The organism is Mesorhizobium sp. dw_380 (genome assembly GCF_018588885.1).
Taxonomy (GTDB): Bacteria; Pseudomonadota; Alphaproteobacteria; order Rhizobiales; family Rhizobiaceae; genus Mesorhizobium.
In genome coordinates, this window is record NZ_JAFFIW010000020.1 from 1 (window position 1) to 57,671 (window position 57,671).

Consider the following 57,671-nt stretch of genomic DNA (forward strand, 5'->3'; position numbering starts at 1 on the left):
GATATTTTTCGTCGAATCGGGAGAACTCTCGTGACCGTCGACCACACTGAAGAACGATCGCTCAGGTGGCGGTCCGGCACACGATTTCGACTGCCCGCTTATCCCTGGTCGACGGTTGGCTTCCAGTCGCGGCTGCTCCCGCTGCTGGCCTTCGTAGTCAGGAATGACGGTGAAGAAGACAGGCCCGCGGGCACGGCCGGCGGCTTTGCAATCTGCGCAGCTAAGGAGCTGGACCAGATCCCAGTGCATTGAGCCGTGATCCGGGCCGAGCTTGTCAATCAACTGTTGATTTCGAGTTTTGTCGACGTGCAGCACGCTGGGTGCCCGCAATTGACATACATGGTTTCGCGAGCGGCCAAGTTGGTGGCAAGTGTCTTTGTCAGCCCCGGAAGCGCTAGGTGTGCCAGACGATTTTGCCGTCCAACTATCGGTTTGTGGATCACCAGGCGCTTGGGAAGGTACTTGGGGTGAACCTCCAGTAGGGTGATTTTCACCTGTGGCTTGCAGCGATTGCAGTCATTGAATGACAGGGCTCGGTTGGCATTCGCCGGTGAGGGATTTTCTACGACTGGTGTGACTTCTCTTTCTTGCTTATGCATCATTCGGCCCTCCCATTTTGGCGAAGGATTCACCGGAGGCGACGCGTGCCGCCTCCGGCTTGCTCCTGCGTAGTGGGTGATGGGGATGCGCTTCACCTTCGATTGCGCGTTCGGGTTCTTCGGCAGCGTCAGCGTCAGGATCCCATTGGCAAAGGACGCCTTGACCTTATCGTCCTCGACCTCGGAGCCGAGGGGTATGCGCCGCTCGAAGCGACCGTAGAAGCGCTCGGAGTAGTCCTTCTCGTCGGTCTCCGACCGCCTTTCGCCACGCAGGGTCAGCACGTCTTCATCGAGCAGGACTTCGATGTCCTTCTCTTCCATACCGGGAGCCTCGGCGGTGACGCGAAGCTCATTATCCGACTCCGAAATCTCCGCCTTCGGCCAGCCGCTATCGAAGTGCGAAAGCTGCTCCGCAGCAGGCAAACGCGCCCCGACGCTCCTCAACATATCGTCAAAGAGCCTGTTTACCTCGCGGTGAAGCGAAAGAAAGGGATCGCCACTGCTATAAATGCTGGGGGCCTGGTTGTTGTTGCGGCCCACGGGATAAGGTCACGCATGTTCATCTTCATTCACCTCCATGTTCAACCGCGCGGCACCGGACGATTGCCGGTGCCTGTCGCTTCTGATTCACTCTGACTTCAGGCTGCGTTCTTTTCGGCTTCGATCTGTCGCGGCGCTGTGTTTGCCGTGTCTCCGGCGATGGCGATCCGGCGCGGTTTCATCTCTTCGGGAAGCTCGCGCTTGAGATCGATGTTCAGCAGCCCGTTGTCGAGGCTGGCGCCGACGACCTTCACATGGTCGGCCAGTTCGAACTGACGCTCGAAGGCGCGCCCGGCAATGCCGCGGTACAGGTACTGGCCGTTATCCTCACCCGACAGCGAGCCGCTCACAACCAGCAAGTTCGGCTGATGGGTGATGGTCAGCTGTTCCTGCGAGAAGCCGGCCACCGCCATGGTGATGCGATAGTCGTCTTCGTCCACCTTAGCGATGTCATAGGGCGGCCAATTGTCGGCCGGGGTCACGCGGCTTGCGGTTTCCAGCATGTCGAAAACGCGGTCAAAGCCGATGCTAGACCTGAACAGGGGGGAAAAATCGAGGTTTGTCTTCATAGCCACATCCTCCTTTGAGCAACATGGTTACAGAGATGCCAAGGGGAGCCTTAGCGTCTCCTGACTTAGCGCCGGCCCCATCAGGCGACCGGCAATTGTCAATTTAGAACAGCTACTTGCGCATTCAAGAGGGGCACTTAGGAAATTTTCAGGCGGGATCCAGGCGTAGGACGAATGGGCGGGGAGAACGCACCCGGCGCTTTCCGCTGGCGAGTTCCTCGCCAGCGGATCAGCCCCTCGCATTCCGGGAGGGGCGGCGTCTGCTCAGAGTCGATCGACCAATGCTGTGAAACCGCCGACCGCGATGTTGTCGATCTCACTACCGCGACCGACGGCAGGACGCCTCTCCCATTGATCCAATTGGCGCAAGGCGTCCATGGCATCGAAGCTGACCCGTTCGCTGACTCCGGGCGGCATGCGCAGCGCCGGCACCGATTCCACTGCACAAGCATCCGATGCCCATGACGAGGGGATTGCACGCTTCTCCTGGACGTCCAGCGTCACGTCGATCAGCACGTCCTGAGACCGCTCGAAATGCCGTGCCGGATGGAGCAACTGGTCAAGAAAAACATCAGGGCCCTCGGGCCCGACTGGGGAAAACTCGTCGAAATGGCTCTTTCCATCGATGGTCCTCCGCTTTCAAGAGGCTCCTCTGTTGACGTTATCTTGGTGGTTCTCGTGATTTCCACCGGCTGAAATTTTGGAGGGTCCAGAGCAAATTTCGATGGCTCGGAACGTATCACACACCGCGAGTCAAGGTCTTCCAGAATCATTTTTCCGGGCCGGTGAAACAATCGGCTTCAATCTCAGTTCGTGCATTTAGCAGGCAAAGTGCCATGGGCGCTGGCGCGGTCCGGACAGGAGAACCGATCATGTCTTACATATCCAAGAAGCGGCTGTGCATTGGCCTGATCGCGGGAACTCTGATGCTTTCGGCTGGTGGCTTTGCTCCGGTTTCAGCACAGGAAATCCCAAACGACTTCAGCGCGATCGTGCGTCAAAAACTGCCGGCGGTGGTCGCCATCACGACCAGGCAGATCATCCAGGACCAGACGACGCTCAACGACTTTCTCGATCCCTTCGACAGCCACGGGCCGCTGCAGCAGCAGGTACGAGAAGCGCTGGGCTCCGGCTTCGTCGTCAGTCCCGAAGGCTACATCGTTACCAACAACCATGTCGTTGCTGACGCAGCCGAGATTCACGTCGTGTTCTCCGACAAGGAGACCGCGCCGGCTCGCCTTGTTGGACGAGATCCGGAAACCGACATCGCGGTGTTGAAAGTGGATCCCCGACCCAACATGACGACCACCGCCTGGGGCGATTCGGACGCAATGCAGCCGGGTGCCTGGACCATCGCGATCGGCAGTCCCTTCGGGCTCGGGGGAACAGTGACCGTCGGTGTTCTTTCAGCCCGCTCTCGCGACATCCAGTCCGGTCCTTTCGACGATTTTCTGCAGACAGACGCCTCGATCAACAGAGGCAATTCCGGCGGCCCCCTGTTCAATGCGCGCGGTGAGGTGATCGGGGTCAACACCGCCATCGTATCGCCGTCGGGCGGCAGCATAGGCATCGGTTTCGCCGTGCCGTCCCGCACCGCCCGCAGCATTGTCGATCAACTGATCAGCACCGGCCGGATCGAGCGCGGTTTTATCGGAGTGCGTCTTCAGGAGGTCACGCCCTCCATCGCCGAGTCGCTCGGAATAGCGGGCATCAAGGGTGCGCTGGTTGCCTCGGTCGAGGCAGGCAGCCCGGCGCAGCAGGCGGGGATCCAGCCCGGCGACGTCATCACCCGGTTCAACGGCAAGGACATTCAGGGCGTCCATGACCTGACATTGGCGGCGGCGAGCCAAAAGCCGGGGTCAAAGGCGACGCTGACCACGAACCGAGGCGGCACCCAACAGGAATTGTCCCTCACCGTCGGTCAACGCAAGGACGAGGAGGTACAGACCGGTGCTGTTCCCAACCCGGGGACCGGGGACCAGCGCCTCGGACTGTCGCTCAGAGCCATTCCGGACGAAGCGCGGCAGCAGCTCGGCCTGCAGCCGGGTACCACCGGCGTGTTTATCCAGCAAGTCGCACCGAACAGTCTTGCCGCTCAAAGCGGTCTCAAGCCCGGCGATGTGATCGTGTCGGCAAACAACCTGAAAGTAACCCAGCCTTCGGATGTCCGAGAGGAATGGGCGAAATCCCGGCAGCAGAACAAGCCGATCCTGTTACGAATCGAACGGCAGGGACAATCGCTTTTCGTGGCCGTCTCATCCTTTTGAGTGATTGAGCCTGGCGATCTTGTTTAGTAGCCAAGCCGTTACCGCTCGCGCCGGGATGGGTTCCTTTTTGTCCTTGTGCCGACGATGGAGCGATTGTTCCCGGAACAAATTAGCGATCCGTAAGTTCGCGGTGACAATGTGAATGACGTGAAGGAGGGTCGTGCCATCGCCGGCTGGTTTGAGGGCTGACTTCCGCTTTCAGGTGTCCCGCAGATGAAGATTGCCCAGATCGCACCTTTGATTGAGTCGGTACCGCCCAGACTTTATGGTGGAACCGAGCGTATCGTTTCCTATTTGACCGAAGAGCTGGTTCGACAGGGCCATGAGGTGACGTTGTTCGCCAGCGGCGATTCAAGCACCTCGGCCGAACTGGTGGCATGTTGCGATGTAGCACTACGCCTGAACCCCAATGCTGAGAACCATATTCTGTATCACGTCATGACGCTTGAAAAGGTTCGCAGACGGGCGGGTGAATTCGACGTGCTGCATTTTCACGTTGATGTTCTCCACTTTCCCATAATCCGTGAGTTCGCGCGGCGAACCGTTACCACCCTTCATGGTCGACTCGACCTTGCGGATCTGGCACAGCTTTACGCGATGTTCGACGACATTCCGCTGGTCTCGATTTCCAATGACCAGCGCCGGCCCATGCCGCCGGTCAATTGGCTCGGAACGGTTTATCACGGCCTGCCGCCTGACATTCTCCCCTTCCACCCCAAAGCCTCGGGTTATCTGGCGTTCCTTGGCCGCATCTCACCGGAAAAGGGGCCGGAAGTCGCGATGGAAATCGCCGCGCGCGCCGGAATGCCGCTAAAGATCGCGGCCAAAATCGACGCGGTGGACCAATCATTTTGGAGTGAGAAAGTCAAACCCCAGGTGCTTCGACATTCGAACGTCGAGTTCGTTGGCGAGATCGATGAACGGCAGAAGGCGGAATTTTTGGGCGGCGCGACAGCGCTGCTGTTTCCGATCGACTGGCCCGAACCGTTCGGCCTCGTGAGCATTGAGGCAATGGCCTGCGGTACCCCGGTGGTAGCTTTCAACCGCGGCGCCGTGCCAGAGGTCATCGACGACGGAGTGTCCGGACTGATTGTGGAAGGTGTCGACGAAGCTGTTGAGGCTGTACGGCGGATAGGCGATCTTGATCGTGCACAGGTGCGTGAAACTTTTGAAAAGCGGTTCACGGTGGAGCGCATGTGCCGCGACTATATGGCGGTTTACCGCTCGCTCGCGGCCGACAAGCGACTTGGGCTTGGCGCTCAAAATGGCTGCGCCGCAGATGCAGCTGCGACGGTCCTGCCCGTGACCGAGCCCGTGGTCTAGAACCGATGGCTTCGCGCCGCGTTTGATCGGCCGAAATAGAAGTTCGCCAATCATTCGCCAAGAATTAGGACCACTTTTTCCGCGACCGCACGTCCGAGTGCGGGATTGACGCGAAATGCTGTTGATGAGGAATGGTCGGCGCAGGCGTATGGGAGCATGTGCGCCTCTACCGCCCAAGTCTCTTCTGAACGGAGGGCTGACATGACCATTGAAGTCGAAGAACGCAAGCTTAATCCAGCTGTGGCTCTCCCCGCGCTCGACGAATCGGCGCCGCGCGAGCCCCACAGGCAATTCGCTTTGAAGCATGAGGACTGTTTCATCGTCGCCGACAGCTATGGTGACATACGCGGCACTGGCGACGGGCTTTTCCGCGACGATACGCGTGTGCTGTCGCGCTTCCGCCTGTTCATCGGCGGCCGCATGCCCTCGCTTCTTGGAGCCTCGCTCTCGCAGGACAACATTCTATTCAGCGCCAATCTCACCAATCTGGCGACCATCGGGCCAAACGGCAGCGAAACACTGCCGGGCGTCGTCCACATCGATCGGACCCGATTTATCTGGCAGGACCGCATGTTCGAGCGAATCACGTTCTCGAACTACTCCGCACGCGAGGTGCTGCTGCCGGTCCGTTTCGACTTTGACGCCGATTTCCGTGACATGTTCGAGGTGCGCGGCACCACTCGAAGCCGCCGTGGTCGCGCGCATGAAGCGCTGGTCGGCGAGACGAGCGTCACGTTCCGGTACGAAGGCCTCGATGATATTTCGCGTCAATCTATCATCGCGTTTTCGATGAGGCCCGATCAGGTGCACCCCAATCACGCCGAGTTCCTCATTCGGGTGGAAAGGCGCGACAGAAGAGCGCTGTATCTGGAGGTCGGCCACAACGAAGAAGTCCCATCCAGCGATCGTTTCCGCGCGGCCGCGGCGCGAGCGCGGTTTGCCATGCGCTCAAAACGTCGACACGGCGCCACCGTCTTCAGCTCCGGCCGTGTGTTTAACGATTGGCTCACGCGCACCCGCGCCGACATCGCGTTGCTGACCACCGATCTGGAAACTGGGCCATATCCGTACGCCGGGATTCCCTGGTTCTCCACCGCCTTTGGCCGCGACGGCGTCATTTCCGCCCTGCAGATGCTGTGGCTGAACCCCGCGCTGGCGCGCGGGGTCCTGGCGTTCCTTGGCCGCTATCAGTCGACAGAGACTTCGATATTTGACGATGCCGAGCCTGGCAAGATCATGCATGAAACGCGCAAGGGGGAAATGGCCGTCCTGCGCGAACTGCCGTTCGGCCGCTACTATGGCGGCGTCGACACCACTCCGCTCTATGTCTACTTGGCTTGCTCCTACGCGGATCGCACCGGCGATCACGAATTCGTCGATCGCATGTGGGATTCCCTGTGTGCGGCGATCGCTTGGATGGAGGAGGTTGGAGCTCGCAACGGGGACGGCTTCGTGACCTACAGCAGGGCGGCGGATACCGGGCTTTTCAACCAGGGGTGGAAGGACAGCGCCGACGCGATCTTCCACGTCGATGGCACCATACCCAAGGGGCCAATCGCGCTGGTGGAGGTGCAAGGCTATGTCTTCGCAGCCTATCAAGGCATGGCTGCGCTGGCGGCAAAGCGCGGCGACGACGCCAGGGCGGCGCGCTGGAGCGCCATGGCGGAACGGATCCGCGGCGCGGTGGAGACGCGGTTTTGGATGCCGGAGCGCAACTTCTACGCCTTGGCGATCGACGGAGAAGGCAAGCAATGCGCGGTGCGTGCGTCCAACGCGGGTCACCTGCTTTATGTCGGGCTGCCGTCAGCGGAACGGGCACAGTCAATTGCCGCGCAGCTGCTGTCAGGTCGCCTCCACAGCGGTTGGGGTGTTCGCACGTTGGCCGACGACGAGCTTCCATTCAACCCGATGTCGTATCACAACGGCTCGATCTGGCCGCATGACACGGCGATCTGCGCCGCTGGGCTCGCCCGCTATCAGGAGCGTACAAGCGTTGTGAAGCTGATGAGCAGCATGTTCGAGGCGGCGGTCCGCTTCAACATGCGGCTGCCTGAACTGTTTTGCGGCTTCACGCGCGCCATCGGCGACGCGCCGATAGCCTATCCTGTCGCCTGTCTGCCACAGGCATGGTCGGCCGGTTCGGCCTTCATGATGCTGCAGGCCTGCCTGGGGATCCGCATCGATGGTTGGAAGCGCGAGATCAATGTCGAACGCCCACGATTGCCGATCGGCATCGACAACATCGTCATCCGGCACTTGGCAGTCGGAGAGGCGAAGGTCGACCTCAATTTCCAGCGCGTCGGCGACCGGGTCGTCTGCTATCTCGGCGAACGGCACGAGGGCCTCGTGCCGTTGGCCGTTCGCTCTTAGCAACCGCCGCGGCGGGATATGCCATTAGATGTCAAAGCGCGTCGCGCTCAAACGGATTGACGCGACGCGCTTTAGTCTATGTCGGCGTCCCAGAACCGCTGCACGGAACAATGGCCTGTCGAAAGACGTGGCCTCCTTCACGCGGCGGCCTGTGAGGCGTGCTACTCGGCCTACGACGATGCAAGTGCCGCCCGCGTTCTGCTGCCCCTTCGCCAGAGCGTTTCAGCTTTTGAGGTTGGGTGCGATGCGATTGGCTTCCGCCCATTCGGCGAGTTCGTTGCTCAGAAAGAGGCGCGCATACTCGCGTTGTTCGTCTTTTCCAGTAACGCGCGAGAAGGCTAGCGAGGTGCCGTCGTTCCGGACGTGGCGGTCAACGGTGAACGGATGGGGCTGGAGACGATCTCGCGCCCACGCCTTCATGTCTTCGATATGGGTGTCAGCGAAGAAAAAGCAGGCGGCCGACATGGCCCATCTCAGCTTTTCCGTTCGCCTTCCGGCTTCGCCGATGTACCTGACCCGGTTGTCTTGCCCGCCCAAAGCAAGGCGCCGGATCGCCTCGGTGTTCGAATGGCTCGAATGTCTGTGAATCGGCGTGCAAAATTGACCCCATAAGCCGGGGAATCGGCGTCCAATTTTGACCCCCCTGATGTGATTTGCGACCATCAGCTCGTCGTGGCGAGCGGATGGTGTGGGGATGAAGTCGGTGGATACGATTGCCCGGGTTCGGCGCGCCTTCCATGTGCAGGGATGGTCGCTCAAGCGGATTTGCCGCGAGCTGCATGTGTCGCGGAACACTGTCCGCAAGATTCTCAGATCCAATGAGACATCGTTCTCCTGCGAACGCGAGCGGCAGCCCAAGCCGAAGATCGGTCCGTGGCAGGATCAGCTTGACGGGTTTTTGAATGGCAACCGTGGCAAGGCGGCGCGCGAGCAACTGATACTGATCCGGATTTACGAAGAGCTTTGCAGCCTCGGCTACGAGGGAGGCTATGACGCCGTCCGCCGCTACGCGAAGAGCTGGGCGAAGGCGCAGGGATCGGCGATGGCGGACGCCATGTGCCGCTGTTCTTCGCGCCGGGCGAGGCCTACCAGTTCGACTGGAGCCACGAGATCGTCCTGCTCAACGGCGTGACAGTGACCGTGAAGGTCGCACATGTCCGGCTCTGCCACAGCCGCATGATGTTCGTCAGGGCCTATCCGCGCGAGACGCAGCAGATGGTCTTCGACGCCCCCGACCGGGCGTTCGCCTTCTTTGGGGGCGCCTGCATGCGCGGCATCTACGACAACATGAAGACGGCGGTGGAAACGATCTTTGTTGGCAAGGACCGCCAATACAATCGCCGCTTCCTGCAGATGTGCAGCCATTATCTGGTGCAGCCGGTCGCCTGCACGCCCGCGTCGGGCTGGGAGAAGGGTCAGGTCGAGAACCAGGTCGGGCTGGGAGAAGGGTCAGGTCGAGAACCAGGTCGGGCTGGTGCGCGAGCGCTTCTTCACGCCCAGGCTGCGCTTCAAGACCTATGAGGAGCTGAACGCCTGGCTGCAGGACAAGTGCGTCGCCTACGCCAAGGCGCACCGTCACATCGACCAGCCGGAACGAACGATCTGGAACGTGTTCGAGGAGGAGCGCGGCAAGCTGGTCGAATATCGCGGCCCCTTCGACGGGTTCCATGCGGTGCCGGCCTCGGTGTCGAAGACCTGCACGGTGCGCTTCGACAACAACAAATACTCTGTCCTGTCGACGGCCGTCGGCCGGCCGGTCGAGATCCATGCCTATGCCGGCAAGATCGTCATCCGCCAGGACGGCGTGGTCGTCGCCGAACATGCCCGCTCCTTCGGCCGCAATGAGACGATCTACGATCCCTGGCATTACATGCCGGTCCTTGCCCGCAAGCCCCGGTGCACTGCGCAACGGTGCGCCCTTCCAGGGCTGGGTCCTGCCCTCGGCGATGGAGCGTATCCGACGCAGATTGAAGGCGACGCATGACGGCGATCGGCAGATGGTGTCGATCCTGGCCACGGTGTTGACCGACGGCATCGATGCCGTGGAAGCCGCCTGCCAGGAGGCGCTCGATCAGAACGTCTGCTCCTGCGCCGTCATCATCAACATTCTGGCGCGGCGGCGCGACCCCGCGCCGGCCCTCACCATTCTCACCCCGCACGCGCTTCGCCTGCAGCATGAGCCGCAGGCCGACTGCGCCCGCTACGACAGCCTCAGGAGGGCAAGCTGATGGAACGCACCCAGGTTCTGGATCTGATGGGGACGCTGAAGCTCTATGGCATGCGCGGTGCCTATGACGAGGTCATGGCGACAGGCATCAAGCGCCAGCACGAGCCGCCGAGGATCGTCGGCGATCTGCTGTCGGCCGAGATCGCCGAGAAGCAGGCGCGCTCCATCAAATACCAGCTCACCGTCGCCAAGCTGCCGATCGCCAAGGACATCGATGAGTTCGACTTCGACGGCACGCCGGTCAACGAGGTGCTGGTCCGGGACCTTGCCAACGGCACCTTCGTCGCCGACCAGCGCAACGCCGTGCTCATCGGCGGCACCGGAACCGGCAAGTCGCATCTGGCAATCGCCATTGCCCGCGCCCTGATCCGCAACGGCTCACGTGGCCGCTTCTTCAACGTCGTCGATCTCGTCAAGCGGCTCGAGACCGAGCACCGCGGCGGCAAGCAGGGCCGTATTGCCGATTACCTCACCCGGCTCGACTTCATCGTGCTCGATGAACTCGGCTATCTCCCGTTCGCGCAAGCCGGCGGGCAATTGCTCTTCCACCTGATCAGCAGGCTCTATGAACGGACCTCGATCATCGTCACCACCAACCTGGCGTTCGGAGAATGGCCCGCCGTCTTCGGCGACGCCAAGATGACGACAGCGCTGCTCGACCGTCTCCCCCATCATTACGAGATTATCGAGACCGGAAACGAGTCCTGGCGCTTCAAGAACCGCGCCTGATCACCCCATCATGCTGCCAAGCGCAATCCGCGCTCGCCCGGGCTGCGCAACCCTGACCAGCTCCGCCCGGGCGAACGCTGACCGCCGCGCATTCCATAAGGGGGGTCAAAATTGGACGCCGATCTGGAGTGCGCCCAACACTTCCGGCAGACGGGAAAAACCGCAGCCTGATCAGTGTCCACCCCCAGGGGCGCACTCCAATCTGGGGTCAGTTTTGGAAGCCGTTTGACACGAATGTCGGCTTCCAGTCTTTGACGGTGAACCTCGGCGTCCCTGTCACGGTCGACGCGAACACAGTGCGCCTAAGAGCTACGTTCCGCCGAAAAGAAGGAAGGCGCTCATAGACAACCCGGATTGACGCCAAGACAACGCGCGGCCTGTGGGCCCGCACCGCTTGCGGGCGGTGCGAGCCCGGCCAAGGGTTGCCCTACCTTGGCCAGCAGCGTTGGACGCTGCCACCGTTGAAACATGCCTCGGAATATCAGGTTCCGCTTATGAAAAAAAACTCGCCACATTTCGGCGCGTCAACGACAACTAGTGGGCCCATCCGGCGCCGAACTGTCGCCCGTCAAACCATGGCACGCCACCGCGCTTCGCCCAACTTTCTTACTTGCCCGAGGAACATGCTTCCGACATCGACGTTCTGACTGGGCTTGGTGTCCTCCAAGCAATTGGTAGGGGCCCGCCACTGTTCCCCTCAATCCAGTGACGGGCCTTCGCTATTCTGTACGAGGTGCTGGGCAGTCGATGACGAAGCTATCCGACCTTGGACCTCCCATCAACGGTACGCGTCACGGCGGGCCGCCGGCCAGCGAAAGTGACCATTTCCATACATGCCCGACCTGCGGCCAGCCCGTCGACCGGCGCGACCTGCGGCAGGTTATCTGGCACGAACAGCCAGGGCACGAGCCGCTGGAGATGGACGCCTAGCGGCCCTTATGTCACGCGCCGAAAGGCGAAGCGGTAGCGGATGTGGTGGTTAAAATAGACGCCGCTTGGCAAAGGCAGATTTGAAAGCGGTGAAAGTCCCCGGAGGCACGTCCAAGAACTCGTAACGCCTGCCGCTCGCTACAAACCACACCGACAGAACCCTGCTGTCTGGATCATATTCGAACTTGCGTATCGAAGTCGACGGCATGACATGCCCGAAAAAAGCGCGCCGGCCGGAGCCAGCGGGAAGGATCTAGAGTGTGCTGCGATCAACCAGCATAGGTCAACGAACCGCGGTGGGGTTGGTTGCGATAGTCAGGCGGACGCGGCATGCTGGCTTCGAGCACCGGAGATTGGAGATTATGGCCCGCGAAGTCGAGTTTCAGGATGACGATGTGGTGGTCACATCGCGCAATCCGCTGAAAGGCACGTTGCTGCTGATCACGGATGACGATGATGAGGTCGAGCTGCAGCTCGACAAAGAAACTGCCGAGGCGCTTATGATCGCCCTGGCCGCCTTTCTGATGCAAGAGGAAGGCGGTGACATGCCGAGGCTCTCAGCATAGCCCGAAAGTGACGGGGCGGCCTCCTTCCGGTCCCAGTCACTATCCGCGCTTGCAACGTATGGAAAAAGGCCCGCCACCCTTCGGCAGCGTCCAGTCAGGCCGGCCCTTGGTAGGAATCCGTACCGTGACTAACGCAGTCAGGCGATTTGTCCGACGAAGCGGAACATGCCTCCAGCAGGCGGAACGGGGCGTCAGGTCCGGGCCGAAGCGATCACCAGCTTCACCAGGTCGAAACCTAGCGCTTTGGTTCAGCCAAGGATCATCTGAGCTATTACAATCGTCAGAACCATTGAAGCCGGAACGGCTAGAAGACAGCACATCTCAACGATTTTGGTATTCTGTCGCTTGTCCATCTTCGCAGCCTCGCGTTGTCGGTGTCATTTTGACGCCAACGGGCGGCCGCTGGAAGCGGTTCCCGGCGCGGCGACCAGAGATGCCGCCGGTGCTGCATATTAGCAACACCTTGTCGAACCACCGGCCGCCGAGCGTTAAGTGGTTCCCGAGAAGTATGCGTAGACCCGCGCCGATCGAGCTTTATGGACCGGACGCGGCGACCGCCGCAGCCTGGTTAGCGTTGGAGGCGAACTTTGACGGCCGCGGAGCCGACTATAGCGTCTGGTGCACAGTGTTCCTCGAACTTGCCAAAGTCACCTTCACTCAGATCAGATGACATCCCGAGGAGACCCGGCGCTTGAGGTCTTCGGCATTCAGGAGGGCCAACAAATCCTCGGCATACCCCTGGTCAAGACCTTCAGCCGGTGCGCCCCATGCATCGACGGGCTGCCCGGTGAACACGTCGAACACCGTCCAGGTTTCATCTAGCTCCTTCCTAAGATTGTACCGCTGACTCATGCAGCTAATTTAGGAGATCGGAATGTTTGGGCAAATGCCTGAGCGAGGGATCGTGTACGAAGGAGACTCCCTAAAGATCGGGGAGCAGCATTCCTTCCTCCTTGGCAGCCTCAATGAACGCCTTTCGGACCTCGTGTGGGGAACCTTGAGCGTCGATAGCGTCTAAGCAGGCATATGCCGCCAGATACCACTTGGGGCCTCTTTGGGTCCACTGAAGCAGTTGTTCCCTTGCCGCCTGAACGTGGCTAATGTCGTGTCGGACGTCACCCTCGATTGTCTTAACGGGGACCGGAGGGTGGAACCATCCGAGGAGCATTAGGGTTCACGAACGTCGAAGGCAACGAACAGCCCCAAACTCGGGGCTACATCAACGATCATCTCGACCAGCTGACACTCAGTCTCCGAAAGATGCGGGCCGCGTTCCCGCACCCTGGCAATGGTAGCCTTTACGGACACCATGTCCCCGACTTGAAAGCCCTCTAGGACCTCGCAAACAAGTTCCCTGGCGGTGCGCTGTGCGGACCAATCAGACGCTTGAGTATCCATCCCGTCTGACGGACGGCACTTCGATGTCGCCGCCTAATCTACCAGCAGGAGGAGCGGCTTGTGCTTTGGCCGTTCGTGCCAAATGACCTGTCGCAGGTCACGCATCTCGACCTGCTGTCCGCAAATCGGGCAAGTGTAAAAGTTATCATACTCGTCGGCATGGTCATCGTCGTACGGCTTGCCGGGAACTGGCGGACCAAGGGCGGATAGCTTCGTCATGGCCCACCAACCGTCCGCTGCGGCGATGGTTCCTGGTATTTAGAAGAAAATAACGGAACTAACGCCCGCTTCTCAAGTTCTTGCGGCAGGAAGCATCTCGGACGTTCCAAAGCTCCGCAGCCCGTCTCGGTTCCGATAAGTAGCCATCCGAGGCGGACCATAAGGACCGCGAGGGGTGGGCAAACAAGCTGGCGTCACTGCATGGTCGCGCGATGCTAACGCTTCGCTTGGCGAGTATGGAAAGCCCACGCTCCCTTTGTCGTTGGTGACGTTCCCGAAATGGGATGAAGGGCGCCAGTATGCCTGGAATTGAGGAAGCGACGGGGCGCCAGAGCGGATTCCAACTCCCTGATGGTTCCGCGAAGGGCGGGTTCTTCGGCTCGGCTCCGGCGTGGCCTACGAAGGAAGGCTGGCGTCACGCCAACTAAAAGTCACGTTGCTGAAGGGGAGGAGCGAGAACGACAGTGGTAGATATACGCGTTCGCGTATATCTACCGTGAAATATATCCTATATATTCCTTGGCACAATTAGGGAAGTCGTATAGCATCGCCTTCTAATTGTCGCGCCATTCCTGTCGATATCTCTGCTCGATGGAGACATTATAGTGACCAGCCTGTCGAATGTGCTCCGTACTCCGGCAGCGCAGTACGTTCGTATGTCAACCGAGCACCAGCGCTATTCTCTGGAAAATCAAGTTGCTGCGATTTCCGAGTATGCCGAGGCGAGAGGCTTCGCTGTCGTCCAGACATATTCCGATGCTGGAAAGAGTGGCCTGAGTTTGAAGGGAAGGGACGGCCTGAAGAATCTGTTGGCCGACGTCGTGACCGGCCAACACGCCTATTCTGCGATCCTGGTGCTAGACGTCAGCCGATGGGGTCGGTTTCAGGATACGGACCAATCCGCTCACTACGAGTTCCTTTGCAGGGATGCCGGTGTCGATGTCCGATATTGCGGTGAGCCCTTCGAGAACGACGGCAGCATGGTCTCGACCATAGTCAAGAACCTCAAGCGCGTGATGGCCAGCGAATACAGCCGCGAACTCTCCGCTAAGGTCCAACGAGCTCAAAAGCAACAAGCCCGGCTGGGTTTCAAGCAGGGGGGCAACAATATACCGTACGGCTTAAGGCGGCTACTGGTCACGAAGGATAGGGTGCCCAGGTTTCTCCTTGGACCGGGCGAACACAAGGGCCTGAGCAGCGACCGGGTCATCTTTGCGCCGGGTCCACCAGAGGAAATTGCAATTGTTCGACGCATTTTCCGAATGTTTGTCTACCGACAGCGGAGCATGAGCAGTATCGCGGCAGAGCTGAACAAAGCGGGAATACTTTCGACAGAGGGACAGCCATGGAGCTTGCGACGTGTCAGGACAGTCCTCACTAGCGAGCTAATGTTGGGGTACTACGTCTATAATCGAACGACACACACCATGATGAGCCCAACCAGACCCAATCCTCCTGATCAATGGATCAGAACTAGGGTGATGGAGCCACTCGTAAGCGCCAGTCTGTTTGCTAAAGCACAGCGCCCCAGAGGCTACGAGCGCGCCTACCCCCTATCAAAGTCAGTGATGATTAAGAGCCTGCGGTGGCTATTGCGGCAAAAGAAAACGCTCTCGTGGGACATCATTGACGCCTGTCCTTACACCCCTTGCGCGAAATCGTATCACCAGCATTTTGGCGACCTCCGAGCTGCATACGCAATTGTGGGCTTCACGTGCCGTTGGAAACGCCCGCGCCGTCCTGGATTTTCGGATTTGGAGCTTCTCGATGGCATTCGACGGATCCAAACCTCCTTTGGACATGTTACTGCGGCGCTGATCAATGCTGACCCAGACCTGCCTCTCTGGGGAGTGTTCATAAGGCGATTCGGCTCTATGACGAACGCCTACGGGCTTGCAGGCTTCCCAATCACCAAAAGCGAAGCTTGCTCATCAGCGAGGAAAAGGGCCGGTCGAGCCCTCCGTGTCTCAGTTCAATAGAGGTCTGCCCGCTTTTTCGATGGGACCAATGGCTGCACCCGATGAAGACCTCAACAGGATCAACTCACTGGACGTGCTGCTGTACCATAATAAGGTTGGCATCATTTCGCGCAGGTCGGACGGTCTTAACACGTTCGACTTTGCGCAGGCCTATCGCGACACGGGTGGTTTCCCAATACTAAGCCTTTCGTTCTGGTCGTTAGCAGGCGGGGTCCGAAAAGATCTATGGCCGATCCGGGGTGCTTTGCCACCTTTCTTTGCGAACCTCTTCCCGGAGGACAAGCTTCGCGCGGCTATGGAGAGCCACCACCAGACCGAAGTGAGACCCGGGAACGATTTCGATCTCTTGGGAGCGCTAGACTAGTTTCCGTCCATAAACATGCGTATTTCGGTGCGTTTACAATGAGTTGCGCGCGATTGAAGGCGCCTTGACGGGCGCGGACGGGTCGAAGAGTGCTGTTTGTCGCCAAAATAGTGTCACCGGCGCATGCGGTGGCGGCCGGCATGGGTCGGCGCGGGGCAACTGCGATCCCGGGGGCAGTTCAGGTCGGCTTGAGGCGGGTGAAGATGACGAGGTTGTAGGCCACGACCGAGGACCAGGCGTAGGTCTTGAAGTGATCGAGGCCGCGCCAAGTGCAACGCGCCAAACCGTAAGCACGCTTGAGGCATGAAATGCCGGCCTCGATGCCGGCGCGGAAGTTGCGCAGCTTGCGATAGACCCACTTGCTTCTGACCATGTCCTCGATCCTCAGGCCAGCTTTCTTGTGGAAGGCCATGTCGCAAACACCCCACGCTTTCGCCGTGGCCAGGTTGGCGCGAGTGGCGAAGCCACCGTCGGCGGCCGCCTGCCGTGGTGCCTGACCATAGAGGGCGATGTGGCGCAAAAGCATCGGCAGCAAGCGGTCGCTGTCGGCTGGGTTGCCTGCTTCGATCATCAGATCGAGGATCATGCCGCTCCTGCCGGTGGTGAGGTTGAGCTTGTGGCCGTATTCGGTATCGCGGCTGCCTTTGACGATGATATCGGCATGCTCTTCGAACAGGCTGACCAACTTCTCGTCGGCGGGCACCGGCTCGCCGGCCAACACCCGCCGCTCGCTCTGTCTGATGATCCGTTCGACCAGCGGCCGATAATGGCGAACCTGGATCTGCCACAGGGCTATGGACGGTGTGCTCGCCACGGCCAAACGCTCGCTCGCCTGCTCCAGATAGGCCAAGGTCGCACGGGTGATTGCGATCAGCTCGCGGTAGAGTTGGACCCGGTTGGGTCGACCGCGCGTGAACTGGATTTTGCGAGCCCGCTTCTTGGCTGCGCGGCAGTGATCGCGCCATGCCATGCTGGTGCCGCCAATCAAGACATCAGCTCGCTTCAGAAGGCGCACCATGACCCGCACGGCATCCCCAAAGCAGGCTGCTGTCACTCGGCTCGTGCATGAGTGCCGAGGTCACGGTGCTGTCCAGCCGCACCACCGCGCCGTCTTCGAGCTTTGCCTGTCGAGCGCTCGACAGCAGTACCCGATTGATCTCTTCCCAGGTCTCGGGCCGGATCGCGCTGATCGTCTTTTGCAGCGCCGACTTCTGGGGGCTCCATGACAATGATAGGCGGGCAAAGGCGCGAAACGAGGCAGAGTCCTCAAGATGGAACGTCAGCTCCTGATAGCTCAACTGCCGGTATTGCTTGAGAAGCGCGCAACGCAGCACCGCTTCAGCAGGCAGGCCTTGCCGTCCAGTAGCCTTGACACCGAGCCGGACCAAATCGCGCGCCACCAAGCCAAGCAGATCGCGATGCTCGTCCAGCCAGCGCGACATTGCCTCCAGTTCGCGTCCGATCTCGTGCGTGGAGAAAACATCGAATATACTCGCTTGGACGGTGCGTTCTTGGCGCATTGTCGGCTCCGGCGGTGGCAGGACTTTGGAATCAGCGGCATGATCCAAGATACCTGAAACCGCCGGGCCTTGCTCGCGCAAAGCTACGGTTCACTCAATAGAATCAATCACTTGCTGTTTATGGACGGAAACTAGTCTAGGGGCAGATCTTCCTGGAGCAGTGCAGGTCTTGCCAAGCGGCGGCCCAATTGACGCTCCCAGTCAACGCTTGATCGACGGAACCAAGGCCCGCTTCTCGCTGGCTGGTGTGCAAATGAAGCTTTCATTAGTCAAAGATGAAATGGATGCCGGGAGCCTTATGCTGCCGACGAACGGGGAACAGGGTCAATACATAGCAAAATTTCCACCGGCGGCGATTCCGAGTGTTTTGGAGAACGAGTTCGCGAACCTCGCGCTGGCAGAAGCGATCGGCATGGATGTTCCTGAACGCGAGCTGATTGAGATATCCGATCTTGAAGGCGTACCAAGGGAACTCAGGCCAAAATCTGAAGGCAAGGCTCTCCTAGTCAAGCGTTTCGATCGAGGCACCGAGGGTCAGAAGATACACATCGAGGATTTCGCCTAAAGTGTTCGGCGTGTACCCCTCACGCAAATATGAGGGCGCTGCCTATCACGAGATTGCAGCCGTCTTGAACGCTAATGTGTCGTTTGCCGCGGCTCTAGAGTTCGTTCGCCGACTGGCTCTCGCCGCCCTGACCGGCAACGGCGACATGCATTTGAAGAACTGGTCACTGATCTATGCCGGAAATGGAAATACGCCGGAGTTCGCTCCAATCTACGACGTGCTGTCGACCATCCCGTATATCCCAACCGACAGTATGGCTCTTGCAATAGGAGGGGAGCGAGCCTTTCGGGGCCTGACGGCACGGCGATGGAAAAGCATTCGCACGGCGCGCGAGGCTTCCCGAACCAGCGGTTCTCAAGGCAGTGGTCCAAACGGTCGCACAGGTCAACGAGGAATGGTGGCGTCTGCCTGAGCGCGAACTGTTGCCTGCGAAGGTGCTTGGAGTGCATCGACAAACACATTAGGGCAATGACGCCGGTCCTAACCACCTGTGCCGAGAGTTCTTAGGTACGAACTCAGCCATTGTTTTGCGGCGTCTGGACCGGACGCCATCAAACTGAGAGTTTCATTGTGGGAAGGGTCGTAGAGATGCCGCTGAAAGAACAGGACGTCGTTGACGCGATTGAGGTTTGGCTAAGGGCAAACGGCTTTCGGGGTGAGAGCCTTAAAGGCCGGGTCTCAACCTGTTGCTTTGTACGTTTTCGACTCTTGATTTCTCCAGAGGGCGCGCCACAGAAAAGCTGATTGAGGTTCTGTCTCTCTGGGAGGATGGATGGACATTCCGCAATGGTCGCTTTCACGGAAACAATGTCGCCCGGTTGAGAGCCCAAGAGGGCCTCGCGAACCAACTCCTTGGCCGTTTGCCGCGCAGGCCAAAAAGTTCTTTGGAACGTCGGTCCAATCGACATATTCGTGGTTCTCGGCATAGGCCGCGATGAGCTTGCGGCAAGCAAGGGCGGCAAGCCGAGCGTTTGGTGGAAAAAGGACGCCGGCCGCGCGGGAGAGAGGCGCGACCGGCAAGCGGCTGACGATTATTCAGCCGCTGGGACGCGGTGCATCTTCATTGGACGATCCGTGAGCGCGGCCTTACCTTCATGAGACCGACTGCCAGCTGGTCGCCATGATCTTTGATTGTGCCCTCAAATGAAGCTGCCGTCCAATGACCTTAGGTGCCGTCCTTGATCGTGGAGGATGAGAGCATCCGTTACCCTCCGGCACACGCAGACCGGCTTGGACAGGCTCTTGAGGTGAACATGACGAAATGGTTCGAGCCGACCGGCGACAGCTATTTCTCGCATATCAACCGCCAGAGCATCGAGGCCGTCATTCGTGAGGCGAAGGGCGATCAGGCCGCGCTTGCCATCAAGGGAGCGGGCAAGAAGTTGGAAGCCGTCGGCATTGCAGAGCGGATGGTCGTTGATAGCGGTTGGCTTCCGGAGCCTGTGAGGATTTCCGTTCGTACCGCCGATACAGAGCGCGACGCCGCCAGTTTCCAGGACGCGCTTACCATGGCGCTCCAAGCCTTTGGCCTTCCTGGAACGTTCACCGAGCGCGTCCAAGAGGCGCAACTCGACTGCCGCTAATGCGATCGGGGTCGGGATCGACCGGCCCGATCCGCATTGAGGGGAGGCCCGTTCCCCCTCCCCTCAAACTCCCCTTCCCGCCCACAAAAAGGCACCGGCTTGGATACCCCGCTGCTTTGCTGCCGTTCATATATCCAAGACGGCATAACGGATAGAGCCCACCGGAGAGCTGCTGAGTATGAAACACGTCAAAACACTCGGAATTTGGTTTGATTGCTACCGGTGGAAGTCCAAATTGTTGCGCCAATTTGGCTATTCAGGCTATCGTTCTGCAGATGACCCGAAATCAATGATTCCCGGGCCACCCAACTTAGCGCTTACCACGGAGAAATAGACCGACCAGAAAAAGAAAAACCGCCCCGAAACGAATCCCGGAAGCGGTTTGCAGTGAAAAATAAGCCAAAATCTTTCTCGCAAACCTCCCTTCCCCTGTCAACCTGAAAACCACCGTTTCGGTGAACGGGATTGCCTTGCCTGGTTCTCCAACAAAAAGGAGACGAGAATGGGAGAAGCTGTGCCACTGAAGCGGCCGATCAGTCGAAGAGTGACGCCACAACGCACCGAATACCGGCGACTGTCAGCGTCAGCCGAGCTGGGATCGGTGACACCGGGCAGCTTGCCGTGCTCGCGCACAACCTGCCCTGCACGGGCTTGATTAACGCTAGCGAAAGCCATCTTCTGGTCACGTTGATCAACACGGCATCGCCTGAGGCCTTTGACAAAGGCGGGCGGCCGATCGTCTTCAAGTCCAACCAGCAGCTCGCCTTCGAGATCAATCGCTCGGTCGGACGTGTCAGTCGCATGCTATCGAACCTCTTCGACGCCGGGCTCGTCACCATGCAGGACAGCGGCAATTACAAGCGCTATCCGCACCGCCACGCCGACGGCCTGATTGTCGACGGTTGCGGCATCGACATGCGCATTCTGATTGTTCGTTACCGCGAGCTCGATGGGCTGGTACGGCAGGCGAAAGCCGAGAAAGCTGCCGCAAGCGCAGCACTTCGCCGCTATCGTGGGGCGCTGCGCAGTCTCCGGTACGCTTTGGCAACTGCCACCGGACTTTCAGAGCGCGCCCGATCCCGGCTCGAGGCGCGACTTGAGCGGGTCGTTGCGGTTGTCGGTATTGCCGCAAAGGCGTCGAGCGCAGTTTTGCGCCGCGCTACGACGTTGTTCGAATGGCTCATCGAACGAGCCCTGCGGCTTTGCCGCCGTTCGGAATCTGTGTTGGAGACAGAAAATTCGGCATGCGCGAATGCCGAAAACGACATGCATAGACAGATTACAACCCCTGATCCCATTGTGAACAGTAGCAAGAATCGGCGTTCGGCTGCCGCCGAACAACTCAATCTGTTAGAGGCTGGCTCCGCCAGCCAATGGACTTATGAAAAAAGCCTGGGGCGAGGTTCTCGCCTAGTCAACCAATCGAAGCACCCACCTCAGGCTGTTGTGGCGTTACAGGATGTCTTGCGGGCGGTACCAGCACTAAACACCTACGGGTTCGCCCTGCCCCGAACCTGGGCCGATCTGGTACGGATCGTGCCGCAAATGTGCCTCGTCACCGGGATTTCAGACGATGCGCGCCGCCGCGCCGTCGGCCAGATGGGCGAGCAGCAAGCGGCCGTCGCAATCGCGGTGACGCTGCAGAAGGTCGACCGGCAGGAAGTTACCTCGCCGGGCGGCTATTTGCGCGCCATGACAGAGCGTGCGGCCGCCGGCGAGCTTCATCTTGCCCGGTCAGTGTTCGGGCTCTTGGCGCGCAACATGACGGAGGCGTTGAATTGAGGTTCCGAGCGGCATTGGCGGCTGCGGTCGCGATAGTTGGGCATCGGCGTCGGCGCAGCCGCGGCCGATCCGGCAATCTGGTCTGGCACTGTCCGGGTGATCGACGGGGACACGATCAGCGTACGCCAGCAGCGCATCCGGATCGCGGCGATCGACGCTTGCGAGCTTGGCTAGACAGGCCTTCGCAATGGCAAGGTCTGGCAATGTGGCATTGAAGGCCGGGCCTTTCTTCGGCGAATGATCGATGGGAAACACCTCATCGACCGCGATCAGTACCGCCGCCTGGTGGGGCACTGCTTCTACAAGGAAACCGATGTCGGGCTGGCGATGGTCCGCGCCGGGCTTGCCGAGTCGATGCTTCGATATCTGCCGTCGTCCCATCCGATCCACCTGGTCGAGTATGGCGAGGCCGAGAACAGCGCCCGAGACCGAAGGCTTGGGCTCTGGTCGGCGGAGATCGAAAAGTCCGCATCTCTACCGGCGCGCTAAAAAGCCTCCGGCGCATTGACCTGTCATATATCCAAATTGGCGCCATGAATTGGCAGAAGCGGTGAAGCGATTTGCTTCTCGATTCTTGCGTTAAGCGTACGAGCCCGTTGTAATGGCGGAAATTGTGAATAGAATAAGGTCACTTCTTGCCACTGCAGGCCGTCACCGATCCGGAGGCGGATAGCCAATGATGTTCATCCCTCGCCCTCCATGGCGGTTGCTTTGACGCTCGTTCGCACGTCGACGCGGTTTGCGCAAATCCGGACTCCGCAAAAATTTCCCCGCCTGCGGCTTCCTCGCGCAGCAAATTTTTCCGGCCTCCGGCTTCCTCCGCTCTCGCTTCGGCCTGCGGTGCGCACCGCTTTCCGCCGTGCCCGTGAACAATCGTCGCAACCACCAAAGAGGAGTGACTGACATGACCACCACCAACTTCATCCAGTTCGACACCGACGACCTGGACGCCGCCAAGGGCAACGGCCTTATCTCCACCATCGATCGCGACCTGGATATCCACGTTGTCCCGTTCGACTCGAGCAACGAGAAAGCCCCGACGCACCGCGTCTATGCTAAGTCACCGCGGGGCTACGACATCGAGGTCGGCGGCATCTGGAAGAAGACCAGCGAGGCGAAAAAGCCCTACTACACGCTTTCGATCAAGCGCCTCGGTTTCAACGCCAATCTTGGCCGCTTCCCCGGCCAGGACGATCCTACCCTGCAGGCGATCATCGAATGGGAACCCCGCGATTGATCGACGCGATGCGCCCGGCCCTGAGCCGGGCGCATCCCTTCACAGGTCGATAAATGCCGCAAACCGCTCGATTTTCGGCGGTTTTTCTGCTAGTGTTTTTTGCCATTGGAGATCTGTTGATGAACGTTCATTCGACCCGTCCGGACCGCTCGGCGGAGGCCGTTGCCCGGCGTCGCAAAGCGACGGATCAGGCTCGCGCGGCCAATATCCGGCAGGGCTACACCCACGATCCGGTGCTGGAGGAAGCGACGGCGGCCTATGTCGCGGGCGACATCACCCGCGAAGAGTATCGCCTGCGTGTCGTGCGGCCAGCGAAACGGGCATAGCCGAACACCAACTGTCAAAGGCGAAAGGCCGCCTGCCCTACGCAGGCGGTTTTTTGTTGGCCCTGCCGATGTCCGAGAGCCCTGCCAAAGGTTCCTATTTCTACCCGAACACGTCGGACGATCCCGATCGTGCTGATGTGCTGCGCAACAGATTCGGCATCGAGACTCATTCCGAACTCCGCATCGAAGAATACCGCGCCACGGCTTTCCGCATGGCGGAAATTGCCGAAGGCGACGGCCCGCAAGGGCAATTCGACAAGACGCACCTGAAAGCCATCCACAGCCACATCTTTCAGGACGTCTACGAATGGGCCGGGCACACCCGCAACGAAAGCCCGATCGTGGACGGGCAGCGTGTGGAGCCGATCGGTGGCCTCTCCAAAGGCGGCACCGCATTCCTGCACGGCTCCCGCATCGAGATGGGGCTCGACGAGGCGTTGAAGCCTATCCGTGATCCCGATGTCTTGCGCGATTCAACGCCAAAGCAGTTCGCCGAGCGTGCGGGCCAGGTCATGGCCGAGCTCAATTATGTACATCCCTTTCGCGAGGGCAACGGTCGCACCCAGGAGGCGTTCATTGCCGAGCTTGGCCGTCACTACGGTCATGAGGTCGATTTCACGATCATCTCCAAGCCGCGCATGATAGAGGCGTCGATCGAAACCACGAACGACCCGTCAAGCGCTGCCATGAAACATGTGCTCGAGGATGCGGTAGACCCAAACCGCCGCGAAGCCCTTCGCGCCGCATATTCCGATCTCGAGGCGCGCGGCGAAGATCCGTTTGAGTACAACATTCGCACAGCCCGCGCAGGCGAAGAAGTGACCGGCCAGGTGCTCGGGCACGACGACCGTGTCGCCAGCATCGTCTCGGACGAACGGATCATCGCCGTCGATCGCGCGGACCTCCCGGAGCGACCGCCCGATGATGAAGCGGAAATCACCTTCACCGCCCGATCCGACTTTTCCCGCCTTGGCCGTGAGCTACAGGCCATCGAGGCGCCCGTGCAGGCCGAAAGAGCCGAAGCGACCCTGCAAGGCACGCCGGCTGCCGAGCTGGCCATCAAGACGGATATCGCGGCGCAGCGAGCGCGTGAGCGCGATAGCGATGACCGCGAACGGTGACAGCGTCCGTAGGCGGCAAGTTGCTCAGCGGCCGTAGTTGACCGCCGCCGCGTTCGATGCGGCCGGCCGTCTCCATCCGTTGGGTGATTTGACGGACAAGGTACGACAGCCCCTCCCCCATGCAACCGCTGGCGCGGTCCTCCTCTCCGTTGCGGCCCTACGGGTGCATGGGCTCGATTCGGCTATCTCCGGTCTTTGCCGTCAACCAACGGATGGAGACGGTCATGCAGAGCATCAAGGACACCTACCAGCGCATCACGGACACCATTGTCGAGCAGCTTGAAGCCGGTACCAAGCCGTGGATCCGCCCCTGGCGCGGCAATGCCCGCCGCAACGCGATCATTCCGCGGCGCGCTACCGGCGAAGCCTACCGCGGAATCAACGTCATCATGCTGTGGGTCGCGGGCCAGACGTTCGGCTACGAGGAAAATACGTGGATGACCTACCGGCAGGCCCAGGACTTCGGCGGTCAGGTCCGCAAGGGCGAAAAAGGAACCCTTGTCGTCAAGTACGGAACGTTCACTCCGAAGGATCACGAAGACGACGAAGACCGCGCGATTCCATATCTGAAGGGCTATACCGTCTTCAATATTGAGCAGATCGAGAACATGCCGGATCGGTTCTTCATCCCGGCCGACGCACCGCCGGGCAATCCCGTTCCGCACATCGAGGCCGTCGAAAGCTTCGTCCAGGACACCGGCGCAAGCGTCAGCTACGGCGGCACGAAAGCTTGCTACCGACCCAGCACCGACGACATCCTCATGCCGGACCGCACGCGTTTCGATAGCGAGGTGCACCTTTACTCGACTTTGCTGCACGAGGTTTCGCATTGGTCCGGCGCAAAGCATCGCCTGGACCGCGATCTGACGGGCAGGTTCGGCAGTGAAGGCTACGCCGTCGAGGAGCTCGTTGCGGAGCTCGCGGCATCATTCCTATGTGCCGACCTGGGCGTGGCGCATGATCCGCGTGACAACACAGCCGCCTATCTGGCGAACTGGCTCGCTGTCCTTAAGAATGACAAGAGGGCCATCATCACGGCCGCTGCCAAAGCGCAGGCCGTCGCTGAGTATCTCACCGCCCTGCAGCCGGGCGCCGCACAGGGAACCGCCTAGTCTTGCAGAGGCAAGCAGTTAACCAGAGCGGCCCCGATGAGGGCCGTCGAGGGCTTGAACCCAGTTGATTTTTGACAGCCGTGCAGAATCAGCTTTTATCGTTGCAAACCAAGATGATAGCGCGCACTGCAGGGTCCCTGCCAGGAGAGCAGTTGCCAGTTTGTTTGGACTGGTCGGTGACTTAGGCGCTCACTCGCATGGTTCCCCCATTGTTTTTTTTGGACCGGAATGCCGTTAACCTTTCGTTAACGGAAAACTTGTTGCCGGAGCAAAAGAATCAGGCATTATTCACGCTTGCAAAGTGATTTGCGTGAGAAAAGCGTTATTCTGGATTCCGGAAAATATGAATTTGCTCCCTGACCACGATCTTGAGTTCGATTTTGACGAGATGATCCTCAAACAGGGGGAGCTTATCTCGGACAAACTGAATTTGCTTCGCTTCGAGCAGTATCCGCCGGACGCCACAAAAGGGCTACGGCAATTCACGCTCGCCGAGGTCGCGGAATATCTCGGGGTCACCCAGAACCACATCAAGAAGCTGCATTTGGAGGGCAAGGGGCCGATCCCGGCGACGACGCCTTCAGGCAGGCGGACGTATACTGCCGACCAGATGCTGGAGCTTCGGCAGTTCCTAGACAAACACGGACGGGCTGACTTCAAGCGCTATGTGCCGTACCGACGGGCCGGGGAGCCAATGCAGGTCTTAGCCGTCGTGAATTTCAAGGGTGGCTCGGGCAAGACAACGACTGCGGCGCATCTGGCGCAGTACCTCGCGCTCACTGGGCATCGGGTGCTCGCCATCGATCTCGATCCCCAGGCATCGCTTTCGGCGTTGCACGGCATCCAGCCCGAGCTCGACAAGAACCCGTCACTGTATGAGGCTTTGAGGTATGACGGAGAACGCAAGCCGATCTCCGAAATCATCCAGCAGACGAATTTTCCGGGACTTGATATCGTGCCCGCAAACCTTGAGCTGCAGGAATACGAGTATGAAACTCCGCTGGCCGCTTCGAACAAGAACTCGCCAGAAGGCCGAATGTTCTTCACACGCATAACGACGGCTCTCAGGGAGGTGGACGATCGTTACGATGTGGTTGTCATCGATTGCCCGCCACAGCTCGGTTACCTCACCCTGACGGCCCTGACGGCCTCGACTTCGGTCCTGATCACCGTTCATCCGCAGATGCTAGACATAATGTCGATGTCTCAGTTCCTGCTGATGCTCGGGAGTATATTGCAGTCGATCAAGGCCGCAGGGGCAGCCGTCAAGCTTAAGTGGTTCCGATATTTGGTCACGCGCTACGAGCCGACTGATGGCCCACAGGCACAAATGGTGGGCTTCATGCAGGCAATGTTCGCGCGCCACCTGCTCACGAACCAGATGCTGAAATCAACGGCAATCTCGGATGCGGGGATAACAAAGCAGACCCTCTATGAGGTCGAAAAGTCGCAGTTCATTCGTACGACATACGAGCGCGCGATGGAAAGCCTGAATGCCGTAAATTCCGAGATCACGGGCCTCATCCACAAGGCGTGGGGGCGCAGATGACGGAGAAATTGACAGCCGTGCAGATCACGGGTTTCACACGCGAATTCAATGAATTGCGCTTGGATTCCGGAGATAGCTGATGGCTCGGAAAAACCTGCTCGCAAGCGTCACTGCCTCGATAGCACCCGTCAGGGACTCGGAAGGCAGGGCCGAATATGCGAAGCGCGGGGCTTCGCGCTCGATGATGCAGTCTCTCGACGAAATGGCCGAGAATTCCATGCGGTTGCTCGACGGCGAGACAGTTGTGAGCCTCGATCCCGCGTTGGTCACCGCGTCATTTGTTTCCGACCGCATCGAGGAAAGTGACGAAGAGTATCGCGAGCTGCGAGAGGCAATCCGGACGTCTGGGCAAGCGTCACCCATTCTTGTGCGGCCGCATCCCGAGATCTCCGGCCACTATATGATTGTTTTCGGGCATCGGCGGGCAAAAGTCGCGCGCGACCTGGGGATCAGTGTCCGAGCCGTGGTCAAGCCTATGGCCGATATTGCTCATGTAATCACCCAGGGACAGGAGAACACGGCACGGGCGGACTTGTCATTTATCGAGAAAGCCTTGTTCGCCAAGAAGCTGGCGGACAGCGGAATGACAAAGGATACCCTCAAGGCTGCGCTGACCGTGGACGACACGTTGTTGTCGCGGATGCTGTCGGTCGCCGAGACGGTTCCTGATGCGGTTCTCGACGCCGTCGGAGCCGCCAAGGGTGTCGGGCGCGATCGTTGGGAGGATCTCAAGAAACTCGTTCGGGTGCCGGCGAACGCTGCAAAGGCAGTGGAGTTTGTCACCTCTGACGGGTTTGGCGCCGCGCAATCCGACGAGAGGTTCAATCTTCTTCTTAATTTCCTGAGCGTTTCGAAGAAGCCCAAAAAGGGTGGAGGGGATGCCAAGGCCAAAATCTGGGCCCCTCCCGACAAGTCGGTCACGGTTGTCGCAAAAGGTACTGGAAAGGCGTTCTCATTGGCACTGAGGGCCAAGGACGGACCGCGTTTCGGTGGATGGATCTCGGAAAATCTTGAGCAGCTCTACCGAGCGTTCAGGGATTCGGAGAAGACAACAACAGGAGACTGAAACCGCAAAAGAAAAAGGCCCCCGAACGTCACCGTAGCGGAAGCCCTTCTCGTATCTAGACAATCCGAGAATCTCATTTCCGCGAATCAGTGTCAAGAGTTTTAAGCGTCGATTCGGCGGACGGATTTCTTTTGCCTAATTGAAGGCGAAGGAAGAAATGGAGACGGGAATTGCAACGACGCCCTTTGGGCGGCGGCCGATGTCGCTTGCCATGCTGGCAGCGCAAAACGAGTCACGTGAGATCCCCAAGGGCAGGATCGTCGAGAAGTGGCAGATCTACCGCAACCTCTGCGAGGGCAAGAGCATCGTCGGCATCGGCGATCGCGCTCTAGCCGTCCTGAATGCGTTGCTATCATTCTATCCTGACAGCGGGCTGAGTGAGGAAAACGGCCTCATCGTGTTTCCCTCGAACGCACAGCTGTCCCTTAGAGCTCATGGGATGCCCGAGCCCACAGTCAGACGGCACCTGGCGGCTCTTGTTGATTGCGGGCTGATCATCCGTCGGGATAGCCCGAACGGCAAGCGTTACGCGCGCAAGGGCAGGGGAGGGGAGATCGAGGAAGCATTTGGCTTCTCCCTGGCGCCGCTGCTGGCCCGTGCCTGCGAGTTCGAGGCGGCGGCCGAGCGTGTTCGCGCCGACAACAGGGCGCTCCGGCTTATGAGGGAACGCATCACGCTGCACCGCCGGGATATCCAAAAGCTGGTCGAGGCGGCCGTTGAGGGAGACGTGCCGGGCGACTGGGGAGGGCTGTGGAGGCGTTTCCGCGCTGTTGTGGAGGCAATTCCGCGCCGTGCTTGCATTGCCGAACTCGAACCTATCGTGGCAGATCTGGCCGCGTTGCACGAGGAAGTGGATAACCTGCTGGAAATCCACATGGAATCCATTAATTCAAGCGGCAATGACTCCCAAAGCGAGCGGCAGCAATCTGATTCAAATACCGACTCTATTTTTGAATTTGAACCTGCTTTGGAAAAAAGCGGGGCGGCGGCCGAGCCACTAACGAGAAATGCAGAGCCCCCGAAAACCTATCCGTTGGGGCTAGTGCTAAAGGCCTGCCCCGAAATAGCCGATTACGCCGTTGAGGGGATCGGCAACTGGCGTGATCTCATGATAACCGCCGCCCAGGTGCGGGGATATCTGGGTGTCTCGCCGTCAGCGTATGAGGATGCCTGCCATGTCATGGGTCAGGAGATCGCGGCGGTGGTGATTGCCTGCATTCTGCAAAGGGCGCAGCATATCAATTCGGCGGGCGGCTATCTGCGCGTGCTGACCGATAAGGCTAGGGCAGGGGAGTTTTCGGTCGGACCGATGCTGATGGCGGCGTTGCGAGCGAACGGCGTGACAGCAAAGATGACGGGGTAACCGTTGGCGGATCGGTTCGCGCTGATGCGGGGCTTGCATGGCGCATCATGTGAGGCTATATTTTGCCTCAAATGGAATGGAGAGTGAAATGCTAGCGTTCGGAAATGTCGCCGACGTGTTGGGGCTGCCCGCCAAAGAGGTGGCGGCGCGGTCGCCTTTCGGGCTGATCTCCCGGATCGAGAATGGACTTCCCATCGGGGCACTTGAGCGTGTTGCGCATCTTCTGGCACCTGGCGATGCTCAGTTCAAATACCGGCTGATCCCCAAGGCGACCTATGAGCGGCGCAAGACGGTACATCGTCTCTCGTCCGACGAGGGCACACGATTGGCCCGCGTGGCGCGCGTCTGGGGTCTTGCTGTCGATGTCTGGCAGAACGACGAGGAAGCGCGCGATTTCTTGTTTCGGCCGCACCCGATGATCGAGGACAAGCGACCGATCGATGTCGTTATCCTGAGCGAGTTCGGCGCCGAAATGGTGGTCGATATTCTCGGAGGTCTGAAGTACGGCAGTGCTGCGTGACGGCGCAGATTCTCGATCGCACGCTATCGTCCTTTCGCATCGGCGATCCGGCGGGCACCTACCCGATCTTCGACGCGACCGGCTCGACAATCGCGCCAGGGCGATGGAACACGCCCGGAAGTCCTATCATCTACACCAGCGAGCACTATTCGACGGCCCTGTTGGAAAAGCTGGTGCATGGCAGCGGCCGACTGCCGCCCAACCAGCACTACATCGAAATCACAATCCCGCGCGGACTGAGCTACGAGGTCTTTTCCCAGCCGTCACTGCCCGGCTGGGACACGATGCCGGCGACGGTGAGCAAGGGATTTGGCGAAACCTGGTGTTTAGAACGGCGCAGCGTCATCCTGCTCGTGCCGAGTGTTGTGGCGCGTCTCGATTGCAATGTGCTGATCAACCCGGCGCATCCGGAGTTTTCAACGATCCAGACAAGTCTGCACCAGCCCGTCTACTGGGACCGGCGGCTGTTTGGCGCGTAACGGGGAGGGCTTTCTGTCAACCCCGAGGCCTTGGTGAGATTGACGCGGAACCGATCACGTCGGCGCTGGTATTTGCGCGTCATCGCGGCCGACGAGGCAAGCCCGGCGCGCAGCGAATGGCCGGAGAACTTTTGGCCCCGTTCGCCTTCCGACAGGCCGCCTGCACCGGTGGCAAGCGCGGCTTCCTTGGAATCAAGTGTCCTACAGCTGACACCGCAAGCTGTGATGTGTCGGATCGATCTGCGAATTTAGACGATTATCCGCGCCGCCCGCCCGAGCGTGCGTTCGGCATCATTGTAGTAGTTCGACGCCTGCTGCACCGAGCGATGCTGTGACTGCTGCATGGCTTCGGGCAGCGGAATGCCGCGGCGCGCGGTTTCGGTGAGATAGCCGGAGCGCAGGCCGTGGGCGGAAAACGCCGCCGGATCGAGGCCGGCCTCGGCGACGCGGCGCTTGAGGATCAGATTGACCGCCTGCGGCGTCAGCGCGCGGTTTTCGAGATTGCCCCAGCGATCGATGCCACGAAAGACAGCGCCTTCCGTGATCGCTGCCCGCTCGAGCCAATCTTTCAAGGCCAGCACCGGCCGGCCGACCAGCAGCACGAAGGCGTCGCTGTCGGCCTGCGTCGTTTTTGTCCGGCCGAGCCGGATCGACCGGCACGGGAGTTTGTCGCCGTCGGGAGCTTTGGGATCGGCCGGCACCGGGTCTTCTTCGATGATCTGCTCGATCCTGAGCGAAGCAATCTCGCTGCGGCGGCGGCCGCCGGAGGCAAAGGCGGTGATAAGAAGAGCGCGGTCGCGCACGTCGACGAGACGGTCGCCGGCGCAGGCTTTTAGCAGCGCGGTCAAAATGTCGGCTGTCACCGCTTTCTTGCTCTTGCGGCCGCGCGGACGGGCGCTGGCGCGCACCGCTAGTTTCATGGCGCTCTGTAGCCCCGGCGCATTGAACTTTCCGCGCATACCGCGCCATTTGGTCAAGGTCGACCAGCTCGACAGCCGCCGGCGCACGGTGGATGGCGCGTGCGGTCCGTCGCTGCGCAAAAGCGCTTGCGATTTCAGCGCCGTCGCAACGTCGGCCGGCATGCCGTGCGCCAGATCGGTTTCGCGTTTGGCAAAATCCCATAGGTGGTGCGCGACGAATTTGATCAGCATTGCTTCCGGCGCCGGCCACGGCAGCGGCTGTCCGGTCGCGGCAAAAGACCAGGCCTCGAGGTAGCCGAGGTCGGAGGCGAGTGCCCGCAGGGAATTCTCGCCGATGCCTTCTTTGGCCAGGTGACGCAGGGTTGCGACGTCGTCGTCGGTCAAAAGGCCGGCCAGAAAGTCGCGGCGGTCGAAGGGCAGCACGGAGTCGAGTGCGTCGAGGGCTTCGGCGCGCCGCACCACGAGTTCGGTGCTTTGGCGGCCGCCGGCGCGGCCAGGTTTTTTTGGCATCAAGGCGTGTTCCAGGCGAATTCTGCGGCCATTGCGGCCGTGCTTGGCGCCGAGTCTAGCGCCTTTGCGGCGTCAAATCCATCACTATCGATAAGAGGTCATTATCGATAGTCATATTTCTCACCAGCATCATCGCCTGTAACAGAAGCGAGTAGGAAGATAGCTTCCGTTACGCGAATCGGCTACAACAGAATCAATGGCTTACGATCTTTCGAAATTGGCCTTGAACACCCTGTTGGGGCCGCTCGCCCGCGCCGAAGACCTTTTGGCGCGGCTCGACGAGCGCGTGCACAAAAGCCCGGTCCGCGACGGTTTTGTCGAGCGCCAGCATTTCGCTGACGCAGCGGCCGCGCTCTGGCTCGAGGGCGAGCTCGTGCACATCGAAGACCTCGTCCTGCACGACGCCCACATGGACATCCGCGCGCCGACCCACGAACTCACCCGGGCGCACGCCGTGCTGCGCGCTCGCCGCCGCATCCTTTTGCACCCACCCGACTGGGCGCTTTGTCGCGTTGGCATTTTGGCGTTGCGCGGCCGCGAAGGGCAGGGCGGGCGCGACGGGGCGAGTCCGGGACGGACTGGCGCCGAACCCGCGACGGCGGCCGCCGGGGCGGACGAAACCGCCGGCGAAAGCTTTGCTCAAGACACCGGCCAGAAGGACGCTCTGGCCGAGGAACTGGCCGAGATCGATGCCGTGCTGGCCCGCTCCAGCCGGCTGCTGGCGGGCGAAAATTTCGCGCCGCGCGCCGCGGACAGCCCGGACGTCGACACGGCAGGGCAGGGGGTGACAGCGCGGGAGGCCTTGCCGAACAGTCTCGGGCCGTTGATCCGCGACCTCGACTGGGACGAGGACCAGCGGCTGGCCGACTGGCTGGCCATGATCGACAAGCTGCGCGGCGAGACGATGCCGGCCGTCCTGGCCGCGGCGGTCGCCTGGGAGACGTGGCAGGACATCGAACCGCTGCAGCACCAGCATTGGCTCGGCACGCTTCTGGTGGCCGCGCTGCTCAGGCAGAGCGGCAAGGTCGGCTCGCATCTTTTTGCTCTTAATTCGGGGCTGCGCCTGATTGCCAGGGAACGGCGCAAAGCTCCGGACCGAACGACCCGGCTGCTGGCCGGCCTCGACGCTTTCGCTGAGGCGGCATCGGCCGGGCTGAAGGAACTCGACCGGCTGACACTGGCTAAAGGCCAGATGGAACGCCGGCTGAGGAAGCGGCGCAAAAACTCAAGCCTGCCGAGATTGATCGAACTCGTCCTGGCGCGGCCGGTGGTGTCGGCCGGACTGGTCGCGGCCGAGCTGAAGGTCACGCAACGCGCCGCGCTCGGCCTCGTCGCCGAACTCGGCATCCGCGAGGTGACCGGCCGGGGACGCTACAGGGCGTGGGGAGTCGTGTGACGAAAGAACGTGCAGTTTGTTCCGCGCTGCTGTGCGTGAAACCTTTGTTATTTGTGCATGTCGGCAAGCCGTCATGCTTGCAGACAGCCCCGCATACGGGAATTATTTCCCCTGCAGATCAGGGAATCGGATCTCCAAAGGCGCCTTGCGGCGCGTGACTCCGGAGAGCCTGACAGAGCTGTCTTCCTTAATGGCCAGGGTCCGAAAAGGATCAGGAAAAATCTTGACGACAGTCTCGTAGCCCTGTTCGAGACCGCCAATAACAGCCAGAAAGAACTTGCCGTTCTGTTTTAGCGCCTGATCGGCCTCATTGGCCGTCAAAGTTACATCATCAGGCACAGAGCCATAGAACGCCTTGATTTCAAAATAGCGCATGAGCTTGTCTCGCGCATCCGCTCCAACTCCGCGAAGGTGCCGGTAATCCCTCAACTTGGCTGCTTCGCCGTTGATGGCAAGCTGCAAAACGTCGAGCGCCAAATCTTCTTTTTGTTTTGGCGAATATGCAAGCGGAGAGGCAGCTGGGGCTGGTCCGTTTCCCACTCCCGGTATCTTGTTGCTGGTCGTTTCTCGCAGCAGCCCCCTTCGCCGTCCTTCGCTGCGGAACGGTGCTTGTCCTTCCGAAAGAGCGACGGTCTTTTCGTCTAGCTGCTGGACTGTCTTCAGTCGCCGCACCGCCTGAGGAGGTACGTCGTCCAGCGTAGGCATATTGCGATCAGATTTGGTCGAAATTCGGTTCTTTCGCACACGAGGTGCGGCGCCCTTGGCTTGTTGGAACAAATCCTCAAGAGAGCTTGTGTCGGCGGCGTCCTCCTCAATTCCGATGGTGGCCACCTCTCCTTTTGCAGCCTTTGACCAGCAGTGGGACCACGCGAGGGAGAGTTTCATTCGATCCCCTCGCTGGAACAACGACGCGATGACGAGTCCGGCTTCATCATCGCCGATCACGTTCGTATCCGCGAAATAAAAGGTCAGCGGGTCCCGCGAAATATGAGCGCGCGCGGTAATTACGATCGGCGCCACGCCCATTCCGGGAAGCTCAAGCTGGAGATTCGGATCGATGGCGACGCGGGCTCTCGCAAAGGAGTCCCATGGAACTGAATTTGCATGGGTCAGCTCCCTGTCATGACGGGCGACCCACTCCATCAACAGGCGGACTGCATTCCTGACTTGCGCTTCGACGGCTGCTCCTTTCAGATTTGCATTTTGGCCAACGCTGGGGATGAACGACTCTGTTGGTATTGCGGTCACTAATCGCACTGACCAGCCCCGGCACGCCTTCGAGACCTATGGGCGAACGCCACACCGGGAGATGTCGGGAAAGGGCCTCGGCCACTCCAGGTATGTTACAAACATAGATCGGTCGCCTTGTTGCCCAGCTTCTCCCTGTCCAAAGCGGCAACCTGGAGAGTGTAAGTCGTTCAATCCGGGACGCCTCAGCCAGGTGCGCTTCGAGATATGCATAGGTTTCAACGAGAATTTGCTGATCTGGCTCGGTTTCGCGAGAGGCGGCGATCTCTTCGAGTATCTCGACGCAGTCCGTTACCGAGGGCGGCTTAATGCGAAGAACTCGCCAGAGCGCGGCAGCCGGAGATCTGGCGGGAACGAACGGGCGCATCGCGCCGAACACAGATGGCCCCAAAAAGACCCGCGCTGGCGGCAGCCACTGCCCATGGAGGAATATCAAACCCTGTCGGTTGCGTTGCGCACCAAAGCGAGCGCGCAGCTGTTTGACCGTGATGTCTCCGACCAGATCATCTGGACCAGGATCGCGCTTGTTGCAGGCTGCGGCAATTGCAGCGTAACGCAGATCAAACTGATGCTGGGGAAGTGCCTCGTCCGAATCCCGGAAGGACTCTAGTTGATCGAGTAACTGAGTTACCTGCGGGTCCGTTTCAACCCGAAGCGCCGACACGACCGGAGACGAGGCGCTGGAGGAGTCTAGCTCGCGCGCAAACCGGCTGGAGTCATCACCAAAGATGGCTTCAGTTGCGGGGGTGCGGACGGCGAGCTCGCGTGGGGCTTGCGGCTTGCCGGCCTCGCTGGTGAGCCACGAAATATCCATGGCATGGGCGATCCAGGTGGCGGGAATGGTTCCTGCGATCGTCCAGGTGTAATCGGAGTAGACGGCCGACGCGCTGACGCGGCCTGAATACAAACGGCCCCATTCGCGGTCCAGAGTTGACAATAATGCACGGGCTCGGACGCTCCGATTCCTGCCTTTTCGCTCCGCCGCGATGTCGTTCACGACAGCTAGGAGCGCCGGAGAAACCCAGTCGTCCTTAAGGTGCGTGGCATGGCGACTAAGGTTTTGCAGCGCTTGCCGCTGACTGTCTGAAAGTTCCGACCAAATGATTCTGTGCGCGGGATCGCCGTAGCGTTCTTCCACTCGGCCCGGCCCAAACAGACGCGGAGCCACTTCCGCGCCCAGAAGACGAAAGAAGGCGCGCGACGCAAGCCATTGTTTCGACTTCCGGTCGTCCCGTTCCTGCCCCTTTCGCTGAAGGAGCTTCTCGTAGCGCGGATGAATCCAGAATATGCCGGGGGTCTCGGCCGCAGCCTTGCTCCAGCCGTCAGCCCTGTCCTCGATTGAGGCAGGAAGATATGCAACGGACGGCCTTCCAACCTCCTGTTGTTTGCTGCGTTCTCGCCAGGACTGCACCTCGACGGCGATGACGCGGCCAATCCTCGGGCCGATGCGGACCGCCATTTCACTAGGCACTCTCTCGAACAGATTACGCAGTTCAAGGAGCTCCGGGTCCCTGAACTGGAGTACAGCACCGCCGCGGTCTACTGCCGCGATCACCTCCAGCGTTTTCTCTGCTTCAGGTGAATCGACGAGGTGTTCCTGCTGCTCAAGCCATTTCCGCACGGCTTCGGCGGGGGGCCAGCGGGAAAGATAGACCGGGTGCAGCGCGCGGGCCAAGCCAAGGCGGCTGACAAGCGCATTAGTTGCTCGCGAGGAGAGAAGCAGCTCTCCATCCTCTTCAGCTACCGGAGGGACAATGCGAGCGCCATCGTCAGTTACAATGCATCGAACCCGGCCAAGGAGCGCCTCTTCACCTTCCTTGATTGCCACATGAGCCAGTCGGATGAACCAACGCACATCGCGATGAGAGAGGTCTTCGTCCTGCCAGTCGAAAAGGCTGATCGACTCAGCGACGTCGATAGCTGAACGTTCATCCAGTTCAGCGAGGACCGATCGCCATCTCCGTTCCGGGTCGCGGCACGAATCCGGAAGTAGTACGCAATTCGGCCGAAGCCCTGTTGCTTCTCCCTGTCCGATTATTCCGGTCAAGGCGCTATCCTCGAAAACGATCTCGCGCAGTTTGCGCTCGGCGCCTTCAACTTGGATCACCGCGCTCCTTTTCACCTTCTGTCGAATCGTATCCGTCAGTTCCAGGAACCGGTCCGAAAGCCATCGCTCGCTTGCCGCTACGGCTTCATGGCGAAGGGGAACGGCCTTCCAGGCTTCGGCGGGTTGCGTTCGAAACAAATAAACCGCCAACGCTGCGGCGAACTCACCGAGGCGAGCGAACAGCCACTCATTTAGCTTCTCGCGCTGAACGGATCGCCGGGCCGTATCCACATCGAATTGCGCATGGAGACTGAACGGAAGCCGGTTGGCTTCGCCAATAGGCAGACCAGCATAGAGCCACCCCTCTTCATCAGGTGAAGCGGGCAATGCGACGGAAAGCGGCGTAGTCTCGCCTATCGCCTTGTAACGTCGTTGCAGTCCGCGCGGAGCCTTCTTGTGAATGTCGTAACGAGACCAAGAGCGGCCTGTGGCGGGCTCTTTCAGGATTGTGCGGCAGCAAGGTTCGTTGACGCCGGACAATCTTAAATTCTGCTCGATCGCCGCCACATGGATTTCGTGATGCGCAAAGACCTTCTTGCGTTCCAGATCGAGTAGCTTCAAGTGCCGCACCGTATCGAGGAACAGCAGGGACTGCGCTCCTTTCTCGATAAACCAATTTCTGAACTCATCGAGCTGGAATCCTGGCAATAAATCCAGCTCCAATAAGGTTTGGTTGGATCGACTGTCGTATAATCCAGGAATGGAATTTCTGGGCTTGGCGCGTTCGACCTGGCTCCCCTGAATCACGAAGTGATACGGCTGGCAGTGCACCGTCAGTCTGCGGCCAAGGCGTCCTAGCGTCTTCAGTCCGATTCCAAATCTTCCCTTGCTGAATGGGTCATTCCGCTTAGTGGATATGAAGGCTAGCGTCATGGCGATTACATGCTCAAGATGAACACGTTCACCATCGTGCACCACCAAAAGCTTCTGCCGACCCCCGGTGCCTTGGACCGCGGCACGGACCTCGCTCGCCCCCAGGTCATCTGCATTCTGTACGACCTCAATGAGACCGTGAAAGGATTCCACATTTAGCTGTTCGGCACTGACTTGCGCGCCGTCGAGGACTTGCCTCAGGACGCCGGGAGTGCCGTGTTGAAGGTGCTCAAGTTCCTCCAGTGCGGCATCTGCGAAATCGCGGGTCAACGGGTCCTCCACCGGACCTGCATTAAGCCCCAGGCTCCAGAGCCTACGGGCTGCGCCCCGGCCCATGTCGGAATGCGTAGCTACGGTCCTGATTTCCCCTGCAAGCACGTTCTGCTCCTCCCAGCACCTGTTTACCGTGGTTTGTCCGCTGCGTTCCAGTTTTCTCCGAGAATTTTGGAATCGTGAAGCTCTCGATAAACGACACGGTCGGCGAGAACTTCAGCTTCGGCGGGCGTCGCCATTTGACTGGGGAGATCTGCCGCCGGTCATCGATGAAAGCGAACGCCCTCGAGCTGATTCCGTTTGAGGCGATGCGCAAACTTTTTCTGCCCTAGGCGGACGATCGTTCGCGCGGTTCAGTTTTTCCAATACGCGATAAAATCTCCACGTAGCGAATGAATCTTTTGCGGCAATTCACTTCCGACACATGTCAGCCCCAGGTAGGTGGCGGCGCGGGTGGCACCCACATATAGGTACTTATCGAAAAGCTCCGGCCGCAATGTTGCCAACGTGTCGATGCCGACAAAGAACACGGCTTCAAACTCTAGCCCTTTGATGTGCTGAACATCGAATACCCTGATGTCATTGTCATGGCCGACAAACTGCCCCTTGTAGCAGGCGACCACGTTCAGGTTTTCATCAGCCAGCGCGGCCTTAAGGCTGTCGGCAAGGGGGCCGACCTCGGCTTCATTATTGACCAGAATCGCGACCGAAGGCAGGGGTTTGGTCAATCGTTCGATCTCGGTAATCCGGCTTGTCAGCCAGTCGACGATGTCATCACGGTGCGCGAGATCGACGCCAAGAACCGGCGGCCATCCATCGTTGTCTACATTTTTAGGGAGGGCCACCTCAACCGTTTCCCCAGAACACAGCCGCACAATTTCCTTCGCCAAACGATTGAGCTGGCGCGTGTGCCGGTACGTGACCTGGATCGGTCTGACGTCGATCTTGGGAAAGGCCCAGCGCATGTCATCCGTGGTTCGGCTGCCCCACGGGGTGATACGCTGATTGAAATCGCCACAGGCGAAGAACGACTGGATCGTGGGGCTGCTGAGCGCGCCCATGCAAGCAAGCGTTATGGGTGAGAAGTCGGTGGCTTCGTCGACCATAATCTGGTTGCGTACAATGCCCTGGAAATTCTTCAAAACGGCATAAGGCGGATCGTCGATGTTTCGTCGGATGGTGCGGTCCCGCACCAGGGCGGAAGCGGCACGCATCGTGCAAAGCAGCATGACGTCGACCTCCTGCGGGTCGACATCGTTCGCCGGGATCGCACTGCCAATGTACCAGATGCCTTGTGGCTGCCGGGCGCGCCGGAAGCGGCGATACCGCGCCGGTACCCCGTTCAGGTATCGCCTTATAGGATTAGTAAACTTCCGCAGCGCCGCCTGAATTTGAAGGCTCTCACCAACCTGGCGAAGATCGGCGTCAGGGAGGCTTCGATCCCCAATCCAATCCGCAATTCGGGCTGCACGGCTCGTCCGGCCCATTGCTCGTCTGCCTGAACGCGCGCGCGCCTGGTTCCGCAGATTTCGTAAATAGCCCGAAGCCGCCGCTGCCATACGAGTTCGCGGCGCCTGTAATTCTTCTTCGTCCTCGCCATCCTGTTCCTCCGGGTCCTCATCGGCAGCACTCAGCCCGTCAAGGAATGCCGCCAACTCTTCGAGAAACTGGTGATTTCGGTTGACCTGCAGATTGAGGGTGCGCCGCAGCACGGCGTCTGTCTCTTCCTTCATGCTTGTCAGCAGACCTTCGACATCCGCAGAAGCGCCGATGAGGTCGAGCAGAGCGCGTGACAGGGAAACGGCAGGTGCTTCGGCAACCACCGTTCCTAGCGTCCGCCCAAGTCGCGCCGCTTCCGCCACAGCAGTTTTTTCTAGAAGTTCGGCCGCCACGCGCAACTCCTCCCAGAAGTCGCCGCCCTGCCAGTTCTCGAAATCCTCGTACCAGGCGGTCTGCCGGCCGAGCAGCTCCGGCTGAAGGAAGGTTTCGCCTTCCTTCATGATGAATGGCCCCCCTCCGTCCGACGCCTTAAGGATACGAAACCTGTTTCGCGCCAGGCGCTGCCGGAAACCCGACCAGGTGGCAATCTTCTGATCGGGAGCCGCAATGTTCTCGCGCGCGAAGGCTTCTTTGAGATATTGCTTGAGCAGGTCCGTAGGTGTGAACATTAGCCAACTGTCAGCATGTTCGGGACCGCTATCCACGCGGCTGCTATCGGCTAGGCGCCTCTCGTCATTATCGAGGAATTCGCGATCGAGCTTCTGTCCCAAACGACGGATGAGAGTGGTCGTCTTTCCGGTTCCGGGCGGGCCGATTATCAGTAGCTGGCTGTTAAGCGGGAGCCGGAAGATTTCATCCTGATAGCGATCCAGAATTGGCTGGTCGCGCAGCCCCATCTTTGTGATGACGCTACGCCGGATGCCGTCGATGACATTGGTCGCTTTCTCGTCGTCGGCTAGGATGCTGTCGAGTAGTGTACTATCATCCTCCAACGCGACATGCACCGCTAGTGCGTCAAGCAGAGAGACGACTGTGATCGGGCCGTATGCTTCGCCTTCTAAGATCGAATTGCGCGAGTCCCATCGACTATCACGTCGCTGCGGGTGGAAAAGCGCCTTCTCGACGATCTCCACCGATTGGACGCCGCCGGGCGTCCTGATGTCGAAATCGTCGCCAACGTCGAGCGATGCGAGCCGGCCCGCAGGCGAGTTGCGCCCGGCTAGAAACTTGCCCCCGCCGGGATTCGCAGCCGGCGTGTCGCGGCAGATATAGTAGATGACAGCGGCGCCATCCGTTCGGCGAGCAACAACGCGCGCGATCGCCGGCTCCTTGGCGAGAACTTCAAGACTTCGACGGCGCGCGCTGTCGATATTGCTGAGGGACTTGACCGCTTCGCCCGATGTAAAGGTATTTACGCTTGCGAGTGCGGTTGGACCAGTGGAATACGGCTCGCCGAGCTGCGACTGGACGGCTGAAGAAATAGTCTCGAATACGTCGAGGGTCTCTTGCGAAACCCGTTCGACTTGATCCTGGTAGTTAATCGTCATCCCCAAGCTGCCCTTCCCTAGAATATTTTCTGTACATTTAATCGCCGTCAGTTCCGGTCAGAGATTGATAACTGTCGTGCGATTGCGTTTTTCAGCGCGGCGCTGTCAGTTGTACAATAAGGCTTGGAGAATGAAAGCAATGCCTACGGGCTCCAGAGAGCCCGCAATCAATGCCGCGATGTCGAGAGTTCAGCATCGCCAATGTCTCGCGAGCGGACCCACCCAGCGCCCGATTTGGGTCGACTTGTGCGATTGGGCGAACGCTGGCTGTCCACCAGGTTCCTGGACCGTTTCCGGGGGGGGGGGAAATGCTAGCCGACGACAGCCCAGCTTCAACGGCCCGGCGATTGCAGTCAACCAAATCTTCCCAAGTTTGAGTGCTGATAGGGAGATTCTGAATCGGCACGGGATAAATGCTAGAAACGGGGACCATTTTATCTTCCAGTTGCGATGACGTTTGCTTCTCGTTGCAGAAGGAAATCGAGCAACAAAGTTGCGGCCGTCAAAGCCTCTCTAATTCCGTCATCAGTGATGCGGCTGAAATCCGACGGAGCGTGCGAAACGGGCATGGTCAGCACTCTCGTGGAGCCCAGCGTCCGAAGCATCGCGTTGCTCAGCTTGGTCCTTGCGTCTGGTGTCAGATCAGCGTCCTCAATAGCGCGAGCCGAAGCACCGGGCCAGAACGACAGATCAACTGTGGCCTTCTTGATCTTCCAATCGATTGTCACTTTCGGCGGGAGAGCGCCTTTGAAGATGACCCAGCTTGAATTGCTTCCCTTCCCGGTCGGAGGTTTCATTTCCAAGGCAGGAAATTCACTGCTCGCAATTCCGTAAATACGCTCCCACAGGGATGTCACTGCAGGCGCTTCGACAAGAACATACGAGGATCGGGCTCTTTCGATGGCTCGCCTGATCAGAGATGCTCGGTGCAGTGCCCGGGAGGTACCCTCCTGCTCGATTGCTGCGGCGATTTCTTCGTAAGAGACACTGGCATCAAATGCGGAGACGGAAGGAGTTAGACTTGCCAGGTAGGACTTGGGCGCTACAAGCACACAGCGGGCGAAACCGTCGGAGCTTTCCAGCGCCTGCGTCCTTTCCCGATAACGTTCCGCCTGGCGAGGTTGGAAACAGGCATCTATTTTGTTCTCTATCAGAAGAACCCCTTTTTGCCCGTCTATCTCAATTGCTGTCAGCACATCGGTTTCACCGGATTCGTCAAACACCGATAAACGGCAATCGACAAATCGCACGAGACCATACAAATCCAGCGCACGTGTAAATAGATTTTGGACGCCCGAGTTGAATAGGAGTTCCTCCTGCAACAACACGTCGATGTTACGTTCGTAAAGGCGCGGGAGAATTTCGGACGCGGGCTGCGGGTTCATCTACAAACTCCGATTCAGAATTTCAGCCGGCCCAATCGCTTTCCCGCGGTAATCATCTGACCATCATCGCTGATGACAAGATAAGTGTTGAGGCGGTCGGACACCTTAGCATAGCTTCGCCCGAGCTCGGCCATGGCGCGAGATCGGGCCTTTCCGTCCATGAAATATACGTCGGCACCAAAGCGCCGCTTGCGGCGCCCGTAGGCGAGGATCGCGTCGATGACTTCCGGCTTGATCCCCCGCTGCTGGCAGCGGGTTTCTGCATGGCGCGTATACATTGATCTTTCCTCCCTTCTTGGTTCCCTGGAAGATAGGAGAGGGGGGTGCCATTTCCTGTCATGCCGCTCGCTCTTTCGAGGTAACTGGGGGGCCTGAATCCATCTGACTCCCGCTGTATTCCCGCAGGGTGCAAAGCACGCTTACGAGCCGCATCTCGTGAACGTTGTTGCAGTGGACCTCCAGGAGCCGTGGGTTCGCAAAAACCAAGGCAAGCACCTGCGCCCGCGATACTGCGACGTTGATCCGATTGAGGCTGAAGAGGAAATCGACCCCGCGCGGGATTTCATCCGCCGACGAAGTGGTCATGGATACCATGCAGACAGGAGCTTCCTGCCCTTGGAACTTGTCGACGGTTCCGATCCGGGAACCAGGAGGAAGCGAACTTCTCAGGGCGTTCACCTGCGCGTTGTAGGGCGCAACGATCAGGATGTCTTGAAGCGTCAGGCTTCTTTCCTTGCCATCACGGTCGCGGAACCTGACTCCAATGAGGCGATCCATTTCGCGGCGGATAGCATCGATTTCCTCGACAGCGACCTGTCTGTTACCGGTGTGCTGAACTTCCACAAAGTGAACACCTGAAGATCGATTGGCATCTGAGATGATCGCTTGTCTGGCGGCGCCTTCATCTGAGGCGAGCCGGCTCTCATAAATGATGTCGGAGATGAACCGGCACACGCCGGGATGCATCCGGCGTGATATTGGCAAGAAAATGCCCATGTCGGCCGGAACAGTGTTATGCCCGGCGAGCAGATACTCGAGCGACGACAGCCCACTTTCTCCAGCATGCGCACCCTGAATCGGCTGAGGCAACTGCATAGGATCGCCAACCAGCACGATGTTTTTGGCACAGGCGCCCATGGCAACGATGTTCGCCACCGAAACCTGGCCAGCCTCGTCGACAAACAGATAGTCGAAAGCCTGTTGGAATTCTGGCCTCGACAGCAGCCAAGCCGTCCCGCCCACCACTGAGGCCGTGATCAACTGACTGTCTTCATTTTTGGACGTGACGTATATTGAGCCATACGGATCGTCGAAGCCGTCTCCCCCCTTCTTTGCTATGGCGACCGATGTGCCGGCTTCGTTGGCTCTATCGACCACCGCACACAGCAGATTGTCGATGGCCTTGTGGCTGTTGGAGGCTACTGCAATCCGCTTCCCTCGCTTGACCAAATCCAGGATAGCGCAGGAACTGACGTAAGTCTTTCCAGTGCCAGGTGGTCCCTGGACGGCCACTGTACTGCGATCGAGGTCACCGACCGCAGTGATGATTTCCGGAACGACATCTGAAGACGGATCGATGATGTTCGACTGTCTACCATGGCTCAGAAAGCGAGGTCTGCAACGCTGCAAGAAATCCAGGATTGCTGGGAACTGCCGATCATCCCGAACGATTGAGGCCACCGCGCGTTGAATGGCGCCTTCGATGGTCCGGGTATCCAGCGGTCCTGCAGGAACCAGGCACGTCGATTCGGGTGCATCATCGTAGCGGTTCATTGAAAACTGCACGACCGCGCGATTGCTAGTTCGATCGATCTCGATCAGCTTCGCGGAAGACGGCAGGCCGTCCACCTCGATATGGCAATCTCCCACGTCGATCTTCGTCTCCTGTGCCGGAAACTCATAGGTGCGCTGCCAGTACCTGCCGGCAACAGACGTTGCCGAGACAGCTTCCAGCCCGCCGAGGCAGTCGAGATCATCCACCAGTTCATCCGTCTCCCTCCCTATCTTGTCAAAGATCGACCACCAGGCCGGCTTCCTTTCTCGCGGGTGGAAGTAGCTCAGATCAAACAGCAGGTCGGCCAGCCGATCCCCTAGTTGCGCACGAACTGGCCGCAGCCTTTCCCGCAGTTCGTCCGCGGCCGCTTGCTCGGCAGCAGCTCTCTCAAGATTACAGCCGGCGCCTTCGTCCGCCCCTCCTCGATCCCGCCATTCCATGTTTGGGGGACGCACCTCGGCTATTAACCAGTCGCGGAGCAGCTGCGTGGAGATGCAGTCAACCCGGTTGTAGTCGCGGATTTCATCGAGAATGCTTTGGTCGCCCGTCTCGCGCCATTTTTCATAGGCGACTACGCTGCCACCGGCAGTCTTCACCTCCCCGGTGCGTGCTTCCATGTAGAAAACTTCCAGATTCTTGAGCGAGTAGCGCGGTTCCGACGCAATCAGACCTGCCGAGACCACGCTGTAGAGATCGACGAACCTGTTCTCCCTGAGCATCTGATCCAGCAGCGCCTCGCCTACGCCATGACTGCTGGTGAGCTGGCGCAGGGCCGAAACCTCATACGCGGCGTAGTGATAGATGTGTGCTCTCGGGAACCGCTTCAGACGGTCCTCGAAGAAGACCATCAGCTGCCGCAGCGCCTCTTTCTCTTCCGTGCGATTGTGCGCCCAGAAATCTCGAAATTCTCCACTGCCTCTACTGCCGAACCAGACCCCATGGAGATATTCCAGCCCGTCCTCGTAGAAGGGATCGCCTTCGATGTCATAGAACAGGTCTCCTGCATCGGGCTTCGGAAGCAGAGCCAGGCCCCGGCTAGGGTCGAACGGCTTAAGTTCGAACGAAGGCCGCCCTCCGGCCCGCCGCGCTGTCTGCAGACGAGCCTGGGGTCGCAACCTGCTCAGCGTCGTCTCCGCTAGCTTCGGGACTCCTTCATTGTGCTGCCCAAGGGCAGCCATTGTCGTCACGCCAGCTGCAATCAGCTTGCTCCGCTGGCTCCTGGAGATGCCAGCCACAAGGGCAAGGCTGTCCGACTCCTCCCAATGCGTCTGGCAAACCTCGCGCCAGCGGCACAGGTCGCACATCTTCACCGGATCGGGAGAGGTCGCGGGCGGATCGGCTACAAAGCGTTCCAGCCGGGATCGTGCATGGCGAGCATATGCCGCATAGTCCAATAGCCTGAAGGAGAAACGCTCACCGTTCCCCAGCTCAATGTGGGCATATTCCGGTTGAAGACCCTGAGCCTTAGCCAAAAGATCCGAATACAGCACAAGCTGCAGAATGTGTTTCGGGTCCGGCTTCCGTTTCAGCTTGGTATCAATGACCTCATAGGAATAGGCGCCCAGCAACGAGGGCTTATCGACCTTGATGAGAAAATCGGACCACCCGCCCCAGGGCGGCCCGAAAAACGCGCCCTGGAAGAGGACATCCGCGCCGGCAAACAGCGCCGCACGCGTTTCCTTGGCAGCGGCTGGCAAATCCCGGTCGCGGCCGAACTCGATAACGCGATGGCCTTCTGCACGCAGCTTGGCAAGAAACTTCGCTTCGTGGGCGTCGCCCTGCTTCTGGAGGATCTTGGCATCCTCCGTGTCCTCGGCGGGGAAAAGAGGTTCCCCCTTCGCGTAAGGGCTTACGCCGCTAGGGGTTATGAATGCGAGGGATGCGGGAATTTATACGCACTCGTACTCGAGAGATGCGGCCATTTGATTAGTGCGAGCGGCCGCCAAGGATTCATTGTTCCGGTTTCCTCCGTATCGACTGACCGCTACTACCCTCTCCAAAAATATCTTACGAGCTACGACCTGTACTTCAGCAATTATGACGACAGACCTTCTCGACTGTTCGATGGACTTGAGCACATCCGCTTAACCATACACATCCTGGGAATCCGGTCCAATTCCCCGACGATCTACGCGACGCGCTATCAAAAGTGGTTCTCGGAAGAGAGACCACATCTATTTGGCATGCTGGCGTACGCTAGGTCGTCGCTGACGCTGGTGCCCAAGAGCATGGCGAAGTTTGGCTCTGAACGTGACGTAGAGGTCGCTGAGCATCTTGCCCACCAGAAGACCCCACTCGCCAAGTATTTCGTGAGGGGCGGCAGTGGCTGCGTACTGTATTCAAGAAAGGTAGGATACTTTCTTCAGGTCCTTAACTTCACACCGAAGGTCTTGGACGGAAATGGTAACGAGAGACCGCCATCCGAATTCAAGCGGATAACGTTTACAAACTCCCGGCTAGCCAGTTTGGCACTGGCCTGCCTCAATTCTAATTTGTTCTATTGGTTTGTCACAGTAACTTCCGATTGTCGGCATCTCAACAAGCGGGAGGTTGAGGCGCTTCCAATGCACTTGGAAGCGTTGGCCAGCTCCCCGTATTCCGATCAGATAATCGATACGGTCGTATCACTGATGGATGATTTGCAGGAAAGGTCTGTGACCAGGTCGATGCGGTTCAAGCATGATACTCTTCGAATTCAGTTTATTTACCCGAAGAAGAGTAAAGCGATAATTGATCAACTCGATCGTCAGCTCGGGTCCTATCTTGAACTATCTCCGAAGCAGGTCGACTATTTGGTGAACTACGACGCAAAATTCCGAATGGGCGCGGCCGATGACCTTGCAGGCGAGGGTGAATGAAGGTCGCAGTCCTGGCCTGGGGTTCCCTTGTGAGAAGCGTGGCGATCTGGCCCGTAGCTGCGGAGTTTGAGCCAAACGGTCCGCGTTTGCCGATCGAATTCAGCAGGGTCTCCCGTCAACCTCGATCCGCGGGGGGAAAGGCCTGGCGTCTTTACCGCAAGGGCAACGCGATCAGCCTCTCGCCATCCGTTTGGCGCGATGGCGGCTGCGGGAGTCACTTCATCGTCTGGCAAAGCCGGATTATTTGGTGCGACCGCTTTGAAATGGGCAACCAGGAGCCGGCCTATGATGCCGCTCTTGAGGCCGAGGTCCTGGCGACACTGGACGCCGTCAGATTCAGATCCACGCACGAGATCGCGGAAGAGCTCAACGAGATTCCGTGGGACGTAGCGCGTGCCGCTCGCAAGCTTGTTGACCGCGGGTTCGCGGAGTACCCCGCAGACGCTCAGCGCGACCGCCTGCGAAAAAACGTCCATGCAGGAATCCAAACCGGAGCAGCCGCGCAAGGGAGGATTTCTCGCCTGGATGCGGCGCCTTCTGTTAGGTGAGACCAAGTAGCGGCACGCGTAGCTCACTTCGAGGTGTGGACAGTTCATCAGAATTCTTGGGGTGAAGTAGCGATCATCAACGCGTCGTCGGCAGGGTCGGAATGGATGTCCTGGGGCAGGAATCGCTGATCAATATAGAGTCAAAGTTGCATAGAATGCGGCCTGGAACTTGAACATTCCGCTCAGGGCAGGCGCGCGGCCGCGAACTTGGGTAGGTGCTCGTTGCACAATATCCTGATCGCTCAGAGTGCCTCGTTGTGGCCATGCCGAGCAAAGGCGGAAAGTTGTCGGTCTCCACGCGCGGACAGGGCTGTAATTGCCCCTTGGCGTGCTCCGAGGTTAGGGCATGTGGAACGATGTCCCCGTCGCAGTGTTAAATGGCGAAAAGAGTTGAGGCAGTACGGTGGATGATCTCAAAACGGCATTGGTCGCGCGGCTGGCGGCGCGGCACGGGTTGTCAAGGGACGCGGTAGAAACCGTGCTGCGTGCCCTGCGCTCGGGCGGCGGTTCCATGGCGCAGTTCAGCCATGCCGAATTCGGCGGCATGTCGCAGTGGTCGTCAGGCATGACAATGGTCGGCGACATGTTCAACGATGCGCTAAGGGCGAAGCTGAACGCTGTGGCCACGGATCTAGCAGCTTATCTGCGGGAGAATCCTGAGGTTGCCCATAATGAGCCTGCCGAAGTGAGCTATAGATCGCAGCAGCAGGTACCTGAAAGTTGGCCGGGCGGACTCGGCACACCCTCATCGACCGGATCGCAGAACCATCTGCGCTACGCGATCTATCCCGACACGCGGCGACTAGTCATCGAGGATGCCGGGCAGCGTACGATCTACGACACCGGCGATCACGTTATTTCGGGGATCGCCCAGGCGCAAAGTAGGGATGCGACACTGACATTACGCAGCCAAAACGGCCTTGTGCGGCTCTCGGACCTGAAGAAGGTCGATGCTTAAGGCGTGGCCCTATTAATGCCTCGCGGTGATGCTCCCGCCCGGCGCCACTCATCGCAGCGCGAGGCGCCTAAAGGCGTCCTTCTTCTCCCTTTTGCGTTCCCACCGCCGCTCCGTCAGCGGCACGCTCCAGGGCTACCATTTTCTTGACCAGGGCCAGCAGATCGCGCTTGGTGCCGTGCGGCAGGGACACGACCTGTTGTGCTAGTTCCATGCTGTCGCGCGCTTCCTCCGGCGTGCGGCCCCATAGATGCGGGGCAGCGCTGAACAGCATTTCCATCGGCATGAATCCGAGGATCTCGCACAGGTGGATCATCCTAGTTACGTGCATTTTTGAGAAGGCACGTTCATAGCGGCCATAAACCTGCATCGAAAGGCCAAGCAAGGGAGCAAGCTCCGCGCGGGTCAGATCCTTGTCCTCGCGCGCCTTGCGGATGAACGTGGCAATTCTTTCATCGATCTCGCCGAGGGTTTTGATGCCTTCGAACCCCGGACGGCGGAAAATAGGCTTGTCGATCTCGGGATCGATCGTCTCAACCAATTCCATTTTGTTTTTATAAGCGTCCATATCCTTAGCCACGTCCTCTCCCTTCTTGCCTTTTTCCAGTCGCGGGCAGGGCGACGACCTCAATCAAACATTCAAAACGGGATTGACCCAAGTACGCCCCGGCACTTCCTTGCACAGCGATTTTCCAGAAGCGGGGAGTGAGGACAGCGCTTTCCGCTACTCGCAATAAACGACCAGCAGGGCCGTGTTGCGCTCGCCTTGCATGGTTCTTTCTGGCGGAAGCCTGCATTCATAACGCCCTTGAGCTGGCGCGGGGATAGGCACAGCCCACTGAGAGAAAATCAGCGCGCCCTGGCTGCAACCATTCGCCAAGTACCCGGTTCGCCCTCGAACACAGCTTCGACAAGTTTTTCCCCATCGACCCACCCCAGATGCGCCAAGAGTTCGCACGCGATAGAATCTTTGCCGAGACTAATACATCGCTTCACGGTAACCGTCGATCCGGTCCCGTGCATTGAGATATCCCAATTGGATAAGCGAAACAGCTCGCCTTTGGCAGTTTCCTCAGACGGCCGGATGGACGCATCGAGAGCGGATTCCCTAAGTCCGTTCAATAGGGAAACGGCCTTTGAGCCTTCACCAAAGTCGAAGCCTTGGCTACCGACGAACGGTGCGGCGTAGATGCCAATAAGGATACCAATCGTCATCCCGAGCAGGAAGCTTCGGCCGCCCACGGATCAATAGCCGTTGTCTCGGAGAAATTGGTCGATGGCTGCCTTTATGACCACCGTCATCTTGATGTCGTTGTCGAAGGCGGCCTTTTGCAGTCGCATTTTTGTGTCGTAGTCCAGCGGGCAATTGACGTAGTGCTTGGCTTCTCGCGTGTGCGCTCGTTTGAGGTCGCGCAGGCGATAGCGTCCCTCCTCCTGAGCCAGAGCACGTTCGATCGACTTGCTCTTTCGCTCTTCATTGCTCGGGTTCGGCAGACCGCGCCGCGGCCGTTCTCTTGTCGCATCCGCTTCTGAAACCGGCGCCGCTGCTGGTTCCCTCGCAGCCGTTCGCGCCCCTGCCTCTTCCGACACAGAGGCTGGTTTCATTGCGGCTTTGGACGTGGCCGGCTTCGGCCGTCGCGGTGCGATCGGAAAGTCAGAGACGGACAGTTTGCCTGGTTTAGACATTTCCCACCTTTTCCCGGTTTGCCGCGAGATGGCGATCGAGCTCGGCCACAAACGCCGCGATCTCCGCGCGACCCTTCATGACCGGGGCGGTCAGCTCGAGCATCTGCAAGGTGCCGAGGCCGTTACGGATTTCGCGGTAGCAATTTCTTTCGGTGAGCTCGGTTTCCATCAACGTCGACTCATAGCCATTGTCGCGAAGATTGGCGATGAACGGACGGATCAGCCTGTAAGCCTCGAGAACGCGGCCCGGAAGGGCGACGCGCGTCACCACGTTGACGTGGGGAATCGTGCGCCCCTCCCTGTCGCCAATGTCCGCCGTGATGGTGGCGGCTTCGCCGGCCGCCTTGATTTCATCCTGGTTCGGCTGAATTGGCGTCAGCACCAGGTCGGAGTTGCGAATGATCGTATCGCGGATGACGCTGTCGACGCCCGGTGAGTCCATCAGGATGACGTCGTAGACGCCGTCTTGTTCGGCCAGCACGGTTTCAATGCTTCGCTGGGTTGCCGCGCTGTGCAGCTCGATGTTGGCCGGAAGATTGTCCTTGGCCTCACAGCGCTTCCACCATTCGGCGAGGTTCTGGCGCGGATCGGCATCGATCAGAAGAACCTTCTTTCCATGAATAGCGTACTCGCCGGCAACGAGGATAACGATCGTCGTCTTCCCGGCGCCGCCTTTTCCGCTGATCGCGCAAATCCTTCGAGGCATGTTCGATCCCTCTTTTGCCGTCTTCAAATCTTGAACGCGGCAGGCCGTCGCCACGCTCATGCCTCCTCTTGGGCAACTGCATTTCCAAACGAAGTGAATGCTTGCGTTCGCATGGCGTTTTTACACGATGCGATCACGCCTCACTATCCCAAGGTGTGATACTTCAATCACATCTTACTTTCACATCGTAACGTCATCGCATGTGAACACATCGTGTGAACAAGTCGTGTGAAACTGGATGGTGCGCGCGCTGGCGTTGAGCAAACCCTGGAGCCCTCGCCAGTCGACGCAATTTTCCCTCGCCAAAAAGGCCGTCAGCGCCGCCGCAGGCCTTCCCGCTCCTTTTGTGGTGAACCCCGGAGCCGCGCGAAGTGCCGTCTGTGAGGCGCTCGCACGCAGCCGGCCAGGGCGAAGAGCGGAGCGTCCCTTGCGGGCGAGTACGAGGGGCACACAAAGGCCGACAAAGCGGTCCTGGAGGTGAACCCTGGAGAGCGTTTTAACGTTTGATGGGCAGGGGCGAAGGCCCTGCTCATGGTCGCGATAAAGTCGAGCGAAGTGTGGGCCGCTCGAAAAGGTTGGTTTGATTGAGTGCAAATTTAACGTCTATTGATGGTGGCAGGATACGGAAAAATGTGCGACATTTTTCCCGACGATCGAGGAACAAGCCCTCGATGCCTGCCGCAAGCGCCAGAGAGGGGGCCCAAGGCCAATGGACGACGCGAAATTCGAGGTCCGGCTCGAGCCGGACCGGAAGGGTCGGATGGTGCATGCCCGCGTCAGCGCGGACGAATATACGGCGATCGAAAAGGCCGCGAAGGCAGCCGACATGACGGTTTCCGGATTCTTCCGATCGCTGATCCTCGAAGGCTCCGGCGTACGACCGATCCTGACTAAGGACGATCGGCTCGTCATGGCGCTGCTGCTGGAGGACATGCGCGCGATCGGCGTGAACCTGAACCAGGTGGCGCGATCAATAAACAGCGGCAAGACCGTTCACCCGAGCGAGCTCGACATCAATCTTGGCAACGTGCAGCGCGTCCAGGCGGCCGTTTTGACGGAGCTGCGATCGCTGGCGAAGCGTGCCGGCCACAAGCGGCGAGGGGAGGCCTAGGCTTTGGAAATCTTCTTCGGCGCCTTCACCGGCGAATGGGAGCAGCGGCGCGCGGCATTGCTGCATGAATTGTCGCTTGGTGGAAAGCGGCGGTCGGCCGAAGACGAAATGAAGCGTCGACTGAAAGCGATGGCCGCGCAGGGCGGCGACGGTGGTGCTGGTCCCGGTGGCGGCGGTGGCAGCCGGCCGAAAATGCAACGAGCGGCTGCCAGGCCGATCTTCGCGGCCGAGACGCGGGCAGCAGCGGCGTCCCGTTCAATAGAAGCGCGGCTTGCGGCGGTTGCCCAGGGCAGCCAGCCCGCGGTTGTCAAAATGGCATCCTATGGCGCCGGCGCGAGGGTAGGGGCGATGCTGAATTATGTGTCGCGCGGCGGCGAGCTCGCCGTCGAGAACGAGAACGGCGAGCGCATCAGCAGCCGCGAGGACCTGGCGCGGTTGCGGGGCGACTGGAACCATCTGTTCCAGAACCGCGCAGAGAGCCGCGATATCGGCAGCTTCACCGTAGAGATTGCGACTGCGGCGGTTTCGTCAGACGACGCGATGCATGAGCTGGTCAGGAACAGTTTGACGAGCGCATTCGGCGATCGACGCTATGCTTATGCGGTGACGCGCCAGGCCGACGGCGCGCTGACGGTTCAAGGGGCGATCGTGCTCAGAAGCGGGCAAGGCGAGCGGCTGACTGGCGACGACAGGGCTGCCAGCATCATTCAGGCGCGATATGACGCCAGTGCAGCCGCGCAAGGGGCAGCACGGTTCTCGTTCCAAGGCTACGGCAACGGTGTCGAGTATGGCGCCGGCAAATTGCGGAGCCTGGTCGAACGTCATGACGGCGACGTTCGCGACGACCGCGGCCAAGTCCTAGGTGACGAAAAGCTCGCTGGCGATCTGGTGCAAAAGGAATGGCGCGGTGATCTGCACAGCCGCAAAGGCCGCGACGTGATGCATCTGATCATGTCGGCCCGGGCCGGCACGAATGTCGAGGCGTTTGAAAACGCTGCACGCGACTTCCTTGCCGAGCAGTTCGCCGGCCATCGCTATGTGTTTGCCATGCATGATCCGGCCAATGATCCGAAGGAAGAAGGCGAGGGGGGCAAGCGGCCCCATGTCCATGCGCATGCGATCATCACGATGCGATCGGAATCGGGCGATCGGATCGAGACGACGCCTCAGGTGTTTCGGGAGTGGCGGGCCACAATGGCTGAGAAGGCCCGCGCGCAGGGAATAGCGATGGAGATGACCGATCGCCGCGAGTTCGCCAGTCCGCCCGCCTTTACCCGCAATCAGGTGAGGCCGGTGAGCAGGGAAGGGAGGACCGAGCACGTCGGGACGAGCGAGGCGGCGCAGGGACGGTATGACGCCAAGCGGGGCGGAAGGCGCAGTCTGGCGAAGGCCGAGAGAAGCCGGGAGTATGCCATAAAGGCAACGCAGAGTTGGCAAAAAATTGCGCTCGCCAGCGGTGATCGGCATGTTGTCGCTTTTGCAGAACAGCAGCTTGATCATTTGACGGCAAGCCTTTCGGCAAGTCAGGCGGAAGCGAGCGTGAATGTCATCGATGCAGATTTTGGCTCCAAATTCCGCGCCAATCTGGTAACATTGCAGAAAGTCGTTCTGGAGGGCCAGGAAATGCGTGAGACAACACGGGCGGAGTTTGAAGCCTATGAAAAGAAGGTCGAGACGGCCTTGTTCCGGCTGGAACGGAACGTCGGTCCGGACGAGCGAGATGACTTTGATGAAGTCGCGTCTGTCGCCCGCGAGCATGTGAACGGCCGGCGTGAGCTCATGGAGCTTTACGAGCTGAAGGGCCAGGCCCAGACGGAGCAGGGGACTGCGACCAGGCGAGACGGGCGTCGAGACGATGCGAATGAACAGTGGGATGCGGCAGTCGCCAAACACGGTGAGGCGGTTGTCGAGGCGGCAAATGACATTCTTATGGACATCGAAACCAGTCGCGAGGGTTTGGACAGGATTGAGGCCGGTGAGCTTTCCAACGATCCAAGGGTATTGCGAGCTGATATCGAGCGCGGACTGGCTCGCGCGGCGGAGCTTGCCGTCCAGGGCAACACCTATATGCGCGAGGTGGCCGAGAAGGATCCGGAGCTCAAGCGCGCTATCGAGGTGGCAGAGCAGACCCAACAGCGGCCGACAGAAGAGCAGGGCAGAACCCCCGCCAATGTCGATGCCGTGACCGAACAGCAGCGGGAAGCTCGCCTCGGGGAGGCCGAGCGCCGGCCGGACGAAGTGGCCGAGCGCGAGGCTCACGACCTGGCGTCGACCGTCGATGCTACAAATCGGCTGCAGGATAAGTTAAACAGGGACAAGGAGGCCGCACAACGCGGCGATGAAACGACGCGGACCGATCCGGCGCAACAGCACATTCCCCGCCTCGAGGAGATGGAACGCGAGGAACGAGAAAGAAGGGAACGCGACCGCGACGACCGGGACCGTTAGATGACGATGTTTGATCGACAGGACTACGTTTACCAGTACAGCGACCCGAAGGGTGACGAAGCGTTTGGCAAGCTATTTGCTATGGTCATCTGTTTCGTTTTCTTCCTGGGCGCCCTGCAGGTTGCCTATGAAACGGTGTCTGGCTGGTACCAAAACTTCATGCAGTGGAGCAGCGAAACGCTGGCTTTTTTGGCCGGCTCTTGGCCGTTCTGATAGTCTGGGTTTGGGCGCGCAAGTCTGATGCAAGGATAAGCGCAGTGATAGCGCCCGGCCTTGCCGCCAAGGCCGGCGCCAAGGCATTGATATTGCCGTTGTCAAAAGCTGGGGATTTTTGGAGCTAATCGCCAGCTCCGGAGAATAATGGCGTTTTCGGAGAGGAGCTTGGGGACAATGGTGTTTCTGCTGTCCCCGACTTTTGGCCGTAAATCCCGCAAACGCTGGGCTTCCGGGAAGCCATGAGGGGACAATGAACCAAAGGGCGAACAACGGGGACGGCATATGTCGGCGAGTGCTTTTGCATTGACCGGATTCATCTCGTGGGCACTAGGCCTGCTGATCATGATGGAAGTCATCCGAACGTACCTAGTGATCTCCGGACAAGTCGCGGCAAACGGCTTTACGCCAGATAACGCATCGCTCTCCCCCTTCATGCAGAGGCTGGCCCGTGCCCACGCCAACTGCATAGAAGGGCTTCCAATCTTCGGAGGTCTGCTCGGAGTCGCGATCATTATTTCAAAGACAGATGTCACGAATCCCTTGGCCTCCACGCTGTTAGGCGCACGGATAGCGCAGTCGGTGATCCACCTCGTCTCGACCAACCAACTCGCAGTCAGTCTCAGGTTCACCGCGTTCGCCGTGCAAATGGTGATTGGTGCTTATTGGTGCTGGATGCTGTTGATCTGAGGAGTGCGGAATGACCGAACATGAACGCGGACCACCTCGATTCCGGGAGCCTTGCAAACCCCGCTCCGGTTGGCGAGCCGAAAGATTGTTCCTTTTGACAGGCGAGCGAACCGCAAAAACAGGCAGCAGCAAGGTGGCCTGCTGCCGGTTTCGTGGACACCGAGATAAGGTGTTTAACGGAACCCGAGCCGCTCGTAGTGGGATGGATGACGTCTTGAACGAGAACGGCGGCGAGTATCTGGGACAGCGATCTTTCGCCGACGCATTCCCTCGCCACGACATGGAGCCGATCGGATGAGCGACGTACCAGACACCAAGAACCGCTGGCCGGCGTTGCCCTATGCAGATTGGGCCGAGACCTGCGCCGCACTGCACCTTTGGAGCCAGATCGTCGGCAAGTACCGCCTCGCGCACACACCATGGGCGAACCACTCCTGGCAGGCCACGCTTTACGTGACGCCCCGCGGTCTGTCGACGGGTACGGTGCACGATGGCAGCGAGACCATCGCCTTGACCTTCGATCTCCACGAACATGCCCTGATCGGTGAAACACCCGCCGTGCGCAAGCGCTTCCAGCTGGAGGCGATGAGCGTGGCCGATTTCCTTGACAGGACCACCAATCTGGTGGGGCAGCTTGGCGGACGGATGGACATCCATGGGGCTCCAAACGAGATTCCCAATGCGAAGCGTTTTGCCGAGGACACCGCGCAGCGTCCCTACGACCGTGAGGCGGCGGAGCGGTTCCACAGGGCGCTGATGCAGATCGAGCGGGTGTTCACGCGTTTCCGCACCGGATTCCTGGGCAAGGTGTCGCCTGTGCATCTGTTCTGGGGATCGTTTGATCTTGCCGTGACGCGCTTTTCGGGCCGCAAGGCGCCTCGCCATCCCGGCGGAGTGCCGGCGCTACCCGATGCGGTGACCCAGGAGGCTTATAGTCACGAAGTGTCTTCGGCCGGGTTCTGGCCCGGTGGCGGCGGCGTGAACGAGCCGATGTTCTATTCCTACGCCTATCCGGCGCCCGACGGCTTTGCCGAGCGGCCCGTAGCGCCGGCGGCGGCCCACTTCGACCCGACATTGGGTGAGTTCCTGCTGCCCTATGAAGCGGTCCGCCAAAGCCCGGACCCGGAAGAGGCACTCATGCGCTTCCTGCAATCGAGTTACGAGGCCGCGGCAGACGCAGCCGGATGGGACCGGAAGTCCCTTGAATGTAATTTCGGAACCCCGCGAGTGCCGCGCACGGTGAGCTAACAAAAGGAGCAACCAAGACCAAAAGAGGGACAAAACTCGGAGGAATCTACGCAGCGGCCGGCCGATGATCCCGAGCATTTCGTTGTGTGGTGCTGCTTCTTGCGCGATCCGACTTTCCCCCATACGAAAGGGGACTTGCAATAGGAGTTGATGAATGACCGAAGAGAACAATCGCCAAAACGCGGAATTGATGGAATTGACCGCGGATATTGTCGCGGCGTTTGTCCAAAATAATGCAGTGCCTGTAGCAGGCCTGCCCGATCTTATCTCTTCGGTGAACTCAGCGCTCGTCAGCTTGGTCAAGTCAGCTGCAGTTGAGCAGCCAACACAGACCCCGGCAGTCAATCCGAAAAAATCTGTGTTTCCCGACCACATCATTTCCTTGGAAGACGGGCGCAAGTTCAAGTCGATGAAACGGCACTTGGGCTTGCTCGGCATGACGCCTGACGAGTATCGGGCCAAGTGGGGGTTGGCGCGGGACTATCCTATGGTGGCACCAAGCTACGCTGCACAACGGTCAGAGCTGGCGAAGTCAATCGGACTTGGTCGCAAGCCGGTCGCAAAAATGCCGACCAAGAAGGCGGCAGCCAAGCGGGTGAAGGCCTAAAGATCCTGCGTCAGGCAAGCGGACTAATGCGATGACGCGCCAATCCATTGCCGAAGAGCTTGAAAGCGCTGCCGATCGCATCGCAGACATTTCGCGCGCGGATCTGCAGATCATCTTGCGACGCGCGGCGTTGATGCTCAGAAACGTCGCCGGCGTGCCGCTGGAACCGGCAACTGATGACGCTCTGAACTCCATTGCTGCTGAAATGAAAATCGGCAGATCAGACCTAATTCAAGTCATCTTGCGCGAGTGGCTCGAAACCAACGCGTATCTGCCGGTGCGCCAGATCGATGAGGACTGCGAAACGGACGGGAGCGCTTAGCTTTCGTCTCTCCAGATAACCCGCCGTTCCCATCTGATTTCGACCAAACGTCGGAAACGGATCGTCACCAATTCCTGACCGACGGGATGGAACAGTTCCGCGCTCATCGATTCCTTGCGACCGCAATTTTCGCAGCGGACTTTTGCCCGGACCTGATCAATGGTGACATTGCCAATGACTTCTCGGAGCTCTAGCGGCTTATAGAAGCGCTTGATGTTGCAGTGGCCGCAGCAAATACGAGCCACCTGCCCCGCGTTGTGAGCGTGCATCAACGTCCATGGGGCACCTCGTGGCCATTTTTCTGGTTGTTCCGGCATTATGCTGAGAAGAGGAACATATTCCTGCCAGGTCAAGGGTCTTGACTTCTTCGTTCTCTTTTTGTTCACTGCTGACAAAATGGAGACACGGCCATGAAATCGATCATCGACACCGAGTCCGAGCAG

General features: G+C 59.5%; 50 protein-coding genes and 7 pseudogenes (1 of these 57 running past the window's edge). 35 read left to right on the plus strand and 22 right to left on the minus strand.

Annotated features, from left to right (window positions below; translation table 11 throughout):
* From JT360_RS19420 to JT360_RS19435, 4 genes and pseudogenes are all read right to left on the minus strand, one after another.
* Nucleotides 1-315: hypothetical protein (locus JT360_RS19420; RefSeq protein ID WP_214473359.1), on the minus strand; the 315-nt coding region annotated here is incomplete at its 3' end.
* Nucleotides 316-671: 356 nt separating this feature from the next.
* A pseudogene (locus JT360_RS19425) lies at nucleotides 672-1,162 on the minus strand (Hsp20/alpha crystallin family protein); the annotation flags it as partial.
* A gap of 75 nt (nucleotides 1,163-1,237) precedes the next feature.
* Nucleotides 1,238-1,708: an Hsp20 family protein gene (locus tag JT360_RS19430; RefSeq protein WP_214473360.1), complete on the minus strand. Its 471-nt coding sequence runs from the start codon at nucleotides 1,706-1,708 to the stop codon at nucleotides 1,238-1,240.
* 264 nt (nucleotides 1,709-1,972) lie between these two features.
* The gene (locus JT360_RS19435) at nucleotides 1,973-2,224 is read right to left on the minus strand and encodes a hypothetical protein (protein ID WP_352127855.1); all 252 of its coding nucleotides are present in this window, start codon (nucleotides 2,222-2,224) and stop codon (nucleotides 1,973-1,975) included.
* Nucleotides 2,225-2,544: 320 nt separating this feature from the next.
* Here JT360_RS19435 and JT360_RS19440 point away from each other — a divergent pair, with 320 nt between their 5' ends.
* The 3 genes from JT360_RS19440 (at nucleotide 2,545) to JT360_RS19450 (ending at nucleotide 7,668) form a co-directional block, all read left to right on the plus strand.
* Complete coding sequence (locus tag JT360_RS19440; protein ID WP_250888916.1) at nucleotides 2,545-3,975, plus strand: Do family serine endopeptidase; 1,431 nt, start codon at nucleotides 2,545-2,547, stop codon at nucleotides 3,973-3,975.
* Between the two features lie 213 nt (nucleotides 3,976-4,188).
* Nucleotides 4,189-5,298, plus strand: a complete 1,110-nt coding sequence (locus JT360_RS19445) for a glycosyltransferase family 4 protein (protein ID WP_214473361.1) — start codon at nucleotides 4,189-4,191, stop codon at nucleotides 5,296-5,298.
* Nucleotides 5,299-5,499: 201 nt separating this feature from the next.
* Nucleotides 5,500-7,668: an amylo-alpha-1,6-glucosidase gene (locus JT360_RS19450; RefSeq protein ID WP_214473362.1), complete on the plus strand. Its 2,169-nt coding sequence runs from the start codon at nucleotides 5,500-5,502 to the stop codon at nucleotides 7,666-7,668.
* A gap of 222 nt (nucleotides 7,669-7,890) precedes the next feature.
* Here the strand turns inward: JT360_RS19450 and JT360_RS19455 are convergent, their stop codons facing one another.
* Nucleotides 7,891-8,427, minus strand: coding sequence for a hypothetical protein (locus tag JT360_RS19455; protein WP_214473469.1), 537 nt, complete (start codon nucleotides 8,425-8,427; stop codon nucleotides 7,891-7,893).
* Here JT360_RS19455 and istA point away from each other — a divergent pair.
* Nucleotides 8,363-9,963, plus strand: a pseudogene (gene istA / locus JT360_RS19460) (IS21 family transposase). The gene JT360_RS19455 and the pseudogene istA sit on opposite strands and share 65 nt — an antisense overlap.
* Nucleotides 9,896-10,624, plus strand: a complete 729-nt coding sequence (istB, locus tag JT360_RS19465; RefSeq protein ID WP_214473363.1) for an IS21-like element helper ATPase IstB — start codon at nucleotides 9,896-9,898, stop codon at nucleotides 10,622-10,624. The pseudogene istA and the gene istB overlap by 68 nt, the downstream one beginning before the upstream one ends.
* A gap of 979 nt (nucleotides 10,625-11,603) precedes the next feature.
* On the opposite strand, the gene JT360_RS19470 is transcribed toward istB, so the two are convergent.
* Nucleotides 11,604-11,762 (minus strand): KTSC domain-containing protein, encoded by a 159-nt coding sequence (locus JT360_RS19470; protein WP_250888917.1) that lies wholly within the window; start codon nucleotides 11,760-11,762, stop codon nucleotides 11,604-11,606.
* Nucleotides 11,763-11,916: 154 nt separating this feature from the next.
* On the opposite strand from JT360_RS19470, the gene JT360_RS19475 reads away from it, so the two are divergent.
* Nucleotides 11,917-12,120 carry a hypothetical protein gene (locus tag JT360_RS19475; protein WP_214473364.1) on the plus strand — a complete coding sequence of 68 codons (204 nt, stop codon included), beginning with the start codon at nucleotides 11,917-11,919 and terminating at the stop codon, nucleotides 12,118-12,120.
* A gap of 508 nt (nucleotides 12,121-12,628) precedes the next feature.
* On the plus strand, nucleotides 12,629-12,790 hold the full coding sequence (locus tag JT360_RS34235; protein WP_502845477.1) for a Y4oE-related protein: 162 nt from the start codon (nucleotides 12,629-12,631) through the stop codon (nucleotides 12,788-12,790).
* Here the strand turns inward: JT360_RS34235 and JT360_RS19480 are convergent.
* Both JT360_RS19480 and JT360_RS19485 read right to left on the minus strand, forming a co-directional pair.
* Nucleotides 12,778-12,924 (minus strand): hypothetical protein, encoded by a 147-nt coding sequence (locus tag JT360_RS19480; protein ID WP_250888918.1) that lies wholly within the window; start codon nucleotides 12,922-12,924, stop codon nucleotides 12,778-12,780. The two genes, JT360_RS34235 and JT360_RS19480, sit on opposite strands and share 13 nt — an antisense overlap.
* Before the next feature lie 118 nt (nucleotides 12,925-13,042).
* A complete protein-coding gene (locus JT360_RS19485) occupies nucleotides 13,043-13,288 on the minus strand; it encodes a DUF982 domain-containing protein (RefSeq protein ID WP_214473366.1) in 246 nt (81 codons plus the stop codon).
* Between the two features lie 1,054 nt (nucleotides 13,289-14,342).
* Between JT360_RS19485 and JT360_RS19490 the strand changes: the two genes are divergently transcribed.
* On the plus strand, nucleotides 14,343-15,716 hold the full coding sequence (locus JT360_RS19490; RefSeq protein ID WP_214473367.1) for a recombinase family protein: 1,374 nt from the start codon (nucleotides 14,343-14,345) through the stop codon (nucleotides 15,714-15,716).
* A gap of 28 nt (nucleotides 15,717-15,744) precedes the next feature.
* Nucleotides 15,745-16,080, plus strand: a complete 336-nt coding sequence (locus JT360_RS19495; protein ID WP_214473368.1) for a HipA N-terminal domain-containing protein — start codon at nucleotides 15,745-15,747, stop codon at nucleotides 16,078-16,080.
* Nucleotides 16,081-16,258: 178 nt separating this feature from the next.
* Here JT360_RS19495 and JT360_RS19500 read toward each other — a convergent pair.
* Nucleotides 16,259-17,600, minus strand: a pseudogene (locus JT360_RS19500) (ISNCY family transposase).
* A gap of 133 nt (nucleotides 17,601-17,733) precedes the next feature.
* On the opposite strand from JT360_RS19500, the pseudogene JT360_RS19505 reads away from it, so the two are divergent.
* The 13 genes and pseudogenes from JT360_RS19505 to JT360_RS19565 all read left to right on the plus strand — a co-directional run.
* Nucleotides 17,734-18,672, plus strand: a pseudogene (locus JT360_RS19505) (type II toxin-antitoxin system HipA family toxin); the annotation flags it as partial.
* Between the two features lie 746 nt (nucleotides 18,673-19,418).
* Nucleotides 19,419-19,748, plus strand: a complete 330-nt coding sequence (locus JT360_RS19510; RefSeq protein ID WP_214473369.1) for a hypothetical protein — start codon at nucleotides 19,419-19,421, stop codon at nucleotides 19,746-19,748.
* Between the two features lie 502 nt (nucleotides 19,749-20,250).
* Nucleotides 20,251-21,530: pseudogene (repC, locus tag JT360_RS19515) on the plus strand (plasmid replication protein RepC).
* A 36-nt stretch (nucleotides 21,531-21,566) separates the two neighbouring features.
* A pseudogene (locus JT360_RS34240) lies at nucleotides 21,567-22,038 on the plus strand (thermonuclease family protein).
* A 396-nt stretch (nucleotides 22,039-22,434) separates the two neighbouring features.
* Nucleotides 22,435-22,767, plus strand: coding sequence for a DUF736 family protein (locus tag JT360_RS19525; protein ID WP_214473370.1), 333 nt, complete (start codon nucleotides 22,435-22,437; stop codon nucleotides 22,765-22,767).
* 119 nt (nucleotides 22,768-22,886) lie between these two features.
* A complete protein-coding gene (locus JT360_RS19530) occupies nucleotides 22,887-23,093 on the plus strand; it encodes an antitoxin VbhA family protein (protein ID WP_214473371.1) in 207 nt (68 codons plus the stop codon).
* Nucleotides 23,094-23,161: 68 nt separating this feature from the next.
* Nucleotides 23,162-24,214 (plus strand): Fic/DOC family protein, encoded by a 1,053-nt coding sequence (locus JT360_RS19535; protein WP_214473454.1) that lies wholly within the window; start codon nucleotides 23,162-23,164, stop codon nucleotides 24,212-24,214.
* 224 nt (nucleotides 24,215-24,438) lie between these two features.
* Entirely contained in the window at nucleotides 24,439-25,326 is an 888-nt protein-coding gene (locus JT360_RS19540; protein ID WP_214473372.1) for an ArdC family protein, read from the plus strand.
* 343 nt (nucleotides 25,327-25,669) lie between these two features.
* Nucleotides 25,670-26,875, plus strand: a complete 1,206-nt coding sequence (gene repA, locus JT360_RS19545; protein ID WP_214473373.1) for a plasmid partitioning protein RepA — start codon at nucleotides 25,670-25,672, stop codon at nucleotides 26,873-26,875.
* A gap of 79 nt (nucleotides 26,876-26,954) precedes the next feature.
* On the plus strand, nucleotides 26,955-27,941 hold the full coding sequence (gene repB / locus JT360_RS19550; RefSeq protein WP_214473374.1) for a plasmid partitioning protein RepB: 987 nt from the start codon (nucleotides 26,955-26,957) through the stop codon (nucleotides 27,939-27,941).
* A 157-nt stretch (nucleotides 27,942-28,098) separates the two neighbouring features.
* Complete coding sequence (gene repC, locus JT360_RS19555; RefSeq protein ID WP_214473455.1) at nucleotides 28,099-29,304, plus strand: plasmid replication protein RepC; 1,206 nt, start codon at nucleotides 28,099-28,101, stop codon at nucleotides 29,302-29,304.
* Between the two features lie 88 nt (nucleotides 29,305-29,392).
* Nucleotides 29,393-29,824, plus strand: a complete 432-nt coding sequence (locus JT360_RS19560; RefSeq protein WP_214473375.1) for an Xre family toxin-antitoxin system antitoxin — start codon at nucleotides 29,393-29,395, stop codon at nucleotides 29,822-29,824.
* Nucleotides 29,821-30,303, plus strand: coding sequence for an RES family NAD+ phosphorylase (locus JT360_RS19565; protein ID WP_214473376.1), 483 nt, complete (start codon nucleotides 29,821-29,823; stop codon nucleotides 30,301-30,303). The genes JT360_RS19560 and JT360_RS19565 overlap by 4 nt, the downstream gene beginning before the upstream one ends.
* Here the strand turns inward: JT360_RS19565 and JT360_RS33610 are convergent.
* A pseudogene (locus tag JT360_RS33610) lies at nucleotides 30,273-30,491 on the minus strand (hypothetical protein); the annotation flags it as partial. The gene JT360_RS19565 and the pseudogene JT360_RS33610 overlap by 31 nt on opposite strands.
* A 60-nt stretch (nucleotides 30,492-30,551) precedes the next feature.
* The gene (locus JT360_RS19570) at nucleotides 30,552-31,733 is read right to left on the minus strand and encodes a site-specific integrase (RefSeq protein ID WP_214473377.1); all 1,182 of its coding nucleotides are present in this window, start codon (nucleotides 31,731-31,733) and stop codon (nucleotides 30,552-30,554) included.
* Between the two features lie 235 nt (nucleotides 31,734-31,968).
* On the opposite strand from JT360_RS19570, the gene JT360_RS19575 reads away from it, so the two are divergent.
* Complete coding sequence (locus tag JT360_RS19575; RefSeq protein ID WP_352127863.1) at nucleotides 31,969-33,129, plus strand: RHE_PE00001 family protein; 1,161 nt, start codon at nucleotides 31,969-31,971, stop codon at nucleotides 33,127-33,129.
* 102 nt (nucleotides 33,130-33,231) lie between these two features.
* Here JT360_RS19575 and JT360_RS19580 read toward each other — a convergent pair whose 3' ends face one another.
* Together JT360_RS19580 and JT360_RS19585 are read right to left on the minus strand one after the other, a co-directional pair.
* Nucleotides 33,232-34,275 carry a hypothetical protein gene (locus JT360_RS19580; protein WP_214473379.1) on the minus strand — a complete coding sequence of 348 codons (1,044 nt, stop codon included), beginning with the start codon at nucleotides 34,273-34,275 and terminating at the stop codon, nucleotides 33,232-33,234.
* Entirely contained in the window at nucleotides 34,250-37,627 is a 3,378-nt protein-coding gene (locus tag JT360_RS19585) for a sacsin N-terminal ATP-binding-like domain-containing protein (protein ID WP_214473380.1), read from the minus strand. Before JT360_RS19585 ends, JT360_RS19580 begins: the two co-directional genes overlap by 26 nt.
* Nucleotides 37,628-37,809: 182 nt before the next feature.
* On the opposite strand from JT360_RS19585, the gene JT360_RS19590 reads away from it, so the two are divergent.
* Nucleotides 37,810-37,962, plus strand: coding sequence for a hypothetical protein (locus JT360_RS19590; RefSeq protein ID WP_214473381.1), 153 nt, complete (start codon nucleotides 37,810-37,812; stop codon nucleotides 37,960-37,962).
* 21 nt (nucleotides 37,963-37,983) lie between these two features.
* Here the strand turns inward: JT360_RS19590 and JT360_RS19595 are convergent, their stop codons facing one another.
* From JT360_RS19595 to JT360_RS19610, 4 genes are all read right to left on the minus strand, one after another.
* Nucleotides 37,984-40,677: an ATP-binding domain-containing protein gene (locus JT360_RS19595; protein WP_214473382.1), complete on the minus strand. Its 2,694-nt coding sequence runs from the start codon at nucleotides 40,675-40,677 to the stop codon at nucleotides 37,984-37,986.
* 434 nt (nucleotides 40,678-41,111) lie between these two features.
* The gene (locus JT360_RS19600; RefSeq protein WP_214473383.1) at nucleotides 41,112-42,062 is read right to left on the minus strand and encodes a PD-(D/E)XK nuclease family protein; all 951 of its coding nucleotides are present in this window, start codon (nucleotides 42,060-42,062) and stop codon (nucleotides 41,112-41,114) included.
* Between the two features lie 14 nt (nucleotides 42,063-42,076).
* Complete coding sequence (locus JT360_RS19605) at nucleotides 42,077-42,340, minus strand: DUF4258 domain-containing protein (RefSeq protein ID WP_214473384.1); 264 nt, start codon at nucleotides 42,338-42,340, stop codon at nucleotides 42,077-42,079.
* Between the two features lie 58 nt (nucleotides 42,341-42,398).
* Nucleotides 42,399-45,533: a TM0106 family RecB-like putative nuclease gene (locus tag JT360_RS19610; protein WP_214473385.1), complete on the minus strand. Its 3,135-nt coding sequence runs from the start codon at nucleotides 45,531-45,533 to the stop codon at nucleotides 42,399-42,401.
* Nucleotides 45,534-45,563: 30 nt separating this feature from the next.
* Here JT360_RS19610 and JT360_RS19615 point away from each other — a divergent pair, with 30 nt between their 5' ends.
* From JT360_RS19615 to JT360_RS19625, 3 genes are all read left to right on the plus strand, one after another.
* A complete protein-coding gene (locus tag JT360_RS19615; RefSeq protein WP_214473386.1) occupies nucleotides 45,564-46,694 on the plus strand; it encodes a hypothetical protein in 1,131 nt (376 codons plus the stop codon).
* Nucleotides 46,691-47,242, plus strand: coding sequence for a ubiquitination-like system serine protease family protein (locus tag JT360_RS19620; protein WP_214473387.1), 552 nt, complete (start codon nucleotides 46,691-46,693; stop codon nucleotides 47,240-47,242). The genes JT360_RS19615 and JT360_RS19620 overlap by 4 nt, the downstream gene beginning before the upstream one ends.
* Before the next feature lie 403 nt (nucleotides 47,243-47,645).
* Nucleotides 47,646-48,200, plus strand: coding sequence for a hypothetical protein (locus tag JT360_RS19625; protein WP_214473388.1), 555 nt, complete (start codon nucleotides 47,646-47,648; stop codon nucleotides 48,198-48,200).
* Between the two features lie 67 nt (nucleotides 48,201-48,267).
* On the opposite strand, the gene JT360_RS19630 is transcribed toward JT360_RS19625, so the two are convergent.
* From JT360_RS19630 to JT360_RS19645, 4 genes are all read right to left on the minus strand, one after another.
* On the minus strand, nucleotides 48,268-48,777 hold the full coding sequence (locus tag JT360_RS19630; RefSeq protein WP_352127869.1) for a helix-turn-helix transcriptional regulator: 510 nt from the start codon (nucleotides 48,775-48,777) through the stop codon (nucleotides 48,268-48,270).
* 269 nt (nucleotides 48,778-49,046) lie between these two features.
* Complete coding sequence (locus JT360_RS19635; protein ID WP_214473389.1) at nucleotides 49,047-49,412, minus strand: hypothetical protein; 366 nt, start codon at nucleotides 49,410-49,412, stop codon at nucleotides 49,047-49,049.
* Nucleotides 49,413-49,442: 30 nt separating this feature from the next.
* The gene (locus JT360_RS33615) at nucleotides 49,443-49,883 is read right to left on the minus strand and encodes a hypothetical protein (protein WP_250888919.1); all 441 of its coding nucleotides are present in this window, start codon (nucleotides 49,881-49,883) and stop codon (nucleotides 49,443-49,445) included.
* Nucleotides 49,876-50,589, minus strand: a complete 714-nt coding sequence (locus tag JT360_RS19645) for a ParA family protein (protein WP_214473458.1) — start codon at nucleotides 50,587-50,589, stop codon at nucleotides 49,876-49,878. The genes JT360_RS33615 and JT360_RS19645 overlap by 8 nt, the downstream gene beginning before the upstream one ends.
* Before the next feature lie 709 nt (nucleotides 50,590-51,298).
* Here JT360_RS19645 and JT360_RS19650 point away from each other — a divergent pair.
* The 7 genes from JT360_RS19650 (at nucleotide 51,299) to JT360_RS19680 (ending at nucleotide 57,228) form a co-directional block, all read left to right on the plus strand.
* Nucleotides 51,299-51,700, plus strand: coding sequence for a plasmid mobilization protein (locus tag JT360_RS19650; RefSeq protein ID WP_214473390.1), 402 nt, complete (start codon nucleotides 51,299-51,301; stop codon nucleotides 51,698-51,700).
* A gap of 3 nt (nucleotides 51,701-51,703) precedes the next feature.
* Nucleotides 51,704-54,148, plus strand: a complete 2,445-nt coding sequence (locus tag JT360_RS19655; RefSeq protein WP_214473391.1) for a relaxase/mobilization nuclease domain-containing protein — start codon at nucleotides 51,704-51,706, stop codon at nucleotides 54,146-54,148.
* Entirely contained in the window at nucleotides 54,149-54,361 is a 213-nt protein-coding gene (locus JT360_RS19660; protein WP_214473392.1) for a hypothetical protein, read from the plus strand. It begins immediately after the preceding gene.
* A gap of 285 nt (nucleotides 54,362-54,646) precedes the next feature.
* A complete protein-coding gene (locus JT360_RS19665) occupies nucleotides 54,647-55,051 on the plus strand; it encodes an MAPEG family protein (RefSeq protein ID WP_250888920.1) in 405 nt (134 codons plus the stop codon).
* Nucleotides 55,052-55,345: 294 nt separating this feature from the next.
* A complete protein-coding gene (locus tag JT360_RS19670; protein WP_214473393.1) occupies nucleotides 55,346-56,299 on the plus strand; it encodes a DUF5996 family protein in 954 nt (317 codons plus the stop codon).
* A gap of 154 nt (nucleotides 56,300-56,453) precedes the next feature.
* Nucleotides 56,454-56,906: a Ros/MucR family transcriptional regulator gene (locus JT360_RS19675; RefSeq protein WP_214473394.1), complete on the plus strand. Its 453-nt coding sequence runs from the start codon at nucleotides 56,454-56,456 to the stop codon at nucleotides 56,904-56,906.
* 31 nt (nucleotides 56,907-56,937) lie between these two features.
* Nucleotides 56,938-57,228, plus strand: coding sequence for a hypothetical protein (locus tag JT360_RS19680; protein ID WP_214473395.1), 291 nt, complete (start codon nucleotides 56,938-56,940; stop codon nucleotides 57,226-57,228).
* On the opposite strand, the gene JT360_RS19685 is transcribed toward JT360_RS19680, so the two are convergent.
* Nucleotides 57,225-57,581 carry a hypothetical protein gene (locus JT360_RS19685; RefSeq protein ID WP_214473396.1) on the minus strand — a complete coding sequence of 119 codons (357 nt, stop codon included), beginning with the start codon at nucleotides 57,579-57,581 and terminating at the stop codon, nucleotides 57,225-57,227. The genes JT360_RS19680 and JT360_RS19685 overlap by 4 nt on opposite strands.
* 57 nt (nucleotides 57,582-57,638) lie before the next feature.
* On the opposite strand from JT360_RS19685, the gene JT360_RS19690 reads away from it, so the two are divergent.
* Nucleotides 57,639-57,671, plus strand: the 5' end (the start) of a protein-coding gene (locus JT360_RS19690; protein WP_214473397.1) for a hypothetical protein. The gene runs 246 nt beyond the window's last position; 33 of the gene's 279 nt are visible here — the first part of the coding sequence; it begins with the start codon at nucleotides 57,639-57,641; its stop codon lies beyond the right edge, outside the window.

Excerpts from the sequence above, each read along its gene's own strand:
- JT360_RS19430 (WP_214473360.1), bottom strand. The coding sequence starts at position 1,708 with ATGAAGACAAACCTCGATTTTTCCCCCCTGTTCAGGTCTAGCATCGGC.
- JT360_RS19440 (WP_250888916.1), top strand. The coding sequence starts at position 2,545 with ATGGGCGCTGGCGCGGTCCGGACAGGAGAACCGATCATGTCTTACATA.
- JT360_RS19445 (WP_214473361.1), top strand. The coding sequence starts at position 4,189 with ATGAAGATTGCCCAGATCGCACCTTTGATTGAGTCGGTACCGCCCAGA.
- JT360_RS19450 (WP_214473362.1), top strand. The coding sequence starts at position 5,500 with ATGACCATTGAAGTCGAAGAACGCAAGCTTAATCCAGCTGTGGCTCTC.
- istB (WP_214473363.1), top strand. The coding sequence starts at position 9,896 with ATGGAACGCACCCAGGTTCTGGATCTGATGGGGACGCTGAAGCTCTAT.
- JT360_RS19470 (WP_250888917.1), bottom strand. The coding sequence starts at position 11,762 with ATGCCGTCGACTTCGATACGCAAGTTCGAATATGATCCAGACAGCAGG.
- JT360_RS19475 (WP_214473364.1), top strand. The coding sequence starts at position 11,917 with ATGGCCCGCGAAGTCGAGTTTCAGGATGACGATGTGGTGGTCACATCG.
- JT360_RS34235 (WP_502845477.1), top strand. The coding sequence starts at position 12,629 with ATGCGTAGACCCGCGCCGATCGAGCTTTATGGACCGGACGCGGCGACC.
- JT360_RS19485 (WP_214473366.1), bottom strand. The coding sequence starts at position 13,288 with ATGCTCCTCGGATGGTTCCACCCTCCGGTCCCCGTTAAGACAATCGAG.
- JT360_RS19495 (WP_214473368.1), top strand. The coding sequence starts at position 15,745 with ATGGCTGCACCCGATGAAGACCTCAACAGGATCAACTCACTGGACGTG.
- JT360_RS19510 (WP_214473369.1), top strand. The coding sequence starts at position 19,419 with ATGACGAAATGGTTCGAGCCGACCGGCGACAGCTATTTCTCGCATATC.
- JT360_RS19525 (WP_214473370.1), top strand. The coding sequence starts at position 22,435 with ATGACCACCACCAACTTCATCCAGTTCGACACCGACGACCTGGACGCC.
- JT360_RS19530 (WP_214473371.1), top strand. The coding sequence starts at position 22,887 with ATGAACGTTCATTCGACCCGTCCGGACCGCTCGGCGGAGGCCGTTGCC.
- JT360_RS19535 (WP_214473454.1), top strand. The coding sequence starts at position 23,162 with ATGTCCGAGAGCCCTGCCAAAGGTTCCTATTTCTACCCGAACACGTCG.
- JT360_RS19540 (WP_214473372.1), top strand. The coding sequence starts at position 24,439 with ATGCAGAGCATCAAGGACACCTACCAGCGCATCACGGACACCATTGTC.
- repA (WP_214473373.1), top strand. The coding sequence starts at position 25,670 with ATGAATTTGCTCCCTGACCACGATCTTGAGTTCGATTTTGACGAGATG.
- repB (WP_214473374.1), top strand. The coding sequence starts at position 26,955 with ATGGCTCGGAAAAACCTGCTCGCAAGCGTCACTGCCTCGATAGCACCC.
- repC (WP_214473455.1), top strand. The coding sequence starts at position 28,099 with ATGGAGACGGGAATTGCAACGACGCCCTTTGGGCGGCGGCCGATGTCG.
- JT360_RS19560 (WP_214473375.1), top strand. The coding sequence starts at position 29,393 with ATGCTAGCGTTCGGAAATGTCGCCGACGTGTTGGGGCTGCCCGCCAAA.
- JT360_RS19570 (WP_214473377.1), bottom strand. The coding sequence starts at position 31,733 with ATGCCAAAAAAACCTGGCCGCGCCGGCGGCCGCCAAAGCACCGAACTC.
- JT360_RS19595 (WP_214473382.1), bottom strand. The coding sequence starts at position 40,677 with ATGACGATTAACTACCAGGATCAAGTCGAACGGGTTTCGCAAGAGACC.
- JT360_RS19600 (WP_214473383.1), bottom strand. The coding sequence starts at position 42,062 with ATGAACCCGCAGCCCGCGTCCGAAATTCTCCCGCGCCTTTACGAACGT.
- JT360_RS19605 (WP_214473384.1), bottom strand. The coding sequence starts at position 42,340 with ATGTATACGCGCCATGCAGAAACCCGCTGCCAGCAGCGGGGGATCAAG.
- JT360_RS19615 (WP_214473386.1), top strand. The coding sequence starts at position 45,564 with ATGGCCTTCTGCACGCAGCTTGGCAAGAAACTTCGCTTCGTGGGCGTC.
- JT360_RS19620 (WP_214473387.1), top strand. The coding sequence starts at position 46,691 with ATGAAGGTCGCAGTCCTGGCCTGGGGTTCCCTTGTGAGAAGCGTGGCG.
- JT360_RS19635 (WP_214473389.1), bottom strand. The coding sequence starts at position 49,412 with ATGACGATTGGTATCCTTATTGGCATCTACGCCGCACCGTTCGTCGGT.
- JT360_RS33615 (WP_250888919.1), bottom strand. The coding sequence starts at position 49,883 with ATGTCTAAACCAGGCAAACTGTCCGTCTCTGACTTTCCGATCGCACCG.
- JT360_RS19645 (WP_214473458.1), bottom strand. The coding sequence starts at position 50,589 with ATGCCTCGAAGGATTTGCGCGATCAGCGGAAAAGGCGGCGCCGGGAAG.
- JT360_RS19650 (WP_214473390.1), top strand. The coding sequence starts at position 51,299 with ATGGACGACGCGAAATTCGAGGTCCGGCTCGAGCCGGACCGGAAGGGT.
- JT360_RS19660 (WP_214473392.1), top strand. The coding sequence starts at position 54,149 with ATGACGATGTTTGATCGACAGGACTACGTTTACCAGTACAGCGACCCG.
- JT360_RS19665 (WP_250888920.1), top strand. The coding sequence starts at position 54,647 with ATGTCGGCGAGTGCTTTTGCATTGACCGGATTCATCTCGTGGGCACTA.
- JT360_RS19670 (WP_214473393.1), top strand. The coding sequence starts at position 55,346 with ATGAGCGACGTACCAGACACCAAGAACCGCTGGCCGGCGTTGCCCTAT.
- JT360_RS19675 (WP_214473394.1), top strand. The coding sequence starts at position 56,454 with ATGACCGAAGAGAACAATCGCCAAAACGCGGAATTGATGGAATTGACC.
- JT360_RS19680 (WP_214473395.1), top strand. The coding sequence starts at position 56,938 with ATGACGCGCCAATCCATTGCCGAAGAGCTTGAAAGCGCTGCCGATCGC.